The following is a 57,671-nucleotide window of genomic DNA, read 5'->3' on the forward strand; positions in this document are numbered from 1 at the left end:
TCCTGCCGGGCGAGCGCGTCAGCGTGCGGCTCTCGCTGGTCGGGCCCCTGGCCTTCGAGGACGGCGAGGCGACGTACCGCTTCCCGCTCGTCGTCGCCCCGCGGTACGTCCCGGGCGGCCTGCTCGACGGTGACAGTGTCGGCGCCGGGTTCGCGCTGGACACCGACGCCGTGCCGGACGCCTCGCGGATCAGCCCTCCGGTGCTGCTGCCCGGATTCCCCAACCCGCTGCGGCTGTCGATCGACGTCGACATCGACCCGGCCGGCCTGCCCCTCGGCGACGTGAGGTCCAGCCTGCACGCCGTCTCCAAAACCGAAAACCAGGTGTCGGTACTGCCGGGAGATCGCGCCAACCGCGACTTCGTGCTGCGCCTGGCCTTCGGGGCAGGCACGCAGAGTCTCGCGCTCGCCCCGGACGCCGAGGGCGACGAGGGCACCTACCGGCTGACCGTGCTCCCGCCGGCCGCCGACGCCCCGCCGCGGCCCAAGGACGTGGTACTGCTGCTCGACCGCTCCGGCAGCATGGGCGGCTGGAAGATGGTCGCCGCCCGGCGCGCCGCGGCCCGGATCGTCGACACGCTCGATGCGCACGACCGCTTCGCCGTCCTGGCCTTCGACGACCGGGTCGAGACGCCCGAGTCGCTGGGGACCGGGCTGTCCGGCGGCAGCGACCGGAACCGCTACCGTGCCGTGGAACACCTGGCGCGGGTGGACGCGCGCGGCGGCACCGAGCTGCTCCAGCCGCTGCTGGACGGCCTGCGCCTGCTCGGCGAGGACGAGACGCGTGACCGCGTGCTGGTGCTCGTCACCGACGGGCAGGTCGGCAACGAGGACCAGATCCTGCGCAGCGTGTCGGCGGCGCTGCGCGGCGTGCGGGTCCACACGGTGGGCATCGACCAGGCGGTGAACGCCGGCTTCCTCGGCCGGCTCGCGATCGCCGGTGGCGGCCGGTGCGAGCTCGTCGAGAGCGAGGATCGGCTGGACGAGGCGATGGACCACATCCACCGGCGCATCGGCGCGCCCGTCGTCACCGGCGTGACGATCGACGCCGAGGTCCTCGAACTGCTCGACGGCACCCGCACCCCGGCGCGCCTGCCGGACGTGTTCCCGGGCGTACCGTTCGTGGTCGCCGGCCGTTACCGCGGCCCGGCCGCCGGTGCGCTCACCGTCGCCGGCACCACCCGCGACGGCCGGGCGTGGTCGGCGACGGTCACGGCGCAGCGGCACGATTCCACGGCGCTGGGCGCGGTGTGGGCCCGGGCGCTGCTGCGCGACCTCGAGGACCAGTACGTCACCGGCACCCACGAGACGGCCCCGCTCGAGAGTCGCATCACCGAGACGTCGCTGCGCTTCGGTGTGCTGTGTCGTTTCACGGCGTTCGTCGCGGTGGACAGCCGGATCGTCACCGACGGCGACGAGCCGCGGAAGGTGACCCAGCCGGTGGAGAGCCCGGCGGGCTGGCGGATGCCCACGCCGCTGCCGCCGCCACCCCTGCACCCGACGGCCGCGTACACCCTGACGAGCGCCGCGCTGCCCCCGGCGCCCGGCGGGCCCGCGCGCCCGGCGATGCCGATGGCGATGCCCGCCCCGCAGCCGTACGGCGGGGGCGCCACCCTCAGCCGCAAGTCGGTCGGGCGTGGCAGCTCGCGGATGATGATGCCCCCGATGCCCGCCATGGCCCGGGCCCAAGCCGAGGAGGAGCGTGCGACGGCCGTCGACGTCCGGGAGCTCGCCGCGCAGGAGGCGACGCGGCTGCGGGAGGCCGAGAGCCGGCCCGAGTACGAGCGGCGCGAGCTGCTCGAGGACCTGGGCTCGCGGCTGGCGGCGCTGGGGCTCACGCAGCTGCGGGCGCTGGCGGAGGCCCTGACCCCGCGGGCGATCGCGGCCCGGCCCTTCGCCGAGCTGTGGCAGTTCGTGCTGGAGGAGCTGGACAAGGCCGCGGGCGCCGCGTCCAAGCCGTCGCGCGGCGCGTTCTGGAAGCGCTGATCAACACCCTGGACCGCGCGGGGAGGTCGAAGGTCCGGACCTTCGAGGAGGAGGTCCGGACCTTCGATCTGCCGGTGAAAACCAGCTCAGGTCGACGGCCAGACCTCGGCCAGGAGCTTGCGCGTATCGGTGAGGAGCTGCGGCAGCACCTTCGTGCGGCCCACCACCGGCATGAAGTTGGTGTCGCCGCCCCACCTCGGGACGATGTGCTGGTGCAGGTGCGCCGCGATCCCGGCCCCGGCCACCGCGCCCTGGTTCATGCCGAGGTTGAACCCGTGCGCCCCGCTGACCTTGCGGATCACCCGCATCGCCGTCTGCGTGAACGACGCCACCTCGGCCGTCTCCGGGCCGGTCAGGTCGGTGTAGTCGGCGATGTGCCGGTACGGCACGACCATCAGGTGGCCGGGGTTGTACGGGTACAGGTTCAGGATCGCGTAGACCACCGAGCCCCGCGCGACCACGAGGCTCTCCTCCTCCGGCAGGCCGGGTGCCCGGCAGAACGGGCACCCGGTCGGCTGGTCGTGGTCGTCGGCGCGGTCCTCACCCCTGATGTACGCCATTCGGTGGGGCGTCCACAACCGCTCCAGTTCGTCGGGTTCGCCGGGGTTCGTCACGCCGGCGACCCGAGCGAGGCCGTGTCGGCGGCGGCGGGCGAGCCGAGTGCGGCCGCGTCGGCGGTGGCCGGCGAACCGTCCGGGGACGCGTCCGCGGCGGCCGACGGGCCGGCGTTGGTGTGGGACCGGACCACCGACACGACGTGCGCCACCGCCTCGTCGAGCGGGACGCCGTTGCGCTGCGAGCCGTCGCGGTAGCGGAAGCTGACCGTCCCCGCGGTGACGTCGTCGTCGCCGGCGATCGCCATGAACGGGATCTTCTGCTGCTGCGCGTTGCGGATCTTCTTCTGCATGCGCTCGTCGGAGTGGTCGACCTCGACCCGGATGCCCTCCTTGCGCAGGCGGTCGGCGAAGTCGAACAGGTAGTCGGTGTGGTCGGCGCGGATCGGGATGCCGACGACCTGGACCGGGGCGAGCCAGGCCGGGAAGGCGCCCGCGTAGTGCTCGGTCAGCACGCCGAAGAAGCGCTCGATCGAGCCGAACAGCGCCCGGTGGATCATCACGGGCTGCTGGCGGGAGCCGTCGGAGGCCTGGTACTCCAGCCCGAACCGCTTGGGCTGGTTGAAGTCCACCTGGATGGTCGACATCTGCCAGGTGCGGCCGATCGCGTCCTTGGCCTGCACGGAGATCTTCGGGCCGTAGAACGCGGCGCCGCCCGGGTCGGGGACGAGCTGCAGGCCGGAGGCCTCGGCGGCGGAGCGCAGCGCCTCGGTCGCCTCCTCCCAGTCGGCGTCGTCGCCGATGAACTTCGGCGAGTCGTCACGGGTGGACAGCTCGAGGTAGAAGTCGTCGAGGCCGTAGTCGCGCAGCAGGTCGAGCACGAACTGCAGCAGGGAGCGCAGTTCGCCGGGCATCTGCTCCTTGGTGCAGTAGATGTGCGAGTCGTCCTGCGTCATGCCGCGCACGCGGGTCAGGCCGTGCACCACGCCCGACTTCTCATAGCGGTACACCGTGCCGAACTCGAAGAGCCGCAGCGGCAGCTCGCGGTAGGAGCGGCCGCGCGCCCGGAAGACGAGGTTGTGCATCGGGCAGTTCATGGCCTTGAGGTAGTACTCCGCGCCCTCGAGCTCCATCGGCGGGAACATCGTGTCGGCGTAGTACGGCAGGTGGCCCGAGGTCTGGAACAGGTTGGCCTTGGTGATGTGCGGCGTGTTGACGAACTCGTACCCCGACTCCTGGTGGCGCTGCCGGGAGTACTGCTCCATCTCGCGGCGGATGATCCCGCCCTTGGGGTGGAACACCGCGAGGCCGGAGCCGAGCTCGTCGGGGAAGCTGAACAGGTCCAGGTCGGCGCCGAGCTTGCGGTGGTCGCGCCGGGCCGCCTCCTCCAGCAACCGCTGGTATTCCTTCAGCGCGTCCCGGGTCGGCCACGCCGTGCCGTAGACGCGCTGCAGCTGCGGGTTCTTCTCCGAGCCGCGCCAGTAGGCGGCGGCGGTGCGGGTCAGCTTGAACGCCTGGATCAGCCGGGTGCTGGGCAGGTGCGGGCCGCGGCACAGGTCGGACCAGCAGACCTTCTCCGACTGCGCGTCGAGGTTGTCGTAGATCGTCAGCTCGCCGCCGCCGACCTCCATCACCTCGGACGTGTCCAGCGCCTGGGCGCCGCCGGCACCACCGTCGGACTTCACGTCGACGAGCTCGAGCTTGAACGGCTCCTCGGCCAGCTCCGCCTTCGCCTGCTCCACCGAGTCGAAGCGGCGGCGGCGGAACCGCTGGCCCGACTTGATGATCTCCTGCATGCGCTTCTCGAGCTTGCCGAGGTCGTCCGGGTGGAACGGCTTGTCGACCTTGAAGTCGTAGTAGAAGCCGTTCTCGATCGGCGGGCCGATGCCCAGCTTCGCCTCGGGGAAGACGTCCTGCACCGCCTGGGCGAGCACGTGCGCGGTCGAGTGGCGCAGCACGTTGAGCCCGTCGGGGCTGGACAGGTCGACGGCCTCGACCTCGGCGTCGGCCTCCGGCGCCCAGTCGAGGTCGCGCAGCCGGCCCTCGCCGTCGCGGACCACGACGATCGCCTTGGGGCCGCTGGTCGGCAGTCCAGCCGCGGCGACCGCGGCCGCCGCCGTCGTGCCCGCCGTGACCACGATGCGCGGTGGGGCTTCGGTATTCGAGCGCGCTGCGGACACGGGCTGCTCCCAGGGGTTCGGTAGGTCGGTTTCACCCCGATGCTATCCACCCGCTCAGCGCAGCGCGGAGAACACCCCACCAGCCACCAGAGCGCCCACGGCGGTGCCGACCACGACCTGCGGCCACGTGTGGTCCTTGAGCTCGACCCGGGACCACCCGATGGCGCCGACCAGCGGCGCGGCGGCGAGCAGCGGCCAGCCGTACACCAGAGCGAGGATGACCACCGAACCCGCCGCCACCGCCGCGTGGACCGACATCTTCCACCAGTGGTTGACCGCCGCCGCGACGACCAGCCCGGCCCCGCCGGCCACCACCGCGGCCACCAGTGCCCGGTCCGCGCCGGCGAGCAGCAGCACCGTGAACCCGGCCAGCACCGAGCCCATCGCGACCAGCAGCGGGACCAGCCGCTGCCGCCGGTCGCCGATGTGGTGGTCGGTGAGCCTGCCGGTGCGCACCCCGCGCAGGATGTAGAGGAACGGCAGGACGCTCTCGAACAGCGCCGCCACCGCGCCGAGCACCAGGCCGCGGGCGAGCCCCGGCTCGCTGTGCACGCCGAGCAGCACCAGCAGCACCGACACGAGCACCGCCGGCGCGAACGCCTCGGTCAGCCACCTGGCGACGCGCTGCCTGATCACCGCAGCACCCTACCGACCGCGATCGGTTCCCGCCGCCCCTCCACCCTGGCGCTGGGCCTGGCGACCGGCTGGGCGACGAGGCGGACGCGCAGGGTGGTGACGCCGGTCACCGGAACCGCGTGATCCGCTCGAACGACGGGTCGAAGTGCCGCTCCACGCGGGCTCGGCCGTCCTGCCACCAGCCGGCGGCCTCGGCGAGGTCGTCGGCGGCGGGGGAGTCGGCGTCGACGTAGTAGTGCAGCGTGCGCGTGCCGCCGCTGGTCTCGTGGGCCAGCAGCACGCCGTCGGTGCCGGCCGCTGTGCGCAGGGCGGTGTCCTCGAACTCGCGCAGCGCTGTCAGCGATTCCGTTTCGGGCAGCCCGACGGCGTTGCGGTGCCGGTACGGCAGCGTGATCGCCACGTGCGTGTCGAAGCGCGGCCAGCGCACCGGTCGCAGCGGCCGCTGCGCCGTGGCGATCACCGGGCTGCCGTCGGGCAGGTCGGCGCTCATCAGGACCCACTGCGGGGTGCTGTACTCCTCCCGCAGTGCCTCCACCGCCGCGGCGAGCTCGGCCGGGTCCGCCGCGCCTGGCGGCTCGTCCGTCTCCCAGGAGATCGCGCCGATCCACTCCTCGACGCCGTCCTCGCCGAGCAGCCAGTCCAGGGTCAGGAACGTCACCTGGCCGCGCGCCTGCTCCTCCAGCATGCCGAAGCCGGGGTGGTGGGCCACGACGTCGATCTCGGGCGCCTCGCCGTCGCGGGAGAAGGCGAACCGCATGCGCGCCAGGTCGAGCTTGACCCCCTGACCCAGCTCGATCGTCGCCTGGAAGATCTCGGGGCTGGGCTGCCGGGCGGTGTGGTACTCCCAGGTCGCGTCCGCGGCCGGCGCGAGGGCGCCCCAACGGGCGGCGACCGGCCGAAGTTGCGCATCGCCGGCGGCGGACACGACAAGCGCGTGCCTGGCCGTCGTACCACTGGAGAACTCCCACTGCAGGGCGGGGTGGATCGCCTCGATCCGCCGGCTGAACTGCGGGGTGAGCCGCCCCCAGTCCCCGGAGGAGATCGCCGCCTCGACGGACGGCCGGACGGTCGGCCACCAGGCCCAGAAGTCCACGATCGCGCCACCGTCCCCGGTATTGCGCTTCGACCGCCCGAAGATCACGTCCACACCCTAACGGCGATCCCACCCGGCATAACCGCCAGACGGAAACAACGACCACCCGGCACCCGCAGCTTGGCACCTCTCTGCCTGGCGTCCCCTGCGCCGCAGGCGCCCGCAAGAAACGGCGCCCAGGACGCCAGGGGCGCGCAGCGCGACGAGAGGTGCCCGCGGAGCGGGCATGGGGGGCTCCGGGGTGGGAGCCCCCCGGCCGCGCCCGCGCCGAAGGCGCGCGCCAGGCTAGAAACTGCCTGGAAACAGCACCCTCAGCGCGCCGCGTGCTCCTTCTTCACCGCCTCCGCCAGGTGGGCCGGCATCGGGTCGTGGCGGACGAAGGCACGGCTGAACGTCCCCGAGCCCGAGGTCATCGCGCGCAGCTCGACGGCGTAGCGGATGAGCTCGGTCGCCGGGACCTCGGCGCGTACCAGGGTGCGCTCGTGGCCCGCCGGGTCGGGCTCGTTGCCCAGCACCCGGCCGCGGCGGCCGGACAGGTCGCTCATCACGGCGCCGACGAAATCGTCCGGAACGCGGATCGTCACCTCGTCGATCGGCTCCAGCAGCGTCGTCTGGCCCTGCTCGGCCGCCTCGCGCAGGGCCAAGGCGCCGGCGGTCTGAAACGCCGCGTCGGAGGAGTCGACCGAGTGCGCCTTGCCGTCGAAGAGGGTGACCCGCACGTCGACGACCGGGTAGCCGGCGAGCATGCCGCGCTCCATCTGGGTGCGCACGCCCTTCTCGACCGACGGTATGTAGTTGTGCGGCACCACGCCGCCGACGATCTTGTCGACGAACTCGAAGCCGGCGCCGCGGGGCAGCGGCTCGACCTTGATGTCGCAGACCGCGTACTGACCGTGGCCGCCGGACTGCTTCACGTGCCGGCCGTGGCCCTGGCTCGGCGCGGCGAACGTCTCGCGCAGCGCCACCTTCACCGGCTCGGTGTCGATCTCCACGCCGCCGCCGCGCAGGCGGTCGAGGACCACGTCGGCGTGCGCCTCACCCATGCACCACAGCACCAGCTGGTGCGTCTCGGCGTTGCGCTCCAGCCGCAGCGTCGGGTCGCCCGCCACCAGCCGGCCCAGGTTCTTGGCGAGGGCGTCCTCGTCGGAGCGGGTGCGGGCCACGACCGCGATCGGCAGCAGCGGCTCCGGCATCTCCCAGGGGGCCATCAGCAGCGGCTCCTCCTTGCCGGAGATCGTGTCGCCGGTCTCGGCGGTGCCCGACTTCGTGACCGCCACCAGGTCGCCGGCGACGGCGTGCGGCACCTCGCGCAGGTTGGCGCCCAGCGGCGAGAACAGGTGCGCGAAGCGCTCGTCGGCGTCGTGGTCGGGGTGGCCGCGCTCGCCCATGCCGTGGCCGGAGATGTGCACCGGCTGCTCCGGGCGCAGCGTGCCGGAGAAGACCCGGACCAGACAGACGCGCCCGACGTACGGGTCGATCGTGGTCTTGACGACCTCGGCGACCAGCGGGCCCCGCGGGTCGCAGCGCAGCGGCTCGCGCGGCTCGCCCTCGACGTCGGTCACCGGCGGCACCTCGTGCTCCAGCGGCGACGGGAAGCCGCTCACCAGCACATCGAGGAGCGCGTCGAGCCCGACGCGGGTCTCGGAGCAGACCGGGACGACCGGGTAGAACGTGCCGCGGGCGACGGCCTTCTCCAGGTCCTCGACGATCACCCGCGTCTCGATGGCCTCGCCGCCGAGGTATCGCTCCATGAGCGTCTCGTCCTCGCTCTCGGCGATGATTCCCTCCAGCAGGGTGTTGCGGGACTCCTCGATCGCGGGCAGGTGCTGCGGGTCGGGGTCGCGCACCTGCGGCGGGAAGCCGGCGGAGTAGTCGAAGACCCGCGGGGTGACCAGCCCGATGAGGCCCTCCACGCTCGCGCCATCGTCGCCCAGCATCGGCAGGTACAGCGGCAGCACGTTGTCGCCGAAGACCTCCTGGCAGGTCTGCAGGGTCTCGTCGAAGTCGGCGCGATGATGATCCAGCCGGGTGATCGCCACCGCCCGGGGCATCCCGACGTGGGCGCACTCCTCCCACAGCGCGCCGGTCGCCGCGTCCATGCCGTCGACCGCCGAGACGACGAACAGGGCCGCGTCGGCGGCGCGCAGCCCGGCCCGCAGCTCCCCGACGAAGTCCGCGTAGCCCGGCGTGTCGAGCAGGTTGACCTTCACACCGTCGTGCAGCAGCGGGGCGCACGACAGCGTGACGGAACGCTGCTGTTTCACCGCCGCCGGATCGTGATCGGTGACCGTGGTGCCCTCGGTCACCGCGCCGGCCCGCGAGATCGTCCCGGTCGCCGCCAGCAGCGCCTCGATCAGCGTCGTCTTGCCCGAGCCGGAGTGGCCGACGACGACCACGTTGCGCACCCTGCCGGGGTCATCAACCACCGGTGCGGTGCCGGTGACACCCTTCTCCTGGACCTTCTGCGCCATCACGCGCCTCCCGAAAGTCTTGCGACATCTGTGAGCTGTCTCACAGTCACGACCTGTTCACCGATCCCACACCCGAAACATCACCGACACAAGGCCGCCGGCGCTCCTCCCGACTCCAGGTTTACTCAAGCATCGTGAGCAGTCCCACGTGCCGGTATCCGGCAAGCTCTGCCCCCGTTATCGTGAGAGCGCCATGGCGAAGATCTTCAGCGTAGTCAGCCGTGCCGCAGTGGCGCGCGTGCTCGACCCCGTCGCCGCCGCGCTGCTGCGCGCCGGGGTCACCCCGAACGCGGTCACGGTCGCGGGCACCGTGGGTGTGCTCGTCGGCGCGCTCGGCTTCGCCACCCGCGGGCATCTGATCACCGCGCTCGTCATCATCACCCTGAGCTGCTTCACGGACCTCATCGACGGCTCGATGGCCCGCCAGCGCGGCATCACCAACAAGTTCGGCGCGCTGCTGGACTCCTCGATGGACCGGGTCGCCGACGGCGCGATCTTCGGCGCCGTAGCCTGGTATTACGCGAGCATCCACGAGCTGCGCCCAGCCGCGGCCGCGCTGCTGTGCCTGCTCACCGGGCAGGTCGTCTCCTACGTGAAGGCCCGTGCCGAGGGGCTCGGCTTCACCGCGAACGTCGGGCTGATCGAGCGGCCGGAGCGGCTCATCGGCATCGGTATCGGCGGCCTGCTGTGGGGCTTCGGCGTGCCCTACGGCCTGGAGATCGTCATGTGGCTGCTCGCCGCGCTCTCGATCGTCACGATCGGCCAGCGGCTCGCGACCGTGTACGGGCAGGCCCGCGCGGCGGACCCGGGACCGGACGGGGCACCGTCCGCAGCGAAGTCCGACGCCCGGTGAGCCGCCTCGTCGAGTTCGGCTACGGCGCGGCGTTCGACCTGCTGCCCAGGCTGCCCCGGGGCGCGGTCTGGCCGGCGTTCGCGGCCGCGGCGGCGTACGGCGTCCGGGGGTACCGCCGCGGAAAACCGGGGAAGGGCACCGCCACCCTCGCCCGCAACCTGCGCCGGGTGGTCGGCGACCAGATGCCCGAGGAGCAGTTCACGGACCTGCTGCACCGGGCCCTGCGCTCCTACGCCCGCTACTTCCTCGAGGCGTTCCGGCTTCCCGGCCGCTCCAAGGAGCAGATCCTGGCCGGGTTCCGGCTGGAGCGCGGCGAGCTGCTCGGGCAGCACGTCGCGGCCGGCGTCGGCTGCGTCGTCGCGCTGCCGCACGCCGGGAACTGGGACGCCGCCGGGGCCTGGGTCGCCGCCAACGGCTGGCCGATCACCACCGTCGCCGAGCGGCTCAAGCCCGAGAGTGTGTACCTCAGGTTCCTGGCCTTCCGCCGCTCGCTGGGCATGGAGATCCTGCCGCTCACCGGCGGCGACCGCCCGACGTTCGACGTGCTGGAGGAGCGGGTCAAGGGCGGGGCCGTGGTGCCCCTGCTCGCCGATCGCGACCTCACCCCGCGCGGGGTGGACGTCGAGTTCTTCGGCGGCCGGACCCGGATGCCCGCCGGCCCGGCGCTGTTGGCCCTGCGCACCGGAGCGCCCCTGTACGTGGCGAGCATGTGGTTCGATGCGAGTGCGGCGGCCGGCCATCTGATCGGGCCGGTCCCGATGCCGGGTCCGGACGAGGGATCCCTCGACGCGCGTGTCAGGATCGTTACGCAGCGTGTCGCCGACCGGTTCGCCGAGGGCATCGCGCGGCACCCGGAAGACTGGCACATGCTCCAGCGGTTCTGGCTCGACGAGCCGGCCGTCAGCACCGTGGGCTAGGGAGGGCCGTTGCGCATCGGGATCGTCTGCCCGTACTCCTTCGACGTGCCCGGCGGCGTGCAGAACCACGTCCGCGACCTCGCCGAGACGCTCATCGCGCTCGGCCACCACGTCAGCGTGCTGGCGCCCGGCGACGAGGAGGGCATCACGCTGCCCTACGTCGTGTCCGCCGGCCGGACCGTGCCTGTGCCGTACAACGGCTCGGTCGCCCGCGTGTCGTTCGGCCTGATCTCCGCCACCCGGGTGCGGCGCTGGCTGTCCGCCGGCCGCTTCGACGTGCTGCACGTGCACGAGCCGCTCATCCCGAGCCTGTCGATGCTCGCGGTGCTCTCGGCCCGCGGCCCGGTCGTGGCCACCTTCCACACCGCGATGACCCGCTCGCGCGCCCTGGCCGCCGCGCAGGGCGTGCTGCAGCTGGTGCTGGAGAAGATCACCGGGCGGATCGCGGTCAGCGAGCTGGCGCGCAAGGTCCAGGTCGAGCACCTGGGTGGCAGCGCGTGGGAGATCCCCAACGGGGTGCAGGTGTCGAAGTACCGCGGCGCCGTGCCGCTCGACGGCTGGCCGGGCGAGGGCGGGGCGCTCGGGTTCATCGGGCGCTTCACCGAGCCGCGCAAGGGGTTTCGGTACCTCATGTCGGCCTTCACCACCCTCGCGCCGCGGCGGCCCGGCCTGCGCCTGCTGGTGGCCGGCCCCGGCGACCCCGACGAGGCCCTGGCGGACGTCCCCGCGGACCTGCGCGAGCGGATCGTGTTCCTCGGCAAGGTCTCCGAGGCGGACAAGGCGCGGATGCTGCGCAGCGTCGACCTGTACGTCGCGCCGAACACCGGCGGCGAGTCGTTCGGCATGATCCTCACCGAGGCGATGGCGGCCGGGACCGCCGTGCTGGCCAGCGAGCTGGACGCGTTCCGGCGGGTGCTCGACGGCGGCTCGGCCGGCGCGCTGTTTCCGGTCGGCGACGCGCAGGCCCTGGCCCGCACCGCCGCCGGCCTGCTGGACGACCCCGCGCGGCGGGGCGCCCTGGCCGCCCGAGGGACCCAGGTGGTGGCCGCCTACGACTGGCCGGTCGTCGCCGAGCGGGTGCTCGAGGTCTACTCCACCGCCGTCGAGGTTGCCGGAGCGACCGTGCAGGAGTCCGTCCCGTAGGCTGCGCCGCATGTGGTGGGTGATCGCCGTGGTGGCCGCGGTCGTCGTGGTGGCCACCTACCTGACGTGGCTCGCGGCCCGGGTCGACCGGCTGCACGCGCGGGCCGCCGCCGCGTACGCCACACTCGATGCCCACCTGGTCCGCCGCGCCGCCGCCGCGGTGGCCCTCGCCGAGGCCGCCCAGCTGCCGACCCTCATGTACGCCGCGAAGATCGCCCTGGACGCCCAGCCGGACGACCGCGAGGTGGCCGAGAACGACCTCACCCGGCACCTGCGGGGCGGGCTCAAAGCGCCGCCGTCCGACGTGGTGGACTCGCTGGTCCAGATCAGCCGCCGGGTGGCGCTGGCCCGCCAGGTGCACAACGACGTGGTCCGCGACGCCCTGGCCGTGCGCCGCCGGGCCCTGGTGCGGCTGTTCCGGCTGGCCAGAAAACACCCCATTCCCGCCTATTTCGACGTCGACGACCCGTCGCTGTCGTGAGTTGTGGGCCGCCGGGTTGTCATTGGCCGTGGGGCCGCAGGGTGGGCTGGGCGTAAACTTACAGGTGAATCCCGGTTTTCCCCTGTTAGGAGTGCGTCGTCGTGTCCTCATCCACCTCGCCGGTCACCGGCACCGCCCGCGTGAAGCGCGGCATGGCCGAGATGCTCAAGGGCGGCGTCATCATGGACGTCGTCACCCCCGAGCAGGCCAAGATCGCGGAGGACGCCGGCGCCGTCGCGGTCATGGCGCTCGAGCGGGTCCCCGCCGACATCCGCGCCCAGGGCGGCGTGTCCCGCATGAGCGACCCGGACATGATCGACGGGATCATCAGCGCCGTCTCGATCCCGGTCATGGCGAAGGCCCGCATCGGGCACTTCGTCGAGGCCCAGGTGCTGCAGGCGCTGGGCGTCGACTACGTCGACGAGTCCGAGGTGCTCACCCCGGCCGATTTCGCCAACCACATCGACAAGTGGGCGTTCACGGTGCCGTTCGTCTGCGGCGCCACCAACCTCGGTGAGGCGCTGCGCCGCATCAACGAGGGTGCCGCCATGATCCGCTCCAAGGGCGAGGCCGGCACCGGCGACGTCTCCAACGCCACCACCCACATGCGCAAGATCCGCGCGGAGATCCGCCGGCTGACGTCGCTGCCCGAGGACGAGCTGTTCGTCGCGGCCAAGGAGCTGCAGGCGCCGTATGAGCTGGTCAAGGAGGTCGCCGAGACCGGCAAGCTGCCCGTCGTGCTGTTCACCGCCGGCGGCATCGCCACCCCCGCCGACGCGGCGATGATGATGCAGCTCGGCGCCGAGGGCGTCTTCGTCGGCTCCGGCATCTTCAAGTCGGGCAACCCGCAGCAGCGCGCCGCCGCGATCGTCAAGGCCACCACGTTCCACGACGACCCGGACGTCATCGCCAAGGTCTCCCGCGGCCTGGGCGAGGCCATGGTCGGCATCAACGTCGACGACATCCCGCAGCCGCACCGCCTCGCCGAGCGGGGCTGGTGACCGCCTCCGTGATCATCGGTGTGCTCGCCCTGCAGGGCGATACCCGCGAACACCTGCACGCGGTCGCGTCCCTGGACGCGATCGGCCGCCCGGTGCGGCGCGTCGACGAGCTCGACTCCGTCGACGCGCTGATCATCCCCGGCGGCGAGTCCACCACGATGAGCAAGCTGGCGGTCGAGTTCGGGCTGCTGGAGCCGATCCGCAAGCGCATCGGCGCCGGCATGCCGGTCTACGGCTCGTGCGCCGGGATGATCATGCTGGCGTCGACGATCCTCGACGGCCGCTCCGACCAGGTGCCCTTCGGCGGCATCGACATGACCGTGCGCCGCAACGCGTTCGGCCGCCAGGTCGACTCGTTCGAGGGGGCCGTTGACATTTCGGGCATCGAGGGTGGTCCGTTCCAGGCGGTCTTCATCCGGGCCCCATGGGTCGAGTCGGTGGAGGAATCGGTCGAGGTGCTGGGGCGTGTGAGGGATGGGCAGGCCGCCGGTAGGATTGTCGCGGTTCGGCAGCAGCACCTGCTCGCGACGGCGTTCCACCCAGAGCTCACCGGCGACCTACGCGTCCATCGGTACTTCGTGGAGATGGCTCGCGAGGCGGGTAAGACGACGGAGGGTTAGGCATGTCGGGGCACTCCAAATGGGCGACCACCAAGCACAAGAAGGCGGTCATCGATGCCAAGCGTGGGAAGCTCTTCGCCCGCCTGATCAAGAACGTCGAGGTGGCCGCCCGCACGGGCGGCGGTGACCCGGCCGGCAACCCGACCCTCTTCGACGCCATTCAGAAGGCGAAGAAGAACTCGGTCCCCAACGACAACATCAACAATGCGGTCAAGCGCGGCTCCGGCCTCATCGGGGGCGGCGCCGATTGGCAGACCGCGATGTATGAGGGGTATGGCCCGAACGGCGTCGCCATCCTCATCGAGTGCCTGACGGACAACCGCAACCGGGCCTCGACGGAGGTGCGGGTGGCACTGACCCGCAACGGCGGCTCCCTGGCCGACGCCGGCAGCGTGTCATACATGTTCACCCGCAAGGGTGTCCTCATCGTCCCGAAGGCCGGCGAGCTCGCCGAGGACGACCTGCTCCTGGCCGTGCTCGACGCGGGCGCCGAGGAGGTCAACGACCTGGGCGAGGCGTTCGAGATCATCTGCGAGGCGTCGGACCTGGTCCCGGTGCGCACCGCCCTGCAGGACGCCGGCATCGACTACGAGTCCGCGGAGTCCTCGTTCGTCCCGAGCGTCACGGTGCCGCTGGACGAGGAGGGCGCCCGCAAGGTCTTCAAGGTGATCGACGCCCTGGAAGACTGCGACGACGTCCAGAACGTGTATGCCAACTTCGACGTCTCGGACGAGGTCATGGCCCTGGTCGAGGCCTGAGCACCGCTCTGAGCCAAGGGGCGCGTCCACATGGTGGGCCGCGCCCCTTGGCGCTTGATCCAGTGGTTGGCGGACCCTTCAGACGGGGCTCCCGGTGGCCTTGAGTTCCTTACCGGCGGAGCGGAGTCCGAGCCACATCCCACCGACCTTCGGTGCACCCGGGACGGACCTCGCAACCGATGCCACGCCGGCGACCAGTTCGCGCTCGACGGGTGACAGGGTCACCTGACGTAGCCCGAGCCGTTCAAGGAGCTGCCGCCACACTCCGTCGATGTCCCGGTGATCTCAGCGAGAACTTCGTAGGTCTCGGTTTTCGAATTGGGTGAGCACGAGCGCGGCGACATGGGCCACCAGTTCCTTTGGGTACGTCGGCCATAGCGCGATATGTGATCACGCGGAGTCCTCACCGCGCGGAGAAGGATCTTCGAGGGCTCCACGCCCCGCCCATCATTGTCCAGTGTGGACGATCCGGCCGCGTCATCCTGTTTTCGCGGCCATTCTCGTTGAGATCATCTCATGATGGACTGCCGTTCGGGGCGGCGGTTTTGGTTGGGTTCTGGGATAATGGCATATATGGGGCAGCTGCAATTTTTTTCGAAGGCGGAATTGGCTGCCATGCGTGACCGGACCAGGTCGCGTCGTTATTGTCCGGCGAATGAGCAGTTCCGTCGGGAGCATGCTCGGCATCGGGAATGGGGCTTGGCCAGGCGGCACGCCGAGAAGCTGCGCCGTCTGCGTGGTGACACCCCGCCGGTGGTCAGCGATCAGCGCGGCGGATCGGTGGATGGGCCGGTGCCGCCCTCGCCGCCGTCGCCGCCCTCGCCGCCGGTCATGCCTCCCGAACAGGAGCAACGTTCCGCGAGCAGCACCGCGGCGGACGACTGTGATCCCGCGCCGCGCCGGGTGGACGGCGGCGGGCGGCCCGGTCCTGTCCCGAAGTGTCGTCGCGCATCCACGCCACAGCCGCACCGGCCCACCGGGATTGCAATGCATCGAATGGTCGGCGGCAATATACGGCCGGCGGTGTATCGCGGCCAGCTTTCGGCAATGCCGATGCCGCGCACGGACGGGCGGTATGTCCGCCGAATGTTCCGCACGGCGGGAGCAAGTAACCGCTGTCCCCATGGGCCGCCGGTGCGGATTCCCGATTGACGTCATCTCAGCGTGCATGCCGTCGGGTCCTTTGCCGTGCCGGGGAACTGGTCCGCTACGTGTCGCGCCTGCTGGCCACCGAACGCCGCACCCGCCGCAGAACCCGGGCGTTGACCTGCTGCTACCAAGCGCTGCTGGTGTTGGTGTGGTTCCGCAGAACGAGGACAAGTCCCTATTCGGAGCCGGGTTCGGGCGTCTCCCGGGCCACCGCGTACCGGGATGTTGCCGAGGGGATCGAAGCGCTGGCCGCGATACCCGACTGGCCCCGGACAACCGGGCCCGCAACGCGCTGCCGCGCGCCGAACGCGTACCCGGCGAACGCGGCCTCGCGCTGCTCACCGGCAGTTGGCGCATCTCGCGCGGTTCGCGGCGCCGTTGGCCTCCGCTCGGTTGGCGTCGGTGTTGCCCGGCTCTTCGGCGACGATTCACGGATCCGGGTCAAATTACCCGATGGCGTCGATGACGAGTGCCTCGATGCGCAGGTCTGCCTGGGTGAGCAGCATATTGTCTTCCTTCTCCGAGACACGCAATGTCGACAGTCGATCACGATATCGCGTGAACTCCGGAAGGAGCGTGCTGCGCAGCGCCTGCGAGAGCTCGTGGATTACCGGGATTCCTCCGTTGGGCGACGGGGGTTACGACATTGCCGAGAGGCGCAATTGTTCATCGTCGCCGCGACGATTGCCGGAAAGGGGCGGCAGTGAGTTGTCGCCGAGTTGAGGCGTCCGGCCGTCAGCGCACCTGCCGGGTGGAAGACGCAGCCGTGGGGTCTCAGCCCCACGGCTACCTCGGTGTCAGGCGGCCGCGATCCCGGCGTTGGTATCGACCGGTGGGGCCGGGGTGGGGTGTGCCGCCCTCGCCAGCGGGGCCAGGGCGGCCAGGAAGAGGGCCGGGCTCAGCAGGCTGAGCGGGCCCACGCCCAGGATCAGGAACGCCGCCACCGCGGCCGCGGTCAGGGCCGGGGTCCACCATCTCGCGCGGCGGGTCACGGCGGCGGCGACCGTCACCGCGATCGGCCCAGCAGTGTCAGTGCCATGGACGGCAGGACCCAGCCGAGGGTGAACGGGGCGTAGTCGCCCAGCGACGCGTCCACCCGCGCGGCGGTTGCCGGGTCGAGGGCCTCGGCAGTGGCGATCGACGTGTAGTCGCCGACCATGAGGGCCGAGAAGCTCACCAGCGCGAGAACAACCACCGCGGCGATGACGCGAGCCCAGCGGGCGGCGTCGCGCGACAGGTGCAGTACCGCCGGAACGAAGGCCAGCCAGCCCAGGTGCAGCAGCAGCGCGCTCGCCTGGGCCTGCGCGGGGTGGGCCAGGGAGCCCGCGAGGCTCGGGCTGAAGCCCGGCACCGTGGCCAGGCCCGCGGCGAACAGCAGTGGGGCCAGGACCAGGCACACCCGGCCGGCGCGGTCGCGGAACGCGCCGAACGTGTCCACAACGTTCGACACCGACGAGAACCTCTACAACGCGCTGCGCGCCGGCGCGAGCGGGTTCCTGCTCAAGGTCTCCTCCCGGAGCACCTGCTCACCGCGATCCGGGTGGTGGCCTCCGGTGAGGCGCTGCTCGACCCCGCGGTGACCACGCGGGTCATCGCCGCGTTCGCGGGCGGGCCCGGGCCGCAGCCGCCGCCGGAGTTGGCCGAGCTGACCGCGCGCGAGGCCGACGTGCTGCGGCTCATGGCGCGGGGGCTGTCCAACGCCGAGATCGCCGCCGCGCTCACGGTCGGCGAGGCGACGATCAAGACGCACGTGGCGCGGGTGCTCATGAAGCTCGGGCTGCGTGACCGGGTGCAGGCGGTGGTGTACGCGTACGAGACCGGCCTGGTCCGCGCGGGCGCCGGCTGAGCCGTGCCGATCAGCTCAGGGCGACACGCAGATGGCGCGGGCCGCGCAGGACGGCGCTGATGCGGTACTGCGGCGGATCCTCCAGCAGCCGGGCGCCGGACAGGGCCGGGACCAGCGCCCGCAGGGCCAGCTGCGCCTCCAGACGGGCCAGCGGTGCGCCGTAGCAGTAGTGGATCCCGTCGCCGAAGCCGAGGTGCTGGACCTGGCGGCGGTCCGGGTCGAAGCGATCCGGGTCGGTGCAGTGCTCGGGGTCGCGGTTGCCGGCCGCCAGCACCAGCGTGATCGGGGCATCCTTCGGGATCGTGGTGCCGCCGATCGGGATGTCCGAGAGCGCCCGGCGCCACGTCAGCATCTGCACCGGCGGGTCGAAGCGCAGCACCTCCTCGACGAACGACACGACCAGGCCGGGGTCGGCGAGCATCCGCTCCCGCCACAGCGGCTGGCGCAGCAGGATCAGCGAGCTGTTGGCGATGAGGTTCACCGTCGTCTCGTGGCCGGCGATGAGCAGCAGCATCGCGGTGCTCACCAGCTCGTCGCGGGTCATCCGGCCGTCGGGGCCGTCGTCGGTGGCCAGCGCCGAGAGCATGTCGTCGCCGGGCTCGGCCATGCGGCGGTCCACGAGGTCGCCGAGGTATTGGGCGAGGTCGCCGAGGGCGCCGCGGTCCGGCAGGACGGCCGTCAGCGCGGCGTCGATCCAGGCGCGGAAGCGCGGCTCGTCGGCCAGTGGCACGCCGAGCAGCGTGCAGATGACGCGGACCGGCAGCGGGTAGGCGAACTGGTCGACGAGGTCCACGGTCGAGGACGGGAACTCGTTGATCAGGCCGGCGGCGATGTCCTCGAGCGACGGCTGGAGGTCGGCGACGCGGTGCGGGCTGTGCGGCGGGCCGAACGGGCGCATCGCCAGGCGGCGCATCCGGTCGTGGCCCGGCGGGTCCTGGCGCAGGAAGCTCGGCGGCAGCCCCACCAGCCGGTGGATGTCGTCGGAGCCGCCGGCCGCCTCGTCGCGCTCGACCGAGCTCACCCGCGGGTCGTGCAGCAGCGCCGAGATCTCGCGGAAGGTGCTCACCACGTAGGTGCCGTCGGCCTCGACGCCGACCGGGGTGCGGCGCAGCGAGGTGTACAGCGGGTACGGGTCGTGCCGGTTGACCGGGTCGAGCACGGCGGAGAAGAGGGAACTGACCGACGTGGTCACGTGATGCTCCTGACGGTGGTCGGACGGTGGCCGGTGACCACCACGGTGGCGTCGCGGGCCAGCAGCTTCTGGTCCGGCACGTCGGCGGGCACCGGCAGTGCGTCCTCGGGCTGGTCGACGGTGGCGAACTCGGGCGGGAACGGCGCCGCCTGCTCGATGAGCCGCTGGTAGAACGGCAGCCACTTGGCCTGGTTGAAGGTGACCGCCGCGGTGAGCCGGCCCTTGTACCCGTACGCGGCGGTGAACCGGCGCTCCCGCACCGAGCCCTGCGTGACGACGACCTCGTCGGCGAAGGTGGGCACGCCCACGGACTTGATGTTGTTGCCGAACTGCTGCGACCAGAACTGCGGCATGTGCAGGTGCGGCCAGCGGTCCGACTCGTCGCTGACCATGTTGTGCGCGGCCACCTCGGCCTGCGCGACGGCGTTGGCCCAGTGCTCCAGCGCGAGGAACTGGTAGCCGAACATCGCGTTGGGTGAGCGGGCCACGTCGCCGGCCACGAAGATGTCGTCGGTCACCACGCCGTTGACGTCGAACGCGCGGCAGCCCGCGTCGCAGGCGACCCCCCACGGGCCGACGGCCAGGCCGGAGCCCTCCAGCCACTCCACGTTGCGGATGCCGCCCAGCGCGGCGACGACCACGTCGGCGTCGACGGTGCTGCCGTCGGACAGGTGGGCCCGCCGGACCCCGTCGTCGCCCTCGATCGCCTTGACCGTGACCCCGCAGCGCAGGTCGACGCCGTTCTCGCGCTGGATCTCGGCGGCGATCGAGCCGATCACGCCGCCGAGCGCGCCCGCGAGCGGCGTCGGCGCGGTCTCGGCCACGGTGACGTCCAGGCCCAGCGACCGGCAGGTGGAGGCGATCTCCGACCCGGTGAACCCGGCCCCGACGACCAGCACCCTCGACGGCCGCCGGTCCTGCGACGACAGCCGTTTCCGCAGGTGGATCGCGTCGTCGCGGGTGCGCAGCACGAACATGCCGTCCAGCCGCGCCTCGGCCGGGTCGGGCCACGGCCGCGCCCGCACCCCGGTGGCGATCAGGAGCCGGTCGAACGGTACGGCGATCCCGTCGCTGAGCCGCACCCGGCGCGTCGCCAGGTCCAGGCCGATGGCGCGCACGCCGAGCCGCCACCGCGCGTCGAGGTCGGGGCGGCGCGGCAGCCCGGTCGCGTCGGGCCGGATCCGGCCGGCGAGGGCCGCCTTGGACAGCGGCGGCCGGTCGTACGGCGCGTGAGGCTCGTCGTCGATCAGGGTGAGCGAGCCGGTGTAGCCCTCCTCGCGCAGCGCCTCCGCGGCCCGCAGCCCGGCGAGCGAGGCCCCGACGATGACGATCCGCCCAGCGCCCGGCGTGGCGTGTATCGGCGGCATGTCCTGCGTGGAGAGCCGGTCGATCTGGATGGCCCGCACTGGACAGGCGGCGGCCGCCCGGCGCACCCTCTCCCGCTGCTCCTCGGACGGCTCCGGGTCGTACATGAGAGCCTCGTCGCCCTGCATCTGGAAGATGCTCGGGGCCATGAAGGCGCATTGGGCGTACCCCTGGCATTTCGTGAGGTCGACAACCACGCGCATGTATCCAAGGTGCCCGCGCCGGTGCCCCCGCGGGTCACCCGGTGGGGAGGGCCGCGCGGATCACCGTGCCGGCGCCCGGCGCGCTGTGGATGTCCAGCGTGCCACCGAGCAGCGCGGCCCGCTCGCGCATCGAGCGCACGCCGAGCCGGCCCGGGTGCGGCTCGTCGGGGGAGAACCCGACCCCGTCGTCGATCACCTCCAGCACCACGTGGCTGTCGTCGCCGGCCAGCCGCACGGTCACCTGCGAGGCCTCGGCGTGCCGGGCGGCGTTGCCCAGCGCCTCCAGCGCGATGCGGTACAAGGCCTCCTCCACCTGCGGGCTGACCGGTGGGTCGGCGTCGAGCTCGAGGCCCCAGCCGGCCCGGCCCGGGGCGGCGTGCAGCGTTTCGAACACGCCCTTGAGCGCGGTGGCCAGGCCCGCACCGACCAGCGTCTCCGGGCGCAGCCGCAGGATGATCCCGCGCAGGTCGGTCAGGCCGGCCGCGGCCGTCGCCTTGATCCAGGCCAGGGACGCCTCGGCGTGGGCCGGATTGCCGTACAGCAGCTCGGCTGCGGTGCCGGCGCCGAGGCTGATGCCGTAGAGGGTCTGCACCACCGAGTCGTGCAGGTCCCGGGCCAGCCGTGCGGGTTCGGCGGCCGCGGCCAGCAGCAGCTCGGCCAGCGGCACGAATGGCGCCAGGGCGGCGGGGCGCGGCGCCCGCCGGCCGGTGACGGCCAGCAGGCCTCCGGGCACCGGGTGGTAGAGCACCCGGCGGGCGCGCACCGCGCGGCCCGAGGACATCGCCCGCACCGCCACGGCGACGTTCAGCGCGTCGCTGGGCCCGGCGCAGGACAGTACCGTCGCGGAGGCATCCAGCACGTGCACGGCGCGCGCGCCGCACGTGTGCCGGGCCAGGACGCACAGCGCGTCCAGTGCGGGGGTCAACTGGGGGCCGCCGCGTGCACGGGGACCAGGCCGACCCGCATCGCGTAGAGCGCGGCCTGGGTGCGGCTCTCCGCGTTGAGCTTCTGCAGGATGTTGCTCACGTGCGTCTTCACCGTCTGGGGCGCGATGTGCAGCTCCCGGGCGATCTGCCCGTTGGCGCGGCCGCGGGCCAGCAGCGCGAGCACCTCCTCCTCGCGGCGGGTCAGCTGCGGTGGGGTGGCCGGCACGTGCACGTCGCGCACGAGCCGGGCGGCGACCGCCGGGGACAGCTGCACCTGGCCGGCGGCGGCGGCGCGGACCGCCCGGTGCAACTCCTCGGCGTCGGTGTCCTTGAGCAGGTAGCCGACCGCGCCGGCGTGCAGGGCGTCGGCGATCAGCTGCGGCTCGAGGTACCCGCTCAGCGCCACCACCTCGACGCTGGGCAGCTCGCGGCGGATGACGGCGATCGCGCTGATCCCGTCGAGGACCGGCATGAGCAGGTCCATCAGCACGATGTCGGGGCGCAGCTCGTGGGTCATCGCCACGGCCTCCCGCCCGTCGGCCGCCGCGCCGACCGTTTCCAGGTCACCGCTGAGGGCCAGGAAGCTGCGCAGGCCCTCGCGGACCATCGCATGGTCGTCGGCGATCAAGATCCTGATACTCATCGGGGCGCGGTATACCCCGCAAAAGGAACAAATACCGCGGGCCACGGTGCCAGGCGGACTACGCCGAATGGGGGAGGCCGAAGGTGGGCGCTACGGCAGAACCGCGGCGTGATGTGCCGGGGGCACGCCCGGCCGCACGGTTGTGAGCGTGACGCCCTACTTGTTCCGGCTGAGCCGGTTCTCCCTGGTGGGAGTCAGCGGTGTCGTCGTCAACAACGCCGCCCTGCTCGTGCTGCACGGGCTGCTCGGGCTCGCGCTGCTGCCCGCAACGGTAGCGGCTGTCGAGATCGCGCTGGTATCCAACTACGTCCTGCATGAACTGTGGACCTTCCGGCGGCGCCGCCTGTCGCTGCAGCGGTTCGCGTACTTCAGCCTCGCCGGCCTGGCCGCGATGCCGGTCAACGTCATTGTGGTGCAGCTGCTGGTCGGTCTCGGCCTGCACTACCTCCCCGCCAACCTGGTCGGCATCGCGGCCGGATTCGGGGTCAACTTCGCCGTCAGCTCGAAGTGGATTTGGAGTGAACGCACCGATGGAGCAGATCGTGTTGGCGGTCCTCACCCTGATCTCACTGCTGCTGACGGTGCAGGCGGCTCACGCCCTGTATCTCATGATCTATACGTGGGACCGGCCGGAGGCGGACGCCAAGGCACGCGTGCCAGATCAACGTGCTATGCCGGAACTCTCCTTCACCGCCATCCTCCCGGCAAGGCACGAGGAGGAGGTCATCCAAGCCACCATCGCCCGCGCCGCGTCCGCTGAGTACCCGCCGCACCTGGTGCAGATCCTGGTCGTGTGCTCGGCGGACGACGTGGGCACGATCGAGCAGGCCCGGGCCCAGGTCAATCGGCTGCGCGCGGCCGGGCGGACCAACGTGGACGTGGTCGTCTTCGACGACGGCCCGATCAACAAGCCGCACGGGCTGAACACGGCGCTGCGCTACGCCACCAACGACGTCGTGGCCATCTTCGACGCCGAGGACGAGGTGCAGCGGGAGCTCTTCGACATCGTCAACACGATCATGCTGACCGACGAGGTCAGCGTGGTGCAGGCCGGAGTGCAGCTGATGAACTTCGACTCGAACTGGTACTCGACGTTCAACGTGCTGGAGTACTTCTTCTGGTTTCGTAGCCGCCTGCACTACCACGCCAAGAACGGCGCCATCACCCTCGGCGGCAACACGGTGTTCTTCCGGCGCGAGCTCATCGAGCGCCTGGGCGGCTGGGACGAGACCAACCTCACCGAGGACGCCGACATCGGCCTGCGGGTCTCCAGCATGGGGGAGAAGGTCCGGGTGGTCTACGACGACCGTTACGTGACCAAGGAGGAGACGCCGCCGACGCTGCAGAGCTTCATCAAGCAGCGCACGCGGTGGTGCCAGGGGTTCATGCAGACCCTGGGCAAGGGCACCTGGAAGCTCATGCCCAACCGGCGGCAGCGCTTCCTGGCCTGGTACACCCTGGCGTTTCCGCACGTCCAGGCGATGCTCGGCATCTACCTGCCGGTCGCGCTGTTGCAGGCGTTCGTGCTCACCGTGCCCGTGCCGGTGGCGATGCTGTCCTGGCTGCCGGTGCTGCTGCTCGGCGCGCACTTCGTCATGTCCGTCGTCGGGCTCTACGAGTTCACCGGGGCGCACGGGCTGAAGGCCGGCCCGGGGACCGTGGTGAAGATGGCGATCACCTGGTTCCCCTATCAGATGGTGTTGTCCTACGCGGCCGCCCGCGCGCTGTACCGCCAGCTCAAGGGCGCCACCAACTGGGAGAAGACCGCCCACGTCGGCGCACACCGCACCGCCGAGGCTCCGGAGTTGAGCAATGTCGGCTGAAGTCCTCACCAGGCCCAGGGCCACCCCCGCCTCCGCGCGCAAGCCGGACAAGGCGCCGAAGTGGCTCATCGCCCTGTGCATGCTGATCGGACTGGTCAGTCACGGGTGGAACATGTTCCGCTACCCGCTGTACCTCACCGACGAGGGCATCTACATGGAGCAGGCCTGGTCGGTGCTCCGGCAGGCCAAGCTCTCGCCGTACACCTACTTCTACGACCACGCCCCGATGGGCTGGCTGGCGCTGTCGGGCTGGGTCGCGGTGCTGCCCGGCGGCTTCAACGCCTTCGGCAACGCCATCAATACCGGCCGGGCGCTCATGCTCATCGTGCACCTGCTCTCGGTGTTCCTGATGTTCGAGACGGTGCGCCGTTTCACCGCCAGCAAGCCGGCCGCGTTCCTGGCCACGTTCGTGTACAACCTGTCCCCGCTCGGGGTGTACTACCAGCGCCAGGTCCTGCTGGACAACCTCATGATGTTCTGGATCCTGCTCGGGCTGTACCTGCTGGCCCGGCGGGACGGGCGGATCGTCACCGCGATGGGCGCCGGCTTCTGCTTCGGCCTGGCGCTGGTGACCAAGGAGAACGCGCTGTTCATCCTGCCCGGCTGCGCGTACCTGCTGCACAAGACGATCAAGGAGCAGCCCAACCGGCGCTTCGGGGTGAGCTTCTGGTGGTTCGCCGCTCTCGCGCCGGTCGTCGGTTACCTGCTCTTCGCGCAGATCAAGAACGAGCTCTTTCCGGAGAACTTCAACTTCAACCTGGGCGCCACCACGCCCGGTGACCACGTGTCGCTGCTGTACACCGTCTGGTGGCAGCTGCACCGCAACTCCAACAGCGCCAACGGCCTGTCCTTCACCGACCTGCTGCACGACAGCTGGCTGTTCAAGGACCGCTACCTGCTCATCGCCGGCGCCGCGGCGACCCTGCTCGTGCTCATCTCCGGACGGCGCAACCGGCGGCTGCGCACGCCGATGCTGGCGTGCGGGCTGATGGCGGTCGGCTACGCCTTCTACCTGAGCCGCAGCGCACTGCTCGACTTCTACATCGCGCCGATGGTGCCGCTGTTCGCGCTCAACCTCGGCATGTTCTTCGGCTGGCTCACCCGGCGCACGGCGCAGGCCGGCGCGGCGGTGCTCGTCGCCTGCGTCCTGGTGCCGGTGCTGGTCATGCCGGGAGGCTTCCTGGTGAAGTACAACGACCGGGGCCAGCTGGAGTTCAGCGACGCCTACCGGCTGCCGCTCACCCAGCTGCAGGAACAGCAGGTGGCCTGGATCAAGGCGAACATCCCGACCAACGCCCGCCTCATCATCGACGACGACATCTGGGTTGCGCTGCACGACAACAACCCGCCGTACAAGAACGCCCATCCGCACTACAAGGCCACGTCCGACCCGGACGTGCGGGACAAGGTCTTCCACTCCAGCTGGGAGAACGTCGATTACGTCGTGATGTCGAACAAGATGCGCGACGCCCTCCAGCGCGGCGGCGAGACCTGGATCATCGAGGCGATCGACCAGCACGGGCAGCCCGTCTGGCAGGCCACCCGGGGCGACGTCTCGCTGTCAATCGTGAAGATCGGGAACACGTCGTAGTTTTGGAGACCCTGATGCAATCGCTCAAGCATCGGCCCGCGGTCCCGCGCGGCAAGAGTCGCCGGAAGAAACGGGCCAACGTCAAGCTCTCCCGCAAGCGCCTGCTCCTGGCCGCCGCGGCGGCCGTGCTGCTGGTCATGGTGGGCCGCTCGCTGCTGCCGGCGCTCGGTATCACCGCGCCCGGCCTCGGCGGCAAGCCCACCGAGACGCCGACGGAGGTACAGACGAAGGCCCCGCCCGCGCCGCAGGTCGACCTGAACGGGGTCATGGTGCCGGGCGGTGGCGCGCCGATGATCACCCTGAACCCGGGCCTGGTGCGGCTGGGCGGCACGGTCACCGTCCAGGGCTCGGGCTTCGACCAGGGGTCCGTCGTCGACGTGTATCTCGGGCCGTCGTCGGCGCCCGGCCAGAAGCCGCCGAAGGGCGCGGCCACGGCGAAGCCGCACCAGGTGGCGACGGCGAAGGCCGGCAAGTACGGGATCTTCACGGCCAACTTCAACTTCCCCAGCACGATGACCCAGCCGGTGCTGGAGGTGACCGCCCAGGCGCGCGGCAGCACCGACAAGGTGGCCAAGGCCGACGCGTCGGTCGCCCAGGGCGCCGGCCAGGCGACGCTGTCGGCGATCGTCGGTAAGCCCGGCGACACGATCAACCTCACGGTGAAGGGCTTCGCGCCGGGCGAGAACCTCGACGTGTTCTGGGGCCGCATCAGCGGCGAGCCGACCCTCACCCTCAAGGCCGACGAGGGTGGCTCGGTGGGTAAGACGCCGATCAGAGTCGGGGTCACCGCCGTCGGGACGACCAGTCTGGTGGTCGTGGGCAAGAAGAGCGGGGCTGCGGCCAGCGCGCCGTTCCAGGTGCTGCGGCTGTACCCGTCGATCAAGATCGCCCCGTACGCGGTGAAGGCCACCCAGAAGGTCACCTTCTCCGGCTCCGGCTTCGCCCCCGACGAGCGGGTGCTGGTGCGGCTCAACGCGGCCGGCGGGCAGCCGGTGATGGCGATACCGACCGACGACGCCGGCGGATTCAAGGGCGCCGGGCTCACCATGCCGTTCAAGCTCAAGGGCGCCCAGGCGCTGGTGTTCACCGGCGAGCAGAGCCGTGCGGCGGTCTCGAGCGGGTTCACGATCCTCCCGTACATGCCGCAGGCCCGCACCAACGCCTACGGCGGTCTGCCGGGCACGATGGTGAACTTCTACGCCACCCAGTTCGCCCCCAACGAGGCCGTGCACGTGACGGTGCAGACGGCCAAGGGTGCCAAGCCGGAGACGGTCGCCGCGTTCCGGGTGGACCAGAAGGGCACCGCCCGGGCGGTCGGGCAGTACACCATCCCCGGCGACACCGAGGACACCGTCGTGTTCCACCTGCACGGCCAGAGCAGCGACTCGACCGCGACGGTCAACTTCAAGGTCGACAAGTCCGGCGGACCGGTCGATATCCCGCCTGCCAAGCCGTTTACGATTCCTAAGAACCTGGAGAACTGACGCTGTTGTACTGGCAGGCGTTCCGCGCCGCCCCGGAAGCGTTGATCGTGCTCGACGCCGCCGGGGTGGTGCGCCTGGCCAGCAGCGCGGCCGAGGCGCTGTTCCAGCGCTCCACCGCCGACCTCGTGGGACGCCGGGTCGCCGACCTCTTCGTCGGCGACCCGGCGTTCAGCACGCAGGAGCCCGTGGCGTCAGTGGTGCGGCTGCCCGGCGGGCGCGAGATCGCCGTGGACGTGCGGGCCCGCACCCTCGCCGGCGACCCCAGCGGCCTGCTGGTGCTCGCCATCGACGACCAGAGCATGCCCGGGCGCAGCCGGGCCAGCCTCGAGCAGCGCATCGCCCGGCTCACCCTCACCGAGCACGAGCAGGGCGAGCTGCTCAGCGACCTCATCCTCTCCCAGGAGCGCGAGCGCGCCCGCATCGCCGCCGGCGTGCACGACGACAGCCTGCAGGTGATCACCGCCGCCACGCTGCGCCTGCAACACCTGCGCCGCCGCCTGCGCGACCCGGCCGACCTGGAGATCCTCGACAAGCTGGAGGCCTCCCTCGTGCAGGCGGCCGAACGGCTGCGCCGGCTCATCTTCGACTTCCGCCCGCCGAAGCTGGCCGACGACGGGCTCGTGGCCGCCACCCGCGACCTGCTCGACGACCTCGCCGAGCGCCACGAACTCGAAGTGCGCGTCGAGGACCGGCTCGCCGCCGAGCCGGCGCTGCCGACGCGCCTGCTGCTCTACCGCATGTTGCAGGAGGCCGTCGCCAACGTCGGCAAGCACGCCGACGCCGACCGCTGCACGGTGATCCTGGGCGAGCAGGAGAACGGCTACCTGGTCCGGGTCGTCGACGACGGCGTCGGCGCCGAGATCCTGCACACCGACCCCGGGCACCTCGGGCTGCTGCTCATGCGGGAGCGGGCGGATCTGGCCGGCGGGTGGTTCCGGATCAGCAGCGTGCCGGGCAGCGGCACCACCGTCACGTTCTGGGTGCCGCGTGGCGCCGACCTGCAATCCAAAGGAGCCCCATAGTGAGTGGCCGTCCGCCCTACCGTGTGCTGATCGTCGAGGACCACCAGGTCGTCGCGGAGGGGCTCGCCGCCCTCCTCAACGAGCACCCCGAGCTGCGCGTCGTGGCCCTGGCCAGCAGCGTCGGCGAGGTCGAGCACCTCTCCGACGTGGAGCGGGTCGACGTGGCCCTGTGCGACTTCTGGCTGCCCGACGGCACCGGCGCCGAGGCGGTCGCGGCGCTGCGCGCGCACCAGCCCGACGTGGCCATCGTCTTCCTCAGCGCCGACCAGAGCGACCAGGTGATCCTCACCGCGCTCGAGGCCGGCGCGGCCGGCTATCTGGTCAAGAGCGCCGGCGGCGCCGACGTGGCCGAGGCCGTGCGGCGCGCCGTCGACGGCGAGATCCTGGTGCCGGCCCGCCAACTGGCCAAGCTCCTGTCCCGCCGGCGCGAGAACGCGCGCCGCTCCCAGGAGCACGCCCGGCGGCTTGATAGCCTCACGCCGCGCGAGCGGCAGATCCTCGCCCTGATGGCCGAGGGCAAGGACAACCGTGACATCGCGCGCGAGCTGAGCATCAGCTACACCACGGTCCGCAGCCACGTGCGCCACCTGCTGAGCAAGATGGGCGCCCGCTCGAAGCTCGAGGCCGTCGTCCGCGCCGCTGATTGGGACTCTCCTTCAATTGGTGCATGAACAAATCCGGCATTTGTACGCTGACTGCGCATTCTGCTGTCCGTAGCGTGTTGACCTGCCCCGCCGTCAAACGTGAGGACAGGTCAGCTCTATGGGTCGTACGCGCCTTTACTGGATTTCCGCACTGGTCGCGCTCGCCGTAGCCGCAGTGGCACTGGTGCCACTGCTGCAGCACAAGGACAAGAAGGTCCAGCCGACGATGGCGCAGTCCGCGCAGCGTCTGCAGATGCCCCTGCACGCCGAGGGCAGCCGCATCGTCGATGCCCGCGGTGAGACCGTGACGTTCACCGGTGTCAACTGGTTCGGACTGGAGACCGAGACGTTCGCGCCGCACGGGCTGTGGTCGCGCAGCCTGAACGACATGCTCGACCAGATCGTCGGTCAGGGCTTCAACACGTTGCGCCTGCCGTTCAGCAACGAGTTGTTCGACGCCGCGGCGAAGCCGAACGGTGTCGACTTCGCCCTCAACCCCGACCTCCAGGGCCTGACCGGCCCGCAGATCATGGACAAGGTCGTGGAGGGCGCCACCAAGCGCGGCATGATGGTCATCCTCGACCGGCACCGCCCGACGTCGTCCGGCCAGAGCAACCTCTGGTACACCGACAAGGTCAGCGAGGAGCGCTGGATCTCCGACTGGGTCAAGCTCGCCACGCACTACAAGAACAACCCGCTCGTGGTCGGCGCCGACCTGCACAACGAGCCGCACGGCGAGGCCACCTGGGGCGACGGCAACGAGAAGACCGACTGGCAGGCCGCCGCGCAGCGCGCCGGCGACGCGGTGCTCAAGGCCAACCCGAACTGGCTGATCGTCGTCGAGGGCATCGAGAACTACAAGACCGCCGACGGCAACACCGACGGCTACTGGTGGGGTGGCAACCTGCAGGGCGCCGCCGAGCACCCGGTGAAGCTGTCGGACCCCGCCAAGCTGGTGTACTCCGCGCACGACTACAGCCCGAAGGTCTGGTCGCAGCAGTGGTTCACCGACCCGCAGTTCCCCGCCAACATGCCGGCCCTGTGGGACAAGCAGTTCGGCTTCCTCGTGAAGAAGAACATCGCCCCGGTGCTCATGGGTGAGTTCGGCGGCCGCTCCGTCGCCGAGAAGGACGAGCAGGGCAACAAGGACCTTGAGGGCATCTGGCAGCGCAACCTCGTCGCCTACCTGAAGGACAACGGGCTCAGCTACACCTACTGGTCCTGGAACCCGAACTCCGGTGACACCGGCGGGGTCCTGCAGGATGACTGGAAGACCGTGGACGCCGACAAAGCGGCGCTGCTGAAGAGCTACCAGGCGCCTCTGGCCGCGGCTGCGGGGTAACCCCGAAGCAGGCAGGCACGGCCCTCCCCCCGCTGTTACATTCACGGGGGGAGGGCCGATCCATGCCTGAGGCAGCCACTGTCGTCGATACCGTGATGGGTCCGTTGAACGCGGTCCTGTGCACACCCGGCGCCGCCGGTGGGGCGGCCGATGGCCCTGACGGCCCGGCCCGGGCCGGCCTGGTGCTCGTCGACGGCTCCGGCCCGGCCACCCGCGACGCCTGGCAGGGCGTGCCCGGCTGGCTCGCCGAGCGCGGGATCGCCACCCTGCGCCACGACAAGCCCGGCTGCGGCGGATCCCCCGGCGACTGGCGCGAGCAGTCCTTCGCCGACCGCGCCGCCGAGGCCCTCGCCGCCCTGGCCACCCTGCGCAAGCAGGCCGGGGTCGAGCGGGCCGGGCTGATCGGCTACAGCCAGGGCGGCTGGGTCGCGCTGCTCGCCGCGGTCAATGCCCCCGACCGGGTCGACCACGTCGTGACCGTAGGCGGGCCGTTCGTCGGTGTGGAGGAACAGCGGCGCACGCTGCTGGCCCGGGTCATGCGCCGCACGGGCCTGTCCGAGGACGCGGTCGAGGCAGGGCTGGCCTGGGCCGACGAGCGCGCCGCCCGGCTCGGCGCCGGCGCGGACCCCGCACTGGTCCACGCCGAGCAGGCCCGGTTCACGGGCGAGCCCTGGCACGCCGTGGTCTGCGGCCCGCCGTATGACACCCCGCAGACCCTGGCCTTCTTCGCCCGCACGCTGCCGTTCGACCCGCCGGCGCTGCTGCCGTTCCTGCCCTGTCCGATCATGGCGTTCTTCGGCGCCGACGACGAGCACGTGCCGGTCGAGCGCAGCCTCGAGGTGCTCGGCGCGCGGCTGCCCGCCCGGCACCGCGGCCGCAACGGGATCGCGGTGCTGCCCGGGGTCGGGCACATGCTGCACCCGGTGCCCCCGCGCCCCGGCATCGCCCTGTTCGATCAGCTGTCCGTGGGGTTCCTGCCCCTGCTCGGCGACTTCCTGGAGCGGGTCGCCGCTTAGCACTCGCGAGGGTCTGCGCATCGCTTCGTTCCGCGGGCGACGCCCGGTGTGATGGGACGCACTTTTCAATACGAGACGGTTCCGTATCGTGGCTCACGAGCTACGTTGATACGGAACTGTTCCGTATCGTTATCACGCTCCGACGGACTTCGCGTTCAGGCGGCGTGCAGACCAAGCGTTCAGACCAGGGGGAAGCAACACCGTGGACGCATCTACCCAAACGGCATCAGCCAACACCGGACATCCTCGACGCTGGGCCATCCTCGGCGTGCTCGTCATCAGCCTGCTCGTGGTGGTGCTGGACAACACCGTCCTCAACGTCGCCATGCGCACCATCGCCGACCCGCGGCACGGCCTCGGCGCCACCCAGAGCCAGCTGGAGTGGGCGATCAACTCCTACACGCTGGTCTTCGCCGGCCTGCTGTTCACCGCCGGCATCCTGGCCGACCGGCTCGGCCGCCGCATCACGCTCACCGTCGGCCTCGCCCTGTTCGGCATCGCGTCGCTCGCGTCCGCCTACGCCGACTCGCCGGGCCAGCTGATCTGGGCCCGCGCACTGATGGGCCTCGGCGCCGCGGCGGTCATGCCCTCGACGTTGTCGATCATCGCCAACGTCTTCGACCCGCGCGAGCGCGGCCGCGCCATCGGCGTGTGGGCCGGCGCGGTCGGCCTCGGCGTCGCGATCGGCCCGATCGTCGGCGGCCTGCTGCTCGAGCACTTCTGGTGGGGCTCGGTCTTCCTGATCAACGTCCCGATCGTGGTCGGCGGCCTGATCCTGGTCAACACCCTCATCCCCGAGTCGCGCGACCCGAAGCCGGGCCGCATCGACATCGTCGGCGTGCTGCTGTCCATCGTCGGCCTGACCCTGCTCACGTACGGTGTCATCGAGGGCGGCGACCACGGCTTCGCCAGGATCGAGTCCTGGGGCACCCTCGCCGCGGCGGTCGTGGTGCTGGGCGCGTTCGCCCGTTACGAGCGGCGCGTCGAGTTCCCGTCGCTGGACGTGCGGCTGTTCTCCAACCGCCAGTTCAGCGCCTCGACCGGCATGATCGGCCTGGTCTTCTTCGCGGCGATGGGCGTCATGTTCGTCAGCGCCTTCTACCTGCAACTGGTCCGCGGCTACGGCCCGCTTGCCTCCGGCGCCCTGTTCGTGCCGTTCGCCCTCGCTCAGATGGTCTTCGCCCCGCGCAGCGCCGCGATGGTCAAGCGTTTCGGCCCGAAGGTGGTCAGCACCGTCGGCCTGCTGCTCGTCGCGGTCGGCCTGGGCGCGTGGATCTTCATCACGGCGACCACCCCGATCTGGATCGTGGGCGCGCTGTTCTTCCTCATGGGCGTCGGCATGGCCAACGTGATGCCGCCCGCGACGGAGGCGATCATGTCCACGCTTCCCCGCGAGAAGGCCGGTGTCGGATCGGCCGTCAGCAACACCATCCGTCAGGTCGGCGGCGCGCTCGGTGTGGCCGCCCTCGGCGCCGTCGTCTCCTCCGTGTACCGCGATCACATCGCCTCCGCCACGAGCGGCCTGCCGGCCGCCGCGAAGCATGCCGCCGGCGAGTCGATCTCCGGTGCGTACGGGGTGGCGCCGCACGTCGGGCCCGCTGGGCCAGCGCTGATCCAGCACGCCAACGACGCCTTCATCGCCGCCATGCACGCCTCCGCGATCGGCTCGGCGATCTTCGCGGTCCTCGGCGCGGTCGTGGCCGCCCTGTGGCTGCCCGGCAAGCGCCCGGCGGCCGCACCCGTCCCGGCCACCGCCGAGAGCCTGGCGCGGGAGCAGGGTGAGAAGCTCGTCAGGGTTGGCGAGTGAGCGTGTGAGCGTGTGAGCAAGCGGTGAGTAGCTTCAGGGTGAAAACTCGGTAACAATGGAAACCATGACGCTCCACGTGGATGTGGCGCCCGACCAGGACCGGAAGGGTCCTGGCCGGCCCCGCAGCGCCCGGGTCGACGAGGCGATCGTCGAGGCGGTGTTCGAGCTGCTCGGCGCCGGTCAGAGCGCGGACGCCGTCTCGATCGAGGCGGTCGCGGCGAAGGCCGGCGTTGGCAAGGCGACGATCTACCGCCGCTGGCCCAACAAGGAGGCGTTGCTCATCGACGCCGTGCTGGCGATGAAGGGCCCACTGCCCGAGCTGCGCGGCGAGTCGGTGCGCGACGACCTGGTCACGCTGATCGCCGCGATGCGCAACAAGCGGATGGCCCGGCAGGGCAAGGTCACGGCCTGCCTCATGCCGGAGCTGTTCAAGAGCCCGGAGATGACCCGGGTGTACCAGGGGGTCGTGGAGCCGCACCGGGAGGTGCTGCGCTCGGTGCTGCACCGGGGCATCGCCTCGGGCGAGCTGCGCGCCGACCTGGACGTGGAGCTGGCCGTGCTGGTCCTCGCCGGGCCGGCGATCGCGCAGAACATGCTGCGATGGAACCCGAACGTCCCGGACGAGCACTTCGCGGAGAACCTGGTCGACTTCGTGCTGCGCGGCGCGCAGTCCTGACCTCTGTCCGCCGCCACCCGGCCCGGCCCGCCTCCCTCGGCGACGCCGGGCCGCCTCGTTTCCCGAGGATGGCCGGTCAGGGGGTCTGCAGGCGGTGCAGGCGCAGGGCGAGCTGGACCTCCAGGGCGCGCTCCGGCTGCTGCCAGTCGGCGCCGAGGAGCTGGCCGATCCGTTCGAGGCGCTGGGTGACCGTGTTGACGTGCACGTGCAGGACCTCCGCGGCCCGGGTCAGGCTGCCGCCGACGCCGAAGTACGCCTCCAGGGTCTTCACCAGCGTGGTGCCCCGCCGCGCGTCGTAGTCGAGCACCGGGCCGATCGCGGTGTCCAGGAACGACCGTACGCCGCGGTCGCGGCCGTCCGGGGCCGAGCCCAGCAACAGGCCGACGAAGCCCAGCTCGGCAGTGCTGGCGCCGGTGCCGGTGCGGCCCAGGGCGGCCAGGGCGCTCACGCAGCGCTCGGCGTCGCGGTAGGCGGTGGCGATGCCCTCGGGGGTGCTCGCCGGGCCGCCGGCGCCGGCGGTGATCGGGCGGCCCAGCAGCTTGCCCAGGTCGCGGGCGACGAGCCGGGCGGCGGCGCCAGGGGCCTCGCCGGGCAGCAGGAGCACGACGTGGCCGTCGCGGACGGCGGCCAGGCCGGCTCGAGTCTGGGCGTACGTCTGCGCCCACGACATGGCCCGCTGGCGGATCGAGCCGCCGGCGAGCGCGTCCGCGCCGATGGCGATGACGACGTTGGGGGCGTCCAGGTCGACCCCGAGGCGCTTGGCGCGGGCGCGCAGCGCGTCGGCGTCGCGGACCGGGCGCGTGATGACGTCGTCGAGCAGCTCGCCGCGCACGCGGCCCTCGGCCTCGGCCACGGTGCGGCGGAACAGCTGCAGCAGCGCCGTGACGACCGCGGCGCGCTCCAGGATGCGCTGGTCGGCGTTGACGAGCGCGCGGTCGGGGCGCAGGACGAGAGCGCCGAGGTTCTCCGCGCCGGCCACGATCGCGGCCACCCACAGCTGGCCGCGGCGCACGCTGCGGCCCTCGGTGCGCGAGGCGGCCAGGGCCTCGGCGACCGCGCCCGGGTCGGGCTCGGCCAGCTCGCCGACCAGGGCCAGGCGGCGGTTCTCGGCGTCCAGGACGAGCAGGGAGCCGCCGAGGACCTCGACCACGACCGCGGCGACGTCCTCGACGCCGGCGCCGCGCAGCACGAGCGCGGTCATCCGGTCGTGCGCGGCCGCGGCCCGCTCGACGGAGTCGCTGTGCGCGCGGATGACGCCGTTGGCGGCGGAGAGCTCCTCCAGCGCGGCCTGGGTCTCGCCGAGCAGCCGCGCGGTGTCGATCGCGACGGCGGCGTTGGCGGCGAGGGAGAGCAGCAGCGAGACCTCCTCGCGGGCGAACGGGCGGGCGGAGCGGTTGGCGGCGTAGAGCACGCCGATGATCCGGGCGCCCAGCCGCAGCGGTACCCCGAGGATCGCCACCAGCCCCTCCTCGCTCACGCCGGCGTCGATGTCGCCGGTGTGCCGGAAGCGGCTGTCGCGGGGGTAGTCGGCGGTGACGTACGGGCTGCCGGTCTGCGCGACCAGGCCGCCGAGGCCGGCGCCCATCGGCAGCCGCAGCGCCTGGAAGCGGGCCGAGACCGAGCCGTCGGTGACCCGCATGTAGGTGTCGCCGCGGGCCTCGTCGGTGAGCGTCATGTACGCCACGTCGGCACCCAGAAGCGTCCGCGCCCGGTGCACGATCGCGGCGAGCACGGCGTCGACGTCGCGCAGGCCGGCCAGGTCGCTGGCCGTGTCGAAGAGCCCGGACAGCTCCTCCTCGCGCCGGCGGCGCCGCTCCAGCAGGGCGCGGACGCGCAGCGCGACGACCTTGGCCTGCTCGAGCTCGGCGACGCGCTCGGGCGGCAGGCCGGCGCTGCGCGCGGCGACGAGCGGGCCCTCGAACTCCACGGCGGCCGCCTCGCGGGCCAGCAGTTCGAGGTACTCCAGCATCGTCACAACTCCTAGTGTGCGGTCCAGCCGCCGTCGATCGACAGCGAAGTACCGGTGATGAAGCCCGCGACGTCGGTGCACAGGTAGGCGACGAGCTCGGCGACCTCGGCCGGCTCGATGAGCCGCTTGATCGCGGCGCTGGTCAGCATGATCTTCTCGACGACCTCGGACTCGTCGATGCCGTGGGTGCGTGCCTGGTCGGCGATCTGCTTCTCGACCAGCGGCGTACGCACGTACGCCGGGTTGACGCAGTTCGCCGTGACCCCGTGCGGCGCGCCCTCGAGCGCGACGGTCTTCGACAGCCCCTCGAGGGCGTGCTTGGCGGTGACGTAGGCGGCCTTGAACGGCGAGGCCCGCAGGCCGTGCACCGAGGAGATGTTGACGACGCGGCCCCAGTTCCCGGCGTACATGTGCGGCAGGACGGCGCGCACGAGCCGGAAGGGGGCGCAGACCATCACGGTCTGGATGTGGGCGAAGCGCTCCGGCGGGAAGTCCTCCAGCGCCGCCACGTGCTGCAGCCCGGCGTTGTTGACCAGGACGTCGACGTCGAGGTGGCCGGCCAGCCGCTGTTCGATGCCGTCCAGGTCGGACAGGTCGGCGACCACGGGTATGACGTCCGCCTCCCGGGCGAGGGCCTCGAGCGGCTCGGCGTCGCGGTCGAGCGCCACCACCCGCGCCCCGGCGGTGGCGAGGCGCACCGCGACGCTGCGGCCGATGCCGCTACCGGCCCCGGTGACCAGCGCGGTGCGTCCGCGCAGGTCAAGCGCGACCACCTGGTGCGGCGTAGCGGGGTGAGGCGTCGTCATGGCGGGAAACGTACGAGGCTTCGCGCGCCCGTCCCATGGGGCTCGCCCACATACCTTCAGCGTGGTCGGTGTGTGTGTCGCGCGACCGGTCCGCCGCGACCGTCCGATAGGGTGTCGAACACACGTTTGAGGAGGTTGCCGGTGCGCGTGCTGGGGGTCGACCCGGGGCTGACCCGGTGCGGCGTGGCGGTGGTCGAGGGGCAGCCGGGACGGCCGTGCCGGCCCGTGCACTACGAGGTCGTCACCAGCGACCCGGACGAGGACCTGGCGCTGCGCCTGCTCGGCCTCGACGTGCGCCTCGCCGAGGTGGTCGCCGAGCACCGCCCCGAGGCAGTCGCCGTCGAGCGGGTCTTCAGCCAGCACAACGTGCGCACCGTGATGGGCACGGCGCAGGCCGGTGCGGTGGCCATCCTCGCCGCGGCGCGGGCCGGGCTGCCCGTGCAGCTGTACACCCCCAGCGAGGTCAAGGCCGCCATCAGTGGCAACGGCAACGCCGACAAGGCGCAGGTGACCGCGATGGTGACCCGGCTGCTGCGGCTGGAGGTCGCGCCGCGCCCGGCCGACGCCGCCGACGCCTTAGCCTTGGCCATCTGTCACGTCTGGCGGGGCGGGGCGCGCGAGCGCCTCAGCGCCGCATTGAGGAGGGCCCGGTGATCGCGAGCGTTCGCGGCAAGGTGGTGGCGGTGTCGCCCGACGGCGCGGTGATCGAGGTCGGCGGGGTCGGCCTGCTCGTGCAGTGCTCGCCGCACACCGTCGCCGACCTGCGGGTGGGGCAGGAGGCCCGGCTGGCGACCTCGCTGGTGGTGCGGGAGGACTCGCTCACCCTCTACGGCTTCGCCGACGACGATGCCCGGCAGCTGTTCGAGCTGCTGCAGACGGCGAGCGGGGTGGGGCCCCGGCTGGCCCAGGCCGTGCTCGCCGTGCACGCTCCTGATGTGGTGCGCCGCGCCATCTCCGCCGGTGACACCTCGACGCTGACCCGCGTGCCGGGCATCGGCAAGAAGGGGGCCGAGCGGCTGGTGCTGGAGCTGCGCGACAAGATCGGCGCCCTGCCGGGCGACGGCGCGGCGCTGGTCGGCGTGGGCGCCGCGGTCTGGCCCGAGCAGGTCCGCCAGGCGCTGGTCGGGCTCGGCTGGAGCTCCGGCCAGGCCGACCAGGCGGTAGCCGCGGTCGCTGAGCAGCTCGACGGGCAGACCGTGCCGGCGGTGCCGGTGCTGCTCAAGCAGGCGATCAAGATGCTGGGCACGATCCGATGAACGGCGCGCGGCGTTGCGGCGATGCGGCGCCTGGTCCGGGTCGATCCGTGCGAAGCCCCATCGAGCCAGACTGGGCGGCGCCTGGTCTGGGTCGATCCGTGCGAAGCCCCATCGAGCCAGACCGGGCGGAGGCGTCGTGACGGATCCGTTGATCAGTGCGTTCGCGTCCGACGAGGACGCGATCGCCGATCAGACCGTGCGCCCCAAGCGGCTCGCGGAGGTCATCGGGCAGCACCGGGTGCGCGAGCAGCTCGACCTGCTGCTGCAGAGCGCCCTGCGCCGGGGCAGCCCGCCCGACCATATCCTGCTCTCCGGCCCGCCGGGGCTGGGCAAGACGACCATGGCCATGATCGTGGCCGCGGAGCTGGGCGCCGGGCTGCGTATGACCAGCGGGCCGGCGATCGAGCGGGCCGGCGACCTGGCCGCGGTGCTGACCAGCCTGCAGCACGGCGACGTGCTGTTCATCGACGAGATCCACCGCATGGCGCGGCCGGCCGAGGAGTTGTTGTACACCGCCATGGAGGACTTCCGGGTCGACGTGGTGGTCGGCAAGGGCCCCGGTGCGACCGCGATCCCGCTGGACGTGGAGCCGTTCACGCTGGTGGGTGCCACGACCCGCAGCGGCCTGCTCACCGGCCCGATGCGCGACCGCTTCGGGTTCGTCGGGCAGCTGGAGTTCTACGAGCCCGAGGAGCTGGAGCGGATCATCGCCCGGTCGGCGCGCATTCTCGACGTGCCGATCACCGAGGACGGGGCGGCGGAGATCGGCCGGCGCTCTCGCGGCACGCCCCGGATCGCCAACCGGCTGCTGCGCCGGGTCCGCGACTACGCCGAGGTCCGCGGCAACGGCGTGGTGGACCTGGGCGCGGCGCGGGCGGCGCTGACCGTGTACGACGTGGACGAGCTCGGCCTGGACCGGCTCGACCGGGCGGTGCTGCTGGCCCTGCTGCGCCACGGCGGCGGGCCGGTCGGCCTGTCCACGCTCGCCGTCGCCGTGGGCGAGCAACCCGATACGGTCGAGGAGGTCTGCGAGCCGTTCTTGCTGCGGACCGGGCTTATCTCGCGTACTCCCCGTGGCCGGGTCGCTACGGCGAGCGCATGGGGCCATCTCGGAATACCAGCTCCCGCTGGTACCGTCGGTGGCGGAAACTCCGCGGGCGGATTGTCCCAAACACCTGATCTGTTCAGCTTGGAGCCATAGCTCCTGGCCTGTCGTGATCGGTGCCAGGCCCGGGTCGAAATGGCGAGGCTCATCGAGCCGGACTGGGATTTGTGACGGACGCCGGTTTACGTGGTGTCCGACACACCGACTAGACTCGCCGCGATCCGCTGCGCGGATATCAGATACCTCGACAGGGAAGGCCACCAATCGTGTATTACGCCGCGGAAAGCTCGGGCGGCAGCGCACTTCCGCTTCTCGTCGTCGTCGCCTTTGCTGCTTTTGTCTATTTCCTCATGATCCGTCCGCAGCAGAAGCGCCGCCGCGAGGTCGAGAGCATGCAGTCCTCGATGGGCGTCGGTGATGAGGTGGTGACCGTCGGGGGGCTGTACGGCACCGTGGTGGAGGTCTCCGACGACACCGTGCTGCTGGAGATCTCGCCGGGCGTCACCTCCAAGTACGCCCGCGCCGCCATCGGCAAGGTCAACCGGAAGGCGCCCGTCGAAGAAGACGCCGCCTCCGAGGAGGGGTCCGCCGGGACCGCGGACACCGACTGAAAGCCCGCTCGCAAGCCCGCTCTGTGAAACATTCACGCCGCGCGGACCCCGCCGGCGTCGTGTAGGGAGACCGACAGCCGTGGCACAACCTCAGGCACCGATGCGCCCGAGCCGCCAGCTCGCCGTGCTTGCCGCCATCTTCATCGTGCTGGCCGCCATTGTATGGTTCGGCGGCTCGGGCGGATGGCGTGACCGGCTCGAGCCGAAACTCGGCCTTGATCTGATCGGCGGGACCACGGTCACGCTGCAGGCCCAGAACCTGGAGGGAAACAAGCCCCCCACCAAGGCCCAGATGGAGACCGCACGCCGCATCATCGATCAGCGTGTCAACGGCCTGGGCGTCGCCGAGGCCGAGGTCGTGGTCGAGGGCAGCAGCAACATCGTCGTCTCCCTGCCGGGCAAGAGCGACGACCGGCTCAAGCAGATCGGGCAGACCGCGGAGCTGCGCTTCCGCAAGGTGCTGCAGGAGACGAAGGACTACGGCGCGATCGACCCCTCGGCATCGCCGTCGGCCTCGCCGTCCGCCCCCACGTCCGGCTCCGCCTCGCCGGCGGCGTCGGCCTCGCACTCGGGCTCGGCCTCGCCGTCCGCGACTCCGTCCGGCTCCTCGGCCGCGCCGTCGGCGACCCCGTCGGGCTCCAGCGCCGCCGCTGCCGCCTCCGCCACGCCGTCGGAGAGCGTGGCGCCCGACATCGCCACGCAGCGCGCGGCGGTGCAGAAGAAGCTGGGCGACACCGTGTGGGCCGCCGCGCTCGCCGAGCAGGCCCCGGTGGACGTCAACCAGGACCCGAGCAAGGCCGAGCTGTACAAGGGCTTCAAGGCCCTGACGCCGGAAGAGGTCGCGGTGCTGCCGGCCTCGATGCAGTTCGACATCCCGTTCGTCACCTGCGACAAGCTCGACCACCGGCCGGTCGGCTCGATCCGCGACGAGAAGCAGCCCGTGGTCGCCTGCGGGCAGGGCGCGAAGTACCAGCTCGACGTCGCCAAGGTGCTCGGCACCGACGTGTCGAAGGCCAGCTCCGGCATCAACACGCAGAGCGGCAGGTGGACGGTCAACCTGTCCTTCAGCAGCGCCGGGCAGAACCGCTGGACCGATCTGACCCGCGAGGCGTACAACGGCGGCACCGACAACAAGCAGGTCGCCGTGGTGCTCGACAACCAGGTCGTGTCGGCCCCGACGATCCAGAACGTCATCCCCGGTGACGCGGAGATCAGCGGTACCTTCACCAAGACCGAGGCCCAGCTGCTGTCCAGCCAGCTGCAGTACGGCGCCCTGCCGCTGTCGTTCAAGTCGCAGGACGCGCAGAGCATCTCGGCAACCCTGGGCAGCTCCCACCTGGAGGCGGGCCTGCTCGCCGCCGGCATCGGCCTGCTGCTCGTCGTGCTCTACTCGTTCTTCTACTACCGGCTGCTCGGCGCCGTCATCATGCTCAGCCTGGTGCTCTCCGGCGTGCTGGTGTTCATGTCGCTGATCGTCCTGGGTCGCTGGATCGGCTTCACGCTGAGCCTCGCCGGCTTCGCCGGGTTCATCGTCTCGCTCGGTGTCGCCGCGGACTCGTTCGTCATCTACTTCGAGCGGCTCAAGGACGAGATCCGTGAGGGCCGCAGCCCGCGCAGCGCGGTGCCGCGAGCCTGGGTCCGGGCCCGCCGCACGATCATCTCGGCGAACACGATCACGCTGCTGGCGGCGGCCATCCTGTACTTCGTCTCGATCGGCTCGGTGAAGGGCTTCGCCTTCGCCCTGGGCGTGGCCACGATCCTCGACCTGGTGGTCGTGTTCCTCTTCCGCCACCCGATCATGACGCTCTTCGCTCGAAGCAAGGCATTCTTGTCACCGAGAGTCAGCGGCCTCGGCCGCGTGCTTGAGCAGCGATCCGAGACCGACGCCGGGCCCGCCACCCGTCGCAACCGTCCGAAGGAGGCCTGACGATGAGCGCCAGTGGCATCGCAGCCCGGCTTTACCGTGGTGAGGCCGGCATCGACATCGTCGGCCGCCGCAAGCTGTGGTTCACCGTCGCCGGCATCGCGATCGTGATCGCGGTCGCGAGCATGCTCCTGCGCGGCTTCACGCTCGGCATCGAGTTCGAGGGCGGCAACCAGTACAACGTGCCGGTCAAGGTCGGCACGATGGAGCAGGTCGAGAAGGCGTTCACCGACGCGGGCGTCTCGGTCAAGACCGGGCAGACGATCGGTGACAGCCAGTACGTCATCAAGACCGAGCTGATCAACGACGCCGACCGGCAGTACAAGATCAAGGAGTCGGTCGCCAAGCAATTCGGCATCGACGTATCGCAGATCAGCGACAGCGCGGTGAGCACGTCGTGGGGCGGCCAGGTCACCAACAAGGCCGCGCTGAGCCTCGTGATCTTCCTCTTCGCGGTGCTGGTGTATCTGATCGTGCGGTTCGAGTGGCGGATGGCCGCGGCCGCGATCGCCTCGCTGCTGCTCGACCTGGTGCTCACTGGCGGCGTGTATTCGCTCGTCGGCTTCGAGGTCACCCCGTCGACCGTCATCGGCTTCCTGACCATTCTTGGTTTCGCGCTCTACGACGTCGTCGTGGTGTTCGACAAGGTGCAGGAGAACACCCGGGGCATCACCGGCTCCAGCACGTCGACGTATGCCGAGGCGGCCAACCTGGCGGTCAACCAGACCCTGATGCGCTCGATCAACACCGGCCTGGTCGCGCTGCTGCCCGTCGGTGGCCTGCTCTTCATCGGCGCGGGCCTGCTGGGCGCCGGCACGCTGAAGGACCTCGGCCTGGTGCTGTTCATCGGTATGGGCCTCGCGGTGTATTCGTCGATCTTCTTCGCCACCCCGGTGCTGGCCGAGTTCAAGAGTCGCGAGCCACGGCTGCAGGCGCACGCCAACCGGGTCCAGGCCAAGCGCGCGTCGCAGGCCAAGGAGCAGGCGGTCAAGGCCTCGACGGTGGCCCGCGACAGCGACGGCGTGCCGATCGGCGAGTCGGCCAAGGCGGCCGAGCGCTCCGAGCTCGCCGGCGCGGCGCCCCGTCCGGGCGCCCGCCCGGCGGCGCGGCCCGGCCAGGGCAAGCGACCGCGCGCCGGTGGCCGCCCCGGTGGGGCCGGCGGCCGCAGGTAGCGGTTTTCAGGTAGTGGATTCGTCGTACTGATGCACGGGCGTCGCGGTCGCGGCGCCCGTGCGCTTGTCCGAGCCGACTTCGGAAGGGACCCGGGTGGAGATCTCTGAGCTGGTCGCGAGCAAGGTGCTGGACGTGCCGGACTTTCCGAAGCCGGGCATCGTGTTCAAGGACCTGATGCCGCTGTTCGCCGACGGGCCGGCCTTCGCCGCCACGATCGACGCGATCGTCGCCGAGCACGGCGTGGACAGTTTCGACGTGGTGGCCGGGATCGAGGCGCGCGGGTTCGTGATCGCCGGCGCGATCGCCTACACCACCGGCAAGGGCGTGGTGCCGGTGCGCAAGGCCGGCAAGCTGCCCCGGGCCACCGTGGCGGCGAGCTACGCCCTGGAGTACGGCGAGGCGATCCTGGAGGTCCACGCCGACGCGTTCATGGCGGGGGAGCGGGTCCTGGTCGTCGACGACGTGCTCGCCACCGGCGGCACGGCCGCGGCCACCATGGACCTCGTCGAGCGGGCCGGCGGCCAGGTCAGCGGCTTCAGCGTCCTGCTGGAGCTGGCGTTTCTCGAGGGGCGCTCGCGCATCGCGCCGCGCCCGGTTCATGCCCTGTTGACAGCCTGAGTGGCGTTCGGAGCCGCTTTCCGGGCCTTTTCGCTGACGGGAAATGTCGGTGAGGCCGGGTAAGCTTGCGGTTCGGAACGTTGTCGGCGATGAGGAGCGGCCGGTGACCGGCGACATCGCACCCCCCATTGAGGGTACGGTCGACCACGTGCAGGATGAACCGCAGGACGCCCGCGAATCGGCACCGCCGGAGACGGCGGAGGCGGGTGGCGTGGTGCTGCGGTTCCCTGTCGCGCCCTCCGGCACACCCCAGCGCCGTGCCACCGATCGGCCCGCCGACCAGCAGCCCCCGCGCCGCACGGCCGAGGAGATCCTGGCCGAGGACACCGAAGACCTCACCGACGTCGCGAGCGGCGTGACCGGAGCCGTCGCCGGCTTCGTGGGCGCCGCGCCGACCGGCCGCCGGGTGCGCGCCCGGCTGGCCCGTTTCAACGCGCCCTGGCAGAGCCCGTCGGTCAGCGAGGTCCTTGAGCCGCTGATCGCCCAGCACAAGGCGAGCCACCCCAAGGCCGACGTGCGGCTGCTGCAGCGGGCGTATGACATGGCCGAGCACTTCCACAAGGGGCAATACCGCAAGTCAGGCGACCCCTACATCACGCACCCGCTCGCCGTCGCCACGATCCTCGCCGACCTGGGCATGGACACCACGACGCTGGTCGCGGCGCTGCTGCACGACACGATCGAGGACACCGAATACACGATCGAGCGCATGCAGGTCGACTTCGGTGGCGAGGTCACGCTGCTCGTCGACGGCGTCACGAAGCTGGACAAGGTCAAGCTCGGCGACGCCGCGAAGGCCGAGACGATCCGCAAGATGGTCGTGGCCATGGCCAAGGACCCGCGGGTGCTGGTGATCAAGCTCGCCGACCGGCTGCACAACATGCGCACGCTGACCTTCCTGCCCCGCCCGAAGCAGGAGCAGAAGGCCAAGGAGACCCTGGAGATCCTGGCGCCGCTGGCGCACCGGCTGGGCATGAACACGATCAAGTGGGAGCTGGAGGACCTGGCGTTCCGCACGCTGTTCCCCAAGCGCTTCGACGAGATCAGCCGGCTCATCGCCGAGCACACGCCCCAGCGCGACTCGCTGCTGCGCACGGTGACCCAGAAGGTCGCCAACGATCTCAAAGCCGCCAAGATCAAGTCGGAGGTCACCGGGCGGCCGAAGCACCTCTACTCCGTGTATCAGAAGATGATCGTCCGGGGCCGCGACTTCGGCGACATCTACGACCTCGTCGGCGTGCGCATCCTGGTCGACACGGTGCGCGACTGCTACGCGGCACTCGGCGTGATCCACGCGAACTGGCAGCCCGTCCCGGGCCGGTTCAAGGACTACATCGCCATGCCGAAGTTCAACATGTATCAGTCGCTGCACACGACGGTCATCGGACCCACCGGCAAGCCCGTCGAGCTGCAGATCCGCACCTACGCGATGCATCGCACCGCGGAATACGGCATCGCCGCGCACTGGCGCTACAAGGAGACCAAGAACGCCACGATCGCCGGGCCGCCGGCGCACATCGACGAGATGACGTGGCTGCGCCAGCTGCTGGACTGGCAGCGGGAGGCGAGCGACCCGAGCGAGTTCCTCGACGCGCTGCGTTTCGACCTGTCCAGCCAGGAGGTGTATGTCTTCACGCCCAAGGGCGACGTGATCGCGCTGCCCACCGGCTCGACCCCGGTCGACTTCGCCTACGCGGTGCACACCGAGGTCGGGCACAAGTGCATCGGCGCGCGGGTCAACGGCAAGCTCGTGCCGTTGGAGAGCACGCTGTCCAACGGTGACGTCATCGAGATCTTCACGTCGAAGTCCGAGACGGCCGGCCCCACCCAGGACTGGCTGGGCTTCGTCAAGAGCCCGCGGGCGCGCACCAAGATCCGGCAGTATTTCAACAAGGAGCGCCGCGAGGAGGCGATCGAGGCCGGCAAGGAGGCGATCGTCAAGGCGATGCGCAAGCAGGGGCTGCCGCTGCAGCGCCTGCTCACGTCCGAGTCGCTGATGACCATCGCCCGCGAGCTGCACCTGATCGACGTGGCGGCCCTCTATGCCGCCGTCGGCGACGGGCAGGCCTCGGCCCAGTCGATCGTCCAGCGCCTGGTCGCCGGCTACGGCGGCGAGGAGGGCGCGGTCGAGGACATCGCCGAGACCGCGATACCGACCCGGCCGGCCCGCACCCGCACCGCCGCCTCCGACCCCGGCGTCGAGGTGCTCGGCGTCGACGACGTCTGGATCAAGCTGGCCCGCTGCTGCACCCCCGTCCCCGGCGACGCGGTCTTCGGCTTCGTGACCCGCTCCGGCGGCGTCAGCGTGCACCGCGACGACTGCGCCAACGCGGGGGACCTCAAGGAGCAGCCGGAGCGGGTGCTCGAGGTCAGCTGGAAGCCGACGAGCGCCTCGACGTTCCTGGTCGCGATCCAGGTGGAGGCCCTCGACCGGCACAAGCTGCTCGCCGACGTCACGCGCGTGCTGTCCGACGAGAAGGTCAACATCCTCTCGGCGACGGTGACCACCACGCGCGACCGGGTCGCGATCAGCCGGTTCAGCTTCGAGATGGCCGACCCGAAGCACCTCAACCACCTGCTGGCGGCGGTCCGGCGCATCGACGGGGTCTACGACGCCTACCGGGTCACGTCCGGGGCCTGAAGACCCTCTCTCCGGGGGCCGGGGAAATGTACGAAGGGGCCGTCGCGGCAATTGCCGCGACGGCCCCTTTCGGCACCGTTCGTTACGGGGTCGGGGCGCTCATCGTCAGGCTCTTGATGCGCACCTCGGTCTTCGGCTTGCCCTCGCTCGGGGCGCCCGACGGTTCAGCGGACGGATCGGCCACGACGCCGGCCTCGGCGACCTTCTTGACCAGGTCGAGGCCCTCGGTGACCCGGCCGACGACCGTGTAGTTGGCGGGCAGCTCGGCGATGTCCTTGTAGACGATGAAGAACTGGCTGTTGGTCGAAGCGGGCTGGCCGTTGTTGGCCATCGCGACCACGCCCTCGCCGTAGGCCGGGCGCTTGCCGGTCGGCAGGTTCTCCTCGGCGAAGCGGTAGGACGGGCCGCCGTAGCCGCTGGCGAACGGGTCGCCGCACTGCAGCACGTAGACGTTCTGCAGGACCAGGCGGTGGCAGATCGAGTCGTCGAAGAACTTCTTGCTGGCCAGATACGTGAAACTCGCCGCGGTGCAGGGTGCGTGCGCGGTGTCGACGTCGACCTTGATCGTGCCGACGCTCGTGTCCAGCGTCATCGTCTGGGAGCCGGTGCGCGCCTCACCGGTCGCCGGGGGCTTGCCGACGTCCTTGATGTTCTTCGCGACCTCCGGGTCCGCCGACGCGCTGGCGCTCGGGTCGACCATCGGCAGCCAGTCGCAGTGCGTCGCAGTGGCCGAAGGGGACGGCTCGGCGGCGGCCTCGTTCTGCTTGCCGTTGTCGCTGGTCAGGGCGACCACCACCCAGGCCGCGGCGAGCAGGACGATCAGGGCGCCGGTCCCGGCGGCGATCGTCGTGTTTCGGCGCCGCCGGACCCGGGACTGTTCGGCGCGTACGGCCATCTCCCGCTCCAGCCGCACACGCGCCGCGGCGCGTTGACGGTCCCGGTTGGTGGTCACGGTTGTAACTCCTTGCTCAACAGGAAATAGGGGCTCAAATCGATCGTGTCGACTTACGACTTGCTGCTGGAACCGCTGGCTGAGGGGGCGGCCGAGGCGGACGCCGACGCCGACGTGGAGGCGCTGGCCGACGGGGCAGGCTCCGGGGCGGTCTCGGCGGGAGCGATGTCGGTGACGGTCAGCGAGCTGATCTTCACCTCCTGGTTGGGCTTGCCACCGCCGGCCTGGATGGAGCCGTCGTTGCCCGCGGCGCCGATCTTCTGCAGCACGTCCAGGCCGCCCGTGATGGTGCCGAAGATCGTGTAGTCGGCCGGGTACTGCACGTCCTTGAAGACCAGGAAGAACTGGCTGCTGTTGCTGTCCGGCTGCGACGAGTGTGCCATCGCGAGGGTGCCGATCGGGAACAGCGCGTTGCCGCTGGCCGGGGCCGGATCGGCGGACGCCGGGGCGCTCGGGTCGGCCGACGGCTCCAGCGGTGACGGCACGTTCTCGTTCGGGAAGCGGTAGGCGGGACCGCCGCTGCCGGTGCCCGACGGGTCGCCACACTGCAGGATCGAGTCGGTGAGCCGATGGCAGGTGGTGTTGTCGAAGAACTTCTTGCTCGCCAGGTAGCTGATGCTGTTGACCGTGCACGGCGCCTTGCTCGGGTCGAGCTTGGCGGTCACGGTGCCCTGGCCGAGGCTGATGGTCATGGTCTTGACGCCGTTCTTGACCACGTCACTCGTCGGCGGCCTGCCCACGTCGGTGATGCCGTTGCCGGGGTCCACGGGGGTATACGCGCAGTCGGAGGCTCTGACCGGGGCCGGGGAGAAGCCGCCGGTCTTCCAGATCACGACCACGACCAGCAAGGCGAGCACCACGGCGCTGCCGATCCCCGCCTGCCACTGGCGGCGGCGCCGCGCCGCGGCCGCCCTCCGGGCGATCTGCCGCTCGGTCTTGGCCCGCGCCAGAGCGCGCTGCCGGCTCTTACTGGAAGCCACCGGTGCTCCCCTCCAGGAAAATACATTTGGGTGCCACGTCACACGCCCGCCAGAGTGTACGGGTAGAACCCGCAATGCGGGTCGCCGCCCGGTCACGGTTGGCTGTGGCTGAGCTCCGGATAGGGTCTAGCTGGACCTCAGCAGGACATTGACAGGGAGGAGCGCCACCGTGCTCGTCGCCGGTTTCCCCGCCCAGGCGTTCGGGACCAACTGTTTCGTGGTAGCCCCCGCGCCGGGCGAGCAGTGCGTGGTCATCGACCCGGGGGTCGGGGTCGCCGACCGGCTGGACGAGGTGCTCGCCGAGCACCGCCTCCAGCCCGCCGCGGTCCTGCTCACCCACGGCCACCTCGACCATACGTTCTCCGTGACCCCGGTCTGCGGTGCACGCGGGATCACCGCCTACATCCATCCGGCTGACGCCGGGATGCTCGCCGACCCGGCCAAGGGCCTCAGCGCCGACCTCACTGAGCTGTTCGGCGGCCGGCTGACCTGGACCGAGCCGGAGGACGTGGCGCCGCTCGAGGACGGCCTGGTGCTCAAGATCGCCGGGCTGGAGCTGGTCGTCGACCACGCGCCCGGGCACACCCGCGGCTCGGTGATGTTCCGCAGCGAGCCCGGCGGCGAGGCGGGCGACGAACGGCTGTGCTTCTCCGGCGACGTGCTCTTCCGCGACTCGATCGGCCGGACCGACCTGCCCGGCGGGAACATGCAGCAGATGCTGGCGAGCCTGCGCGACAAGGTGCTCACGCTGCCCGACGACACGATCGTCCTGCCCGGCCACGGCCCCGAGACGACCATCGGGCGCGAGCGGGCCCGCAATCCGTACCTTCGTGAGGCGCTCGAGGCGCCGCGTAAAGGCTGGTAGAGATCCATGACCCGACCCACGCCGCTGTCCGGCTTCCCGGAGTGGCTGCCCGCCCAGCGCCTCGCCGAGCAGCAGGTGCTCGACCGGCTTCGCCGCACGTTCGAGCTCTACGGCTTCTCGCCGCTGGAGACCCGGGCGGTCGAGCCGCTCGACCAGCTGCTGCGCAAGGGGGAGACCTCCAAGGAGGTGTACACCCTGCGCCGGCTCCAGGCCGCCGAAGGCGACGACGAGCAGAGCCTGGGGTTGCACTTCGACCTGACCGTTCCGTTTGCCCGCTATGTGCTTGAAAATGCCGGTAAGCTGCAGTTTCCCTTCCGGCGGTACCAGATCCAGAAAGTATGGCGGGGTGAGAAGCCGCAGGCCGGACGCTACCGCGAGTTTCTGCAGGCCGACATCGACATCGTCGACCGGGACACCCTTCCGCCCCACTACGAGGCCGAGATCCCACTGGTCATCGGCGACGCGCTGCGCTCGCTGCCGATTCCGTCCGTCCGGATCATGGTCAACAACCGCAAGCTCTGCGAGGGCTTCTACCGCGGCCTGGGCCTGGAGGATCCCGAGGAGATCCTGAGGATCATCGACAAGCTGGACAAGATCGGCCCGAACGCCGTGACCCAGCTGATCCTGCAGGCCGGCGGCAGTGAGGCACAGGCCAAGGCGTGTCTCGCGCTGGCCGAGATCCGCGCTCAGGACGCCTCGTTCGCCGACGCCGTGCGCGCGCTCGGCGTCGAGCACCCGCTGCTGGACGAGGGCGTTGCCGAGCTCGCCGCGGTGGTGGAGACCGCCCGCGAGCACTCGCCCGGCCTGGTCGAGGCGACCCTGAAGATCGCCCGCGGCCTGGACTACTACACCGGCACCGTGTACGAGACGGAGCTGGCCGGTTACGAGCAGTACGGCTCCATCTGCTCCGGCGGCCGGTACGATAACCTGGCCAGCGCCGGGAAGGACGTCTTCCCCGGCGTCGGCATCTCCATCGGCGTGTCGCGCCTGCTGGGGTTGCTCTTCGACAACGACGCGCTCGCGGTGAGCCGCCCGACGCCGACGGCGGTGCTCGTGGCGCTGTGGAGCGAGCAGGACCGGGCCGCCAGCAACCGCATCGCCGCCGACCTGCGCGCCCGCGGGATCGCCACCGAGGTGGCACCCGTGCCGGCGAAGCTGGGCAAGCAGATCAAATACGCGGAGCGACGCGGGATCCCGTATGTCTGGTTCCCGGCCGGCGCCTCGGCCGAGGGCGGCGATCAGGTCAAGGACATCCGCTCGGGCGAGCAGGTGGCCGCGTCCAGCACCGGGTGGACCCCTCCGGCCCACGACCTGGCGCCGATCCTGCGGTGAGAGAACGGGGCCCGGGCCACACCTCCACGGCCCGCAGTACGGTCCCGGTCGAGCGCTCGAACTGAGATCCGGACTTGTAGGGTCGGGGGCCGTGGACGGCTTGTTTGAGGTTCAACCGTCCGGTGACGTCGAGGTGCCTTCCGCAGGGGGCCCAGCCGTCACCGGTGACTTCACCGACGTGGCGGCGGACTCGCCGCTCGCGGTGCGGATGCGCCCGGTCAGCCTCGACGAGCTGGTCGGCCAGCAGCACCTGCTGGCGCCCGGCGCGCCGCTGCGCCAGCTCGTCGGCGGCGCCTCGCCGATGTCGGTGATCCTGTGGGGCCCGCCGGGCTCGGGCAAGACCACCATCGCCCACCTGGTCGCCGGCGCGACCGACCGGCGTTTCGTGGCACTGTCCGCGCTGTCGGCCGGGGTGAAGGACGTGCGCGCGGTCATCGACACCGCCCGCCGGGAGCGCCGCCGTGGCGGCCCGCCGACCGTGCTGTTCATCGACGAGGTGCACCGGTTCAGCAAGACGCAGCAGGACTCGCTGCTGGCCGCCGTCGAGGACCGGACCGTGACGCTGCTCGCGGCCACCACCGAGAATCCGTACTTCTCGGTCATCTCGCCACTGCTGTCGCGCTGTGTGCTGCTCACGCTGCAGCCGCTCACCGACGACGACGTGCGCGCGCTCCTGCGCCGCGCGGTCACGGACGCGCGCGGGCTCGACGGCGCCGTGGCGCTCGACGAGGACGCGGAGGCGCATCTGGTACGCCTGGCCCGCGGCGACGTCCGCAAGGCCCTCACGGCGCTCGAGGCGGCCGCGGGCGCCGCGCTCGCGCAGCGGATTCCCGCCGTCGACCTGGCGACCGCGGAGAAGGCGGTCGACGTGGCCGCGCTGCGCTACGACCGCGACGGCGACGAGCACTACGACGTGGTCAGCGCGTTCATCAAGAGCATCCGCGGTTCCGACGCCGACGCCGCACTGCACTACCTGGCCCGGATGATCACCGCCGGGGAGGACGCCCGGTTCATCGCCCGGCGCCTGGTCATCTCCGCCAGCGAGGACATCGGCATGGCCGACCCGACCGCGTTGCCGATCGCGACCGCGGCCGCGCACGCTGTGGAGTACGTCGGCCTGCCCGAGGTGCAGATCGTCCTCGCCCAGGCCGTGATCCACCTCGCGCTCGCCCCGAAGTCCAACGCGGTGGTCGCCGCCATCGGCGCCGCGATGGCCGACGTGCGGGCCGGGGTCGGCGGTGCAGTTCCCGCGCATTTACGCGATTCGCACTACAAGGGGGCGAGCCGGGTCGGGCACGGGAAGGGGTACAAATACCCGCACGACGACCCCCGGGGCGTGGTGCAGCAGCAGTACGCGCCGGAAGGGCTCGACAACCGGGAGTACTACCGCCCGACCGGCCATGGCGCTGAGCGCGCGGTGGCGGAACGATTGCCCAAACTACGGCGTATCGTGCGGGGGACCGCAGCGCCCGCCGAGGCGGGTGACGGTTCGCAACCAAACGGCATGGTGGAGGAGCGGCACCGGTGACATCGGGTCGGGACGAGGCCAAGAAGCGGCGCGGCCGCGGCAAGGCCGAACAAGGCCCGAGCGACGAGGACCTCGGCTGGCTGGCGGAGCTGCGTAACGCGGGCAGCGCACCCGGCGACGACGACCTCGGCACGTTCGGCGGCCCGCCCGCGCCCGGCGACGTCCTCGATCAGATGAACCCGCGCCGGACGGCAGCACCACAGCCACGCGGCGACGTCGCCGCGTCGCCGCCCATCCCGCCGCGATCGTCCCCGGTCACGGCCTCGGTGCCTCCCTCGGCCCCGCGCGCGGTGCCGCCGACAGGGCCACGCGCTGTGCCGCCGACAGGGTCACGCGCGGTTCCCGCGGCTGGGTCGCGTGCGGTGCCCCCTTCGCCGCCGCCTTCGGGGCAGCCTGTGCCGCCCGCCGAGCCGACACAGGCCTGGCGTGCGCCGCGTGGGGGTGCGCGGGAGTCGGCCTCCGGTTCGCGGCCGGCAACACCTGCCAAGCCCGCCGCAGCGGCTGCGTCCGCCGGGCCGGCGCGAGCGACAGCCGCCGCCCCCGTCGCGCCGGCTGGGCCTCCTGGCTCTTCCGGGCCCGCCGGGCCGGCGACGGACTGGCGGGCGCTGCGCGACGCGGTCCGTGAGTCGCCGTCGGGTTCGCGGCCGGCGACACCGGCCGCGCCTGCCGCGCCTGCCGCGCCTGCGGGTCCGCCGGCCCCCGTCGCGCCGCAGCCCCCCGTCGCGCCGCAGCCCCCCGTCGCGCCGCCGGCGCCGGAGCCGACACAGGCCTGGCGTGCGCCGCGTGAGGAGGCGCGAGAGTCGACCTCGGGCTCCCGCCCGACGACGCCGGCCGAGCCGTGGCGTGAGTCGCCCTCGCGGGGGCGGCGGGCCGCGCGCGAGGATGCCGAGGCCTGGGAGGCAGTGGTCTGGGAGGCCGCCGGCACTGCACAGGGGGGCGGGGCGGGCGGGCGCCGGCGTGCGCCGGAATCCGATCAGGAGCCGCCCACCGGCGGGCGGCGGGCGGCGCAGGCGTTGCCCGAGCCGCGGCAGGGCGAGGCCGACTCGACTACCGGCGGGCGCGTTCCCCCGTCCGGTGCCGCGCGTGTTCCGGCGACGGGCGGTGGGCGCCGGCGCGCGGCCGAGCCCGACGAGCCCACCGGGTTCCGCGCCGGCCAGGGCCCGGGCCCCCGTGTTCCCGGCCCCCGTGTCCCCGAGCCCCGCGTCCCCGAGCCCCAGGTCTCCGAGTCCCGCGTCTCCAAGCCTCATGTCCCCGTGCCTCGCGTCCCGGAGTCTCGCGTCCCGGAGTCTCGTGTCCCGGAGTCTCGTGTCCCAGAGCCCCGTGTCCCAGAGCCCCGTGTCCCAGAGCCCCGTGTCCCGGAGTCCCGCGTCCCAGAGCCCCGTGTCCCGGAGTCCCGCGTCTCCGAGTCCCGCGGCGGTGGTCCTCGCGCGGGTGATCCTCGTGGTGGCGGTTCCGGGCAGCGTGGTCCCGAGTCCCGCGTGCCGGACCCGCGTGCGCAGGATGCCCGAGCGGCGGAGGTCCGGGGTGGCCGCGCCAGTGTTCCCGGTGCTGCCGGTGGCCGGCCAGGTGGCGCCGCGACGGCCGGTCCGAACGGCCCCGCCGGTGGACCCCCCGGGCACGGCCCGGGTCCCGGTCAGAGGGCGGCACCTGGCGGGCGGCCGGGGTCGCCCGGCGGCGGTCGGGTCCCCGGGGACGGGCCGCCGCCCAAGCCGTTCGTGGACCTGGCGCGGTTCGATCCCAACCCCGTGACGTACCGGGGCACCGCCAGCTCGCCGATGGCGGTCGACTGGGAGTCCACGACGCAGATCGCGCCGTTCGGGCTGTTCCAGCTGGCGCAGGCCAAGCGGGTGCGGCAGCTGCGGTTCGCGACGATCATCTTCGTGGTGCTCGCCGTGGTCGGCGCGCCGGCGGCGTTCTTCGTCATCCGGGAGCTCTCGCGCGACCCGGTGTTCGTGGAGCTCGACGACCTCAAGCTGCCCGAGTGGGCGGCCCGCAACCCGACCGACGGGGCACTGGGCAGCCGGTGGTGCATTCACGAGTGTCGATCACGACAGCGGACCTGGGAGTCGGGGCGCGGGCCGGAGGAGACCAACCGGGCGTTCGTCGCCAAGCTGCGCGACGCCGGGTGGGCCGAGTGGAAGGTCCCGGACTGCCAGACCGAGGGTGTGGACGGGATCGAGACGTGCTGGCAGCGCGACGAATACGTCCTCGACCTCTGGGTGCGCGCCGCCGTCTGCGACGTCAAGGGCGCGCGGCCGACGATCAGCCCGGCGCCCGGGCCGTCGGGCAGCAAGGCGCCGAGCGGCAAGCCGTCCACGAAGCCCGCGTCGGCTCAGCCTTCGGTGTCGCAGTCCGCGCAACCGCCCGGCGACGCCGAGTCGTCGGGGGCCGCCCCGTCGGCGATCTGCCCCCTCGCCGTGACGACGATCAAGGTCTTCAACCGGATCAGCTACGACCCGGGAGGCACGGGCCAGGGCGGCGGCCCCTGACGCCACCGCCGGGGCGGGCAGAGCCGCGCCCCAGCGAAAGCCGGCACCGCGCCCCAGCGAAAGCCGGCACCTCGGAAGCCGTCGCCGCCGGCCTTCGAAAGCCGGTGCCGTGGTTCGCGGAACCGGTGCTGCGGTTCGGGCAACGCGCCGCGGTTCGCGAAGCCGCACCGCGGCTCAGGGAACGTGCCGCGGCCCGGCGAACGGCGTTCAGAACAGCGCTCAGCAAGCGAGCGCCGGGCGAACGGTGCCGCCGCTCGCCCATCTCAGAAGGGGCTTCATGGACGGCCGCCATGGTCGAAAAGCGCACCGTGCGGCCGGTCGAAGCGCGCCGGTGCATCACGGAGGGTAGGGTTCCTCCGTTGGAATGCGCTTCCACACGGGTGAAGGTCAATGCGGGTGAAGGAGGAACGGCGTGACCGTGTCCCTGGGCGGTATCGCGGCGCTGGTGGCGTCGGGTGGGTTCTTCGTGCTCGTGCTGGTGCTCGCCGTGCCGATCCTGCGGACGCGACACACGATTGACGCGGCCACCGTGGCCATGCGCGACGCCGCCAACCAGACCACGCCGATGCTCGAGCGGGTCAACGTCACGATCGACAACGTCAACACCGCCCTGAGCCAGGTCCACACGACTCTCGACGGCGTCAACATGCAGCTGGCGCGGATCGACACGATCACCGAAAACGTGTCGCACGTCAGCGCTAATGTTGCGAACCTGTCCACGGTGGTCAGCGCCGCCGCGGCCAATCCGCTGGTGAAGGTCGCCGCGTTCGGGTACGGAGTGCGCAAGGCCGCCTCGAACCGGCGCCGCGAGGCGGACGAGGCCGAGGTGCGCGAGCAGGTCAGGCAGCGTCGCCGGCGGGGCTGACGCGCTCACCATCCATAATCGATAGAAAGGTTGAGCCATGCGGCGTCTGCTGTGGCTCGGAATCGGGCTCGCCGTCGGGGCGTTGGTGGTCCGGGCGGTCGCCAAGAAGGCCCAGGCATTCACCCCGCAGGGCATCGCGGCGTCGGCGCGTGACTCCGCCATCGGCATCGCCGCCGGCGTGCGCGAATTCGTCGAGGACGTGCGCGACGGGATGGCGGAGCGCGAGGCCGAGATCCACGCCGCGTTCGCGGATGGCTTGACCCTGGACGAAGACCTATACCCGGAAGGCCGGCAGCACGGATGAGAACCGCGGAGATCAAGCGACGTTTCCTGGCCCACTTCGAGGCCAACGGGCACACGGTGGTGCCCTCCGCACCGCTGCCCGCCGTCGATGACCCCAACCTGCTGTTCATCAACGCGGGCATGGTCCAGTTCGTGCCGTTCTTCCTCGGCCAGCGGACCCCGCCGTACAACCGCGCCACGAGCGTGCAGAAGTGCATCCGCACGCCGGACATCGACGAGGTCGGCAAGACCAGCCGGCACGGCACGTTCTTCCAGATGAACGGCAACTTCAGCTTCGGCGACTACTTCAAGGAAGGCGCCATCAAGCTGGCCTGGGAGCTGTCGACCAACCCGGTCGACAAGGGCGGCTTCGGGCTGGACCCGGACCGGATCTGGGCCACCGTGTATCTCGACGACGACGAGGCCATCGACATCTGGAAGCGCACCGGCCTGCCCGCCGAGCGCATCGTGCGCCGCGGCAAGAAGGACAACTTCTGGTCGATGGGGATCCCCGGCCCGGCCGGCCCGTGCTCCGAGCTGTATTACGACCGCGGCGCGGCCTACGGCAAGGAGGGCGGCCCCGAGGTCGACGAGGACCGCTACCTGGAGTTCTGGAACCTCGTCTTCATGCAGCACGAGATCACCAACGTTATGTCGAAGGACGTCTTCGACATCGTCGGTGACCTGCCCAACAAGAACATCGACACCGGCATGGGCCTGGAGCGCATCGCCTCCCTGCTGCAGGGCGTCGACAACCTGTACGAGATCGACGAGGTCCGGCCGGTCCTCGCCAAGGCCGCGGAGCTGACCGGCAAGCGGTACGGCCAGGCGGTCTCCCACGTCGCCGCCGAGTCGCACCCCGATGACGTGCGGCTGCGGGTCATCGCCGACCACGTGCGCACCGCGCTCATGGTGATCTCCGACGGGGTCATCCCGTCCAACGAGGGCCGCGGCTACGTGCTGCGCCGCATCCTGCGCCGTGCGATCCGCTCGATGCGCCTGCTCGGCTGGCAGGAAGGGCCGTCGCTGCCGTTGCTGCTGCCGGTCGCCCGCGACTGCATGGCGCCGTCGTATCCCGAGGTCGCCACGGAGTACGACCGGATCTCGCAGTACGCGTACGGCGAGGAGGAGCGCTTCCTGCAGACCCTCAACGCCGGCACGACGATCCTCGACCTGGCGATGACGGACACCAAGTCCAAGGGGGGCAAGGTCCTCGCCGGCGACAAGGCGTTCCAGCTGCACGACACCTACGGCTTCCCGATCGACCTGACCCTGGAGATCGCCGCCGAGCAGGGCCTGCGGGTCGACGAGGACGGCTTCCGCCGGCTCATGGCCGAGCAGAAGGCCAACGCCAAGGCCGATGCGAAGGCGCGCAAGACCGGGCACGCCGACCTTTCGGTGTACCGGGCCGCGCTGGAGGACGGCGGCCCGGTGGAGTTCACCGGATACCGCGAGATCTCCCGCGAGACCCGGGTCCGCTCCCTGCTGGGCGCCCCGGCGGCCGGCGAGGGCGAGGAGGTGTCGCTGGTCCTGGACGCCACGCCGTTCTACGCCGAGAGCGGCGGCCAGCTCGCCGACTCGGGCTTCATCACGCTCGGCGGCGGCAAGGTCGAGGTCCTCGACGTACAGTCGCCACTGCCCGGCCTGATCGTGCACCGCGCCCGGGTCGTGGCCGGCGAGGTCCGCTCCGGCGACACCGCGTTCGCCGAGATCGACGTCGACCGGCGCCGCGCGGTCTCCCGCGCCCACACCGCGACCCACCTGATCCACCAGACGATGCGCAACTTCCTCGGCGAGTCGGCGACCCAGGCGGGCTCGCTCAACGCGCCGGGCCGGCTGCGCTTCGACTTCAACACCCCGGCGGCCGTGCCGGCGAGCGTCCTGCACGACGTCGAGCAGCAGGTCAACGAGGTGCTGCTGCGCGACCTCCTCGTGCACGCGTTCATCACGTCGCAGGACGAGGCTCGCAAGATCGGCGCGATGGCCCTCTTCGGCGAGAAGTACGGCGACGAGGTCCGCGTCGTCGAGGTCGGCGACTACGCCCGCGAGCTGTGCGGCGGCACCCACGTCGAGCGCTCCTCGCAGCTCGGCCTGGTGAAGATCCTCTCGGAGTCGTCGGTCGGCTCGGGCGTGCGCCGGGTCGAGGCCCTCGTCGGCCTCGACGCCTTCGGTCACCTGGCGCGCGAGCACGTGCTGGTCTCCCGGCTGGCCGAGCTCTTCCGCGTCCCCGGCGACCAGGTCGCCGACCGCGTGGAGCAGACGGTGGCCCAGCTGCGCGACGCCGAGCGCGAGCTGGAGAAGCTGCGCACGCAGCTGGTCCTGGCGGGCGCCGGCGGCCTGGCCGACTCGGCCCGCGACGTGCGGGGCGTGGCGTTCGTCGGCACCGAGGCCCCGGAGGGCACGTCGGCCAACGAGGTGCGCACGCTGGTCCAGGAGATCCGTGGCCGCATCCCCGCCGAGCGCCCGGCCGTCGTCGCCGTGACGTCGCGCGCCGGCGGCAAGGCCTCGCTCGTCGTGGCGGTCAACGGCGCCGGGAAGTCGCGCGGCCTGTCCGCCGGCGACCTGGTGAAGGGCGCGCTGTCCGGCCGCGGGGGCGGCAACGCCGACCTGGCCCAGGGCGGCGGCGTCCCGGCCACCGAGGCCCCCAACCTGCTGCTGGCGGTCGAGAAGGCACTGTAGCGAGAAGGCCCCTCGCAGGAGGCCTGCCGTCGCGGCCCGTCCGGTGCTCCGGGCGGGCCGCTTCGTGTGTCGAATCGCGCGCCGACCTGGCCGGCGTCGCCCGACGCATATCCGAATTCTCTGGAATGTCGAGTGGGTTGTACCGCACCGGCGACGGTTGAGGTGCGCAGAGTGA

At 71.5% G+C, this 57,671-nt stretch carries 48 protein-coding genes and 2 pseudogenes (1 of these 50 only partly in view); 35 read left to right on the forward strand and 15 right to left on the reverse strand.

Going from position 1 to position 57,671, the window contains the following annotated elements; genetic code table 11:
- Positions 1-1,985 carry the 3' portion of a VIT domain-containing protein gene (locus AB0367_RS25655; protein ID WP_366228958.1) on the forward strand. It extends 397 nt beyond the left edge of the window, so 1,985 of the gene's 2,382 nt are visible here — the last part of the coding sequence; its start codon lies off the left edge, out of view; the stop codon is at positions 1,983-1,985.
- Positions 1,986-2,071: 86 nt separating this feature from the next.
- On the opposite strand, the gene AB0367_RS25660 is transcribed toward AB0367_RS25655, so the two are convergent.
- From AB0367_RS25660 to AB0367_RS25680, 5 genes and pseudogenes are all read right to left on the reverse strand, one after another.
- Entirely contained in the window at positions 2,072-2,545 is a 474-nt protein-coding gene (locus AB0367_RS25660; protein WP_366229030.1) for an HIT domain-containing protein, read from the reverse strand.
- Between the two features lie 149 nt (positions 2,546-2,694).
- Positions 2,695-4,719: pseudogene (gene thrS / locus AB0367_RS25665) on the reverse strand (threonine--tRNA ligase); the annotation flags it as partial.
- A gap of 54 nt (positions 4,720-4,773) precedes the next feature.
- The gene (locus AB0367_RS25670) at positions 4,774-5,355 is read right to left on the reverse strand and encodes a phosphoesterase PA-phosphatase (RefSeq protein ID WP_366228959.1); all 582 of its coding nucleotides are present in this window, start codon (positions 5,353-5,355) and stop codon (positions 4,774-4,776) included.
- 106 nt (positions 5,356-5,461) lie between these two features.
- Complete coding sequence (locus AB0367_RS25675; protein ID WP_366228960.1) at positions 5,462-6,496, reverse strand: DUF695 domain-containing protein; 1,035 nt, start codon at positions 6,494-6,496, stop codon at positions 5,462-5,464.
- Between the two features lie 263 nt (positions 6,497-6,759).
- Positions 6,760-8,919, reverse strand: coding sequence for an elongation factor G-like protein EF-G2 (locus AB0367_RS25680; protein ID WP_366228961.1), 2,160 nt, complete (start codon positions 8,917-8,919; stop codon positions 6,760-6,762).
- Between the two features lie 193 nt (positions 8,920-9,112).
- Between AB0367_RS25680 and pgsA the strand changes: the two genes are divergently transcribed.
- The 8 genes from pgsA to AB0367_RS25720 all read left to right on the forward strand — a co-directional run bounded on the left by pgsA (position 9,113) and on the right by AB0367_RS25720 (position 16,548).
- The gene (gene pgsA, locus AB0367_RS25685) at positions 9,113-9,772 is read left to right on the forward strand and encodes a phosphatidylinositol phosphate synthase (protein WP_366228962.1); all 660 of its coding nucleotides are present in this window, start codon (positions 9,113-9,115) and stop codon (positions 9,770-9,772) included.
- Positions 9,769-10,689, forward strand: a complete 921-nt coding sequence (locus tag AB0367_RS25690; RefSeq protein ID WP_366228963.1) for a phosphatidylinositol mannoside acyltransferase — start codon at positions 9,769-9,771, stop codon at positions 10,687-10,689. Before pgsA ends, AB0367_RS25690 begins: the two co-directional genes overlap by 4 nt.
- Positions 10,690-10,698: 9 nt before the next feature.
- Positions 10,699-11,832, forward strand: a complete 1,134-nt coding sequence (locus tag AB0367_RS25695) for a glycosyltransferase family 4 protein (protein ID WP_366228964.1) — start codon at positions 10,699-10,701, stop codon at positions 11,830-11,832.
- Between the two features lie 10 nt (positions 11,833-11,842).
- Positions 11,843-12,313, forward strand: a complete 471-nt coding sequence (locus tag AB0367_RS25700; protein WP_366228965.1) for a hypothetical protein — start codon at positions 11,843-11,845, stop codon at positions 12,311-12,313.
- Positions 12,314-12,414: 101 nt separating this feature from the next.
- Positions 12,415-13,314, forward strand: a complete 900-nt coding sequence (gene pdxS / locus AB0367_RS25705; RefSeq protein ID WP_366228966.1) for a pyridoxal 5'-phosphate synthase lyase subunit PdxS — start codon at positions 12,415-12,417, stop codon at positions 13,312-13,314.
- Positions 13,311-13,934, forward strand: coding sequence for a pyridoxal 5'-phosphate synthase glutaminase subunit PdxT (pdxT, locus tag AB0367_RS25710; protein ID WP_366228967.1), 624 nt, complete (start codon positions 13,311-13,313; stop codon positions 13,932-13,934). Before pdxS ends, pdxT begins: the two co-directional genes overlap by 4 nt.
- 2 nt (positions 13,935-13,936) lie before the next feature.
- A complete protein-coding gene (locus AB0367_RS25715) occupies positions 13,937-14,692 on the forward strand; it encodes a YebC/PmpR family DNA-binding transcriptional regulator (RefSeq protein WP_366228968.1) in 756 nt (251 codons plus the stop codon).
- Between the two features lie 1,211 nt (positions 14,693-15,903).
- The gene (locus tag AB0367_RS25720) at positions 15,904-16,548 is read left to right on the forward strand and encodes a hypothetical protein (RefSeq protein ID WP_366228969.1); all 645 of its coding nucleotides are present in this window, start codon (positions 15,904-15,906) and stop codon (positions 16,546-16,548) included.
- Positions 16,549-16,638: 90 nt separating this feature from the next.
- On the opposite strand, the gene AB0367_RS25725 is transcribed toward AB0367_RS25720, so the two are convergent.
- Positions 16,639-16,851 carry a hypothetical protein gene (locus AB0367_RS25725; RefSeq protein ID WP_366228970.1) on the reverse strand — a complete coding sequence of 71 codons (213 nt, stop codon included), beginning with the start codon at positions 16,849-16,851 and terminating at the stop codon, positions 16,639-16,641.
- Positions 16,848-17,291, reverse strand: a complete 444-nt coding sequence (locus AB0367_RS25730; protein WP_366228971.1) for a hypothetical protein — start codon at positions 17,289-17,291, stop codon at positions 16,848-16,850. Before AB0367_RS25730 ends, AB0367_RS25725 begins: the two co-directional genes overlap by 4 nt.
- Between AB0367_RS25730 and AB0367_RS25735 the strand changes: the two are divergent.
- Positions 17,278-17,687 (forward strand): annotated as a pseudogene (locus tag AB0367_RS25735) (response regulator transcription factor); the annotation flags it as partial. The gene AB0367_RS25730 and the pseudogene AB0367_RS25735 overlap by 14 nt on opposite strands.
- Positions 17,688-17,697: 10 nt before the next feature.
- On the opposite strand, the gene AB0367_RS25740 reads toward AB0367_RS25735, so the two are convergent.
- From AB0367_RS25740 to AB0367_RS25755, 4 genes are read right to left on the reverse strand one after another with little or no spacing between them, the layout of a single operon-like run.
- On the reverse strand, positions 17,698-18,879 hold the full coding sequence (locus AB0367_RS25740; RefSeq protein WP_366228972.1) for a cytochrome P450: 1,182 nt from the start codon (positions 18,877-18,879) through the stop codon (positions 17,698-17,700).
- A complete protein-coding gene (locus AB0367_RS25745) occupies positions 18,876-20,447 on the reverse strand; it encodes an FAD-dependent oxidoreductase (RefSeq protein WP_366228973.1) in 1,572 nt (523 codons plus the stop codon). Before AB0367_RS25745 ends, AB0367_RS25740 begins: the two co-directional genes overlap by 4 nt.
- Before the next feature lie 34 nt (positions 20,448-20,481).
- Entirely contained in the window at positions 20,482-21,372 is an 891-nt protein-coding gene (locus AB0367_RS25750; protein WP_366228974.1) for a sensor histidine kinase, read from the reverse strand.
- Positions 21,369-22,016, reverse strand: coding sequence for a response regulator transcription factor (locus AB0367_RS25755; RefSeq protein WP_366228975.1), 648 nt, complete (start codon positions 22,014-22,016; stop codon positions 21,369-21,371). The genes AB0367_RS25750 and AB0367_RS25755 overlap by 4 nt, the downstream gene beginning before the upstream one ends.
- A 148-nt stretch (positions 22,017-22,164) precedes the next feature.
- On the opposite strand from AB0367_RS25755, the gene AB0367_RS25760 reads away from it, so the two are divergent.
- The 10 genes from AB0367_RS25760 to AB0367_RS25805 all read left to right on the forward strand — a co-directional run bounded on the left by AB0367_RS25760 (position 22,165) and on the right by AB0367_RS25805 (position 33,421).
- Positions 22,165-22,776, forward strand: a complete 612-nt coding sequence (locus AB0367_RS25760; protein ID WP_366228976.1) for a GtrA family protein — start codon at positions 22,165-22,167, stop codon at positions 22,774-22,776.
- Positions 22,688-23,839, forward strand: a complete 1,152-nt coding sequence (locus tag AB0367_RS25765; RefSeq protein ID WP_366228977.1) for a glycosyltransferase — start codon at positions 22,688-22,690, stop codon at positions 23,837-23,839. Before AB0367_RS25760 ends, AB0367_RS25765 begins: the two co-directional genes overlap by 89 nt.
- The gene (locus AB0367_RS25770) at positions 23,829-25,430 is read left to right on the forward strand and encodes a glycosyltransferase family 39 protein (protein WP_366228978.1); all 1,602 of its coding nucleotides are present in this window, start codon (positions 23,829-23,831) and stop codon (positions 25,428-25,430) included. Before AB0367_RS25765 ends, AB0367_RS25770 begins: the two co-directional genes overlap by 11 nt.
- A gap of 14 nt (positions 25,431-25,444) precedes the next feature.
- The gene (locus tag AB0367_RS25775) at positions 25,445-26,914 is read left to right on the forward strand and encodes a hypothetical protein (RefSeq protein WP_366228979.1); all 1,470 of its coding nucleotides are present in this window, start codon (positions 25,445-25,447) and stop codon (positions 26,912-26,914) included.
- Positions 26,915-26,919: 5 nt separating this feature from the next.
- Positions 26,920-27,936 (forward strand): ATP-binding protein, encoded by a 1,017-nt coding sequence (locus AB0367_RS25780; RefSeq protein ID WP_366228980.1) that lies wholly within the window; start codon positions 26,920-26,922, stop codon positions 27,934-27,936.
- The gene (locus AB0367_RS25785; protein ID WP_366228981.1) at positions 27,936-28,607 is read left to right on the forward strand and encodes a response regulator transcription factor; all 672 of its coding nucleotides are present in this window, start codon (positions 27,936-27,938) and stop codon (positions 28,605-28,607) included. The genes AB0367_RS25780 and AB0367_RS25785 overlap by 1 nt, the downstream gene beginning before the upstream one ends.
- A gap of 91 nt (positions 28,608-28,698) precedes the next feature.
- Positions 28,699-29,922: a glycoside hydrolase family 5 protein gene (locus tag AB0367_RS25790; RefSeq protein WP_366228982.1), complete on the forward strand. Its 1,224-nt coding sequence runs from the start codon at positions 28,699-28,701 to the stop codon at positions 29,920-29,922.
- 95 nt (positions 29,923-30,017) lie between these two features.
- Positions 30,018-30,938, forward strand: coding sequence for an alpha/beta hydrolase (locus tag AB0367_RS25795; RefSeq protein ID WP_366229031.1), 921 nt, complete (start codon positions 30,018-30,020; stop codon positions 30,936-30,938).
- A gap of 268 nt (positions 30,939-31,206) precedes the next feature.
- Positions 31,207-32,745 carry an MFS transporter gene (locus tag AB0367_RS25800; protein ID WP_366228983.1) on the forward strand — a complete coding sequence of 513 codons (1,539 nt, stop codon included), beginning with the start codon at positions 31,207-31,209 and terminating at the stop codon, positions 32,743-32,745.
- Positions 32,746-32,809: 64 nt separating this feature from the next.
- Positions 32,810-33,421 carry a TetR/AcrR family transcriptional regulator gene (locus AB0367_RS25805; RefSeq protein ID WP_366228984.1) on the forward strand — a complete coding sequence of 204 codons (612 nt, stop codon included), beginning with the start codon at positions 32,810-32,812 and terminating at the stop codon, positions 33,419-33,421.
- 76 nt (positions 33,422-33,497) lie between these two features.
- Here AB0367_RS25805 and AB0367_RS25810 read toward each other — a convergent pair whose 3' ends face one another.
- Entirely contained in the window at positions 33,498-35,390 is a 1,893-nt protein-coding gene (locus AB0367_RS25810; protein WP_366229032.1) for a helix-turn-helix domain-containing protein, read from the reverse strand.
- Between the two features lie 11 nt (positions 35,391-35,401).
- On the reverse strand, positions 35,402-36,196 hold the full coding sequence (locus tag AB0367_RS25815) for a 3-hydroxybutyrate dehydrogenase (protein WP_366228985.1): 795 nt from the start codon (positions 36,194-36,196) through the stop codon (positions 35,402-35,404).
- Positions 36,197-36,337: 141 nt separating this feature from the next.
- Between AB0367_RS25815 and ruvC the strand changes: the two genes are divergently transcribed.
- The 8 genes from ruvC (at position 36,338) to AB0367_RS25855 (ending at position 45,524) form a co-directional block, all read left to right on the forward strand.
- On the forward strand, positions 36,338-36,850 hold the full coding sequence (gene ruvC / locus AB0367_RS25820) for a crossover junction endodeoxyribonuclease RuvC (RefSeq protein ID WP_366228986.1): 513 nt from the start codon (positions 36,338-36,340) through the stop codon (positions 36,848-36,850).
- A complete protein-coding gene (gene ruvA, locus AB0367_RS25825; protein ID WP_366228987.1) occupies positions 36,847-37,452 on the forward strand; it encodes a Holliday junction branch migration protein RuvA in 606 nt (201 codons plus the stop codon). The genes ruvC and ruvA overlap by 4 nt, the downstream gene beginning before the upstream one ends.
- Positions 37,453-37,588: 136 nt before the next feature.
- Positions 37,589-38,653, forward strand: a complete 1,065-nt coding sequence (gene ruvB / locus AB0367_RS25830) for a Holliday junction branch migration DNA helicase RuvB (protein ID WP_366228988.1) — start codon at positions 37,589-37,591, stop codon at positions 38,651-38,653.
- 170 nt (positions 38,654-38,823) lie between these two features.
- Positions 38,824-39,168 (forward strand): preprotein translocase subunit YajC, encoded by a 345-nt coding sequence (gene yajC, locus AB0367_RS25835; RefSeq protein WP_366228989.1) that lies wholly within the window; start codon positions 38,824-38,826, stop codon positions 39,166-39,168.
- 79 nt (positions 39,169-39,247) lie between these two features.
- Positions 39,248-41,095 carry a protein translocase subunit SecD gene (gene secD / locus AB0367_RS25840; RefSeq protein WP_366228990.1) on the forward strand — a complete coding sequence of 616 codons (1,848 nt, stop codon included), beginning with the start codon at positions 39,248-39,250 and terminating at the stop codon, positions 41,093-41,095.
- 2 nt (positions 41,096-41,097) lie between these two features.
- On the forward strand, positions 41,098-42,264 hold the full coding sequence (secF, locus tag AB0367_RS25845) for a protein translocase subunit SecF (RefSeq protein WP_366228991.1): 1,167 nt from the start codon (positions 41,098-41,100) through the stop codon (positions 42,262-42,264).
- Positions 42,265-42,328: 64 nt separating this feature from the next.
- Positions 42,329-42,883, forward strand: a complete 555-nt coding sequence (locus AB0367_RS25850) for an adenine phosphoribosyltransferase (RefSeq protein WP_366228992.1) — start codon at positions 42,329-42,331, stop codon at positions 42,881-42,883.
- 43 nt (positions 42,884-42,926) lie between these two features.
- The gene (locus AB0367_RS25855) at positions 42,927-45,524 is read left to right on the forward strand and encodes a bifunctional (p)ppGpp synthetase/guanosine-3',5'-bis(diphosphate) 3'-pyrophosphohydrolase (RefSeq protein ID WP_366228993.1); all 2,598 of its coding nucleotides are present in this window, start codon (positions 42,927-42,929) and stop codon (positions 45,522-45,524) included.
- 82 nt (positions 45,525-45,606) lie between these two features.
- Here AB0367_RS25855 and AB0367_RS25860 read toward each other — a convergent pair whose 3' ends face one another.
- Both AB0367_RS25860 and AB0367_RS25865 read right to left on the reverse strand, forming a co-directional pair.
- Complete coding sequence (locus AB0367_RS25860) at positions 45,607-46,476, reverse strand: peptidylprolyl isomerase (RefSeq protein ID WP_366228994.1); 870 nt, start codon at positions 46,474-46,476, stop codon at positions 45,607-45,609.
- A 53-nt stretch (positions 46,477-46,529) separates the two neighbouring features.
- Complete coding sequence (locus AB0367_RS25865; RefSeq protein WP_366228995.1) at positions 46,530-47,456, reverse strand: peptidylprolyl isomerase; 927 nt, start codon at positions 47,454-47,456, stop codon at positions 46,530-46,532.
- A 169-nt stretch (positions 47,457-47,625) separates the two neighbouring features.
- Between AB0367_RS25865 and AB0367_RS25870 the strand changes: the two genes are divergently transcribed.
- From AB0367_RS25870 to alaS, 7 genes are all read left to right on the forward strand, one after another.
- Positions 47,626-48,321, forward strand: coding sequence for an MBL fold metallo-hydrolase (locus AB0367_RS25870; RefSeq protein WP_366228996.1), 696 nt, complete (start codon positions 47,626-47,628; stop codon positions 48,319-48,321).
- A gap of 6 nt (positions 48,322-48,327) precedes the next feature.
- Positions 48,328-49,653: a histidine--tRNA ligase gene (hisS, locus tag AB0367_RS25875; protein ID WP_366228997.1), complete on the forward strand. Its 1,326-nt coding sequence runs from the start codon at positions 48,328-48,330 to the stop codon at positions 49,651-49,653.
- A 133-nt stretch (positions 49,654-49,786) separates the two neighbouring features.
- On the forward strand, positions 49,787-51,181 hold the full coding sequence (locus AB0367_RS25880; protein ID WP_366229033.1) for a replication-associated recombination protein A: 1,395 nt from the start codon (positions 49,787-49,789) through the stop codon (positions 51,179-51,181).
- 1,745 nt (positions 51,182-52,926) lie between these two features.
- Positions 52,927-53,670: a hypothetical protein gene (locus AB0367_RS25885; protein ID WP_366228998.1), complete on the forward strand. Its 744-nt coding sequence runs from the start codon at positions 52,927-52,929 to the stop codon at positions 53,668-53,670.
- A 418-nt stretch (positions 53,671-54,088) separates the two neighbouring features.
- Positions 54,089-54,535 (forward strand): DUF948 domain-containing protein, encoded by a 447-nt coding sequence (locus tag AB0367_RS25890; RefSeq protein ID WP_366229034.1) that lies wholly within the window; start codon positions 54,089-54,091, stop codon positions 54,533-54,535.
- Between the two features lie 37 nt (positions 54,536-54,572).
- On the forward strand, positions 54,573-54,839 hold the full coding sequence (locus tag AB0367_RS25895; RefSeq protein ID WP_366229000.1) for a hypothetical protein: 267 nt from the start codon (positions 54,573-54,575) through the stop codon (positions 54,837-54,839).
- A complete protein-coding gene (gene alaS / locus AB0367_RS25900) occupies positions 54,836-57,496 on the forward strand; it encodes an alanine--tRNA ligase (protein ID WP_366229001.1) in 2,661 nt (886 codons plus the stop codon). The genes AB0367_RS25895 and alaS overlap by 4 nt, the downstream gene beginning before the upstream one ends.
- The last annotated feature ends 175 nt before the right edge of the window (positions 57,497-57,671 follow it).

Source organism: Dactylosporangium sp. NPDC051484, assembly GCF_040689395.1.
Taxonomy (GTDB): Bacteria; Actinomycetota; Actinomycetes; order Mycobacteriales; family Micromonosporaceae; genus Dactylosporangium.

Bases quoted from the DNA above. Each gene is read 5' to 3' on its own strand.
- AB0367_RS25660 (WP_366229030.1), bottom strand. From the start codon at position 2,545: ATGGCGTACATCAGGGGTGAGGACCGCGCCGACGACCACGACCAGCCG.
- AB0367_RS25680 (WP_366228961.1), bottom strand. From the start codon at position 8,919: ATGGCGCAGAAGGTCCAGGAGAAGGGTGTCACCGGCACCGCACCGGTG.
- pgsA (WP_366228962.1), top strand. From the start codon at position 9,113: ATGGCGAAGATCTTCAGCGTAGTCAGCCGTGCCGCAGTGGCGCGCGTG.
- AB0367_RS25700 (WP_366228965.1), top strand. From the start codon at position 11,843: ATGTGGTGGGTGATCGCCGTGGTGGCCGCGGTCGTCGTGGTGGCCACC.
- AB0367_RS25715 (WP_366228968.1), top strand. From the start codon at position 13,937: ATGTCGGGGCACTCCAAATGGGCGACCACCAAGCACAAGAAGGCGGTC.
- AB0367_RS25745 (WP_366228973.1), bottom strand. From the start codon at position 20,447: ATGCGCGTGGTTGTCGACCTCACGAAATGCCAGGGGTACGCCCAATGC.
- AB0367_RS25755 (WP_366228975.1), bottom strand. From the start codon at position 22,016: ATGAGTATCAGGATCTTGATCGCCGACGACCATGCGATGGTCCGCGAG.
- AB0367_RS25765 (WP_366228977.1), top strand. From the start codon at position 22,688: ATGCCGGAACTCTCCTTCACCGCCATCCTCCCGGCAAGGCACGAGGAG.
- AB0367_RS25770 (WP_366228978.1), top strand. From the start codon at position 23,829: ATGTCGGCTGAAGTCCTCACCAGGCCCAGGGCCACCCCCGCCTCCGCG.
- AB0367_RS25775 (WP_366228979.1), top strand. From the start codon at position 25,445: ATGCAATCGCTCAAGCATCGGCCCGCGGTCCCGCGCGGCAAGAGTCGC.
- AB0367_RS25790 (WP_366228982.1), top strand. From the start codon at position 28,699: ATGGGTCGTACGCGCCTTTACTGGATTTCCGCACTGGTCGCGCTCGCC.
- AB0367_RS25795 (WP_366229031.1), top strand. From the start codon at position 30,018: ATGGGTCCGTTGAACGCGGTCCTGTGCACACCCGGCGCCGCCGGTGGG.
- AB0367_RS25805 (WP_366228984.1), top strand. From the start codon at position 32,810: ATGACGCTCCACGTGGATGTGGCGCCCGACCAGGACCGGAAGGGTCCT.
- AB0367_RS25810 (WP_366229032.1), bottom strand. From the start codon at position 35,390: ATGCTGGAGTACCTCGAACTGCTGGCCCGCGAGGCGGCCGCCGTGGAG.
- AB0367_RS25815 (WP_366228985.1), bottom strand. From the start codon at position 36,196: ATGACGACGCCTCACCCCGCTACGCCGCACCAGGTGGTCGCGCTTGAC.
- secF (WP_366228991.1), top strand. From the start codon at position 41,098: ATGAGCGCCAGTGGCATCGCAGCCCGGCTTTACCGTGGTGAGGCCGGC.
- AB0367_RS25855 (WP_366228993.1), top strand. From the start codon at position 42,927: ATGTCGGTGAGGCCGGGTAAGCTTGCGGTTCGGAACGTTGTCGGCGAT.
- hisS (WP_366228997.1), top strand. From the start codon at position 48,328: ATGACCCGACCCACGCCGCTGTCCGGCTTCCCGGAGTGGCTGCCCGCC.
- AB0367_RS25895 (WP_366229000.1), top strand. From the start codon at position 54,573: ATGCGGCGTCTGCTGTGGCTCGGAATCGGGCTCGCCGTCGGGGCGTTG.
- alaS (WP_366229001.1), top strand. From the start codon at position 54,836: ATGAGAACCGCGGAGATCAAGCGACGTTTCCTGGCCCACTTCGAGGCC.